Annotated in this window: 54 protein-coding genes, 1 tRNA gene and 1 pseudogene (1 of these 56 running past the window's edge); 21 read left to right on the top strand and 35 right to left on the bottom strand. The window is 63.9% G+C overall.

Features of this window, described 5'->3' with window-relative positions:
- Both V2I30_RS04990 and ahcY read right to left on the bottom strand, forming a co-directional pair.
- Window positions 1–1,474, bottom strand: the 5' portion of a protein-coding gene (locus V2I30_RS04990) for a PAS domain-containing sensor histidine kinase (RefSeq protein WP_330660978.1). 911 nt of this gene lie to the left of the window's left edge; the window shows 1,474 of its 2,385 coding nt (coding positions 1–1,474); it begins with the start codon at window positions 1,472–1,474; its stop codon lies beyond the left edge, outside the window.
- Between the two features lie 49 nt (window positions 1,475–1,523).
- Entirely contained in the window at window positions 1,524–2,942 is a 1,419-nt protein-coding gene (gene ahcY, locus V2I30_RS04985) for an adenosylhomocysteinase (protein WP_330660977.1), read from the bottom strand.
- Between the two features lie 153 nt (window positions 2,943–3,095).
- On the opposite strand from ahcY, the gene V2I30_RS04980 reads away from it, so the two are divergent.
- Window positions 3,096–3,575 (top strand): peroxiredoxin, encoded by a 480-nt coding sequence (locus V2I30_RS04980; RefSeq protein WP_330660976.1) that lies wholly within the window; start codon window positions 3,096–3,098, stop codon window positions 3,573–3,575.
- 60 nt (window positions 3,576–3,635) lie between these two features.
- On the opposite strand, the gene V2I30_RS04975 is transcribed toward V2I30_RS04980, so the two are convergent.
- The 3 genes from V2I30_RS04975 to V2I30_RS04965 form a co-directional block, all read right to left on the bottom strand.
- Window positions 3,636–4,100, bottom strand: a complete 465-nt coding sequence (locus V2I30_RS04975; protein WP_330660975.1) for a septal ring lytic transglycosylase RlpA family protein — start codon at window positions 4,098–4,100, stop codon at window positions 3,636–3,638.
- A gap of 195 nt (window positions 4,101–4,295) precedes the next feature.
- Window positions 4,296–4,916, bottom strand: coding sequence for a GTP cyclohydrolase I FolE (gene folE / locus V2I30_RS04970; RefSeq protein ID WP_330660974.1), 621 nt, complete (start codon window positions 4,914–4,916; stop codon window positions 4,296–4,298).
- Between the two features lie 164 nt (window positions 4,917–5,080).
- On the bottom strand, window positions 5,081–5,581 hold the full coding sequence (locus tag V2I30_RS04965; protein ID WP_330660973.1) for a hemerythrin domain-containing protein: 501 nt from the start codon (window positions 5,579–5,581) through the stop codon (window positions 5,081–5,083).
- A 96-nt stretch (window positions 5,582–5,677) separates the two neighbouring features.
- Here V2I30_RS04965 and V2I30_RS04960 point away from each other — a divergent pair, with 96 nt between their 5' ends.
- The gene (locus tag V2I30_RS04960; RefSeq protein WP_330660972.1) at window positions 5,678–6,112 is read left to right on the top strand and encodes a metallopeptidase family protein; all 435 of its coding nucleotides are present in this window, start codon (window positions 5,678–5,680) and stop codon (window positions 6,110–6,112) included.
- Between the two features lie 88 nt (window positions 6,113–6,200).
- Here the strand turns inward: V2I30_RS04960 and V2I30_RS04955 are convergent.
- Together V2I30_RS04955 and V2I30_RS04950 are read right to left on the bottom strand one after the other, a co-directional pair.
- Window positions 6,201–6,277 (bottom strand) — tRNA-Arg (locus tag V2I30_RS04955).
- A 74-nt stretch (window positions 6,278–6,351) separates the two neighbouring features.
- Entirely contained in the window at window positions 6,352–6,783 is a 432-nt protein-coding gene (locus tag V2I30_RS04950; protein ID WP_330660971.1) for a (deoxy)nucleoside triphosphate pyrophosphohydrolase, read from the bottom strand.
- Between the two features lie 96 nt (window positions 6,784–6,879).
- On the opposite strand from V2I30_RS04950, the gene V2I30_RS04945 reads away from it, so the two are divergent.
- Both V2I30_RS04945 and V2I30_RS04940 read left to right on the top strand, forming a co-directional pair.
- Window positions 6,880–7,062 (top strand): Flp family type IVb pilin, encoded by a 183-nt coding sequence (locus tag V2I30_RS04945; protein ID WP_330660970.1) that lies wholly within the window; start codon window positions 6,880–6,882, stop codon window positions 7,060–7,062.
- 124 nt (window positions 7,063–7,186) lie between these two features.
- A complete protein-coding gene (locus V2I30_RS04940; protein WP_330660969.1) occupies window positions 7,187–7,357 on the top strand; it encodes a Flp family type IVb pilin in 171 nt (56 codons plus the stop codon).
- 130 nt (window positions 7,358–7,487) lie between these two features.
- On the opposite strand, the gene V2I30_RS04935 is transcribed toward V2I30_RS04940, so the two are convergent.
- From V2I30_RS04935 to V2I30_RS04915, 5 genes are all read right to left on the bottom strand, one after another.
- Window positions 7,488–8,966: a M48 family metalloprotease gene (locus V2I30_RS04935; protein ID WP_330660968.1), complete on the bottom strand. Its 1,479-nt coding sequence runs from the start codon at window positions 8,964–8,966 to the stop codon at window positions 7,488–7,490.
- A 133-nt stretch (window positions 8,967–9,099) separates the two neighbouring features.
- Window positions 9,100–10,062: an acetyl-CoA carboxylase carboxyltransferase subunit alpha gene (locus V2I30_RS04930; protein WP_330660967.1), complete on the bottom strand. Its 963-nt coding sequence runs from the start codon at window positions 10,060–10,062 to the stop codon at window positions 9,100–9,102.
- Window positions 10,063–10,072: 10 nt separating this feature from the next.
- Window positions 10,073–10,960, bottom strand: coding sequence for a tyrosine recombinase (locus tag V2I30_RS04925; protein ID WP_330660966.1), 888 nt, complete (start codon window positions 10,958–10,960; stop codon window positions 10,073–10,075).
- Window positions 10,961–10,993: 33 nt separating this feature from the next.
- Entirely contained in the window at window positions 10,994–12,904 is a 1,911-nt protein-coding gene (locus V2I30_RS04920) for a hypothetical protein (protein WP_330660965.1), read from the bottom strand.
- A 2-nt stretch (window positions 12,905–12,906) separates the two neighbouring features.
- The gene (locus V2I30_RS04915) at window positions 12,907–13,143 is read right to left on the bottom strand and encodes a hypothetical protein (protein ID WP_330660964.1); all 237 of its coding nucleotides are present in this window, start codon (window positions 13,141–13,143) and stop codon (window positions 12,907–12,909) included.
- 56 nt (window positions 13,144–13,199) lie between these two features.
- Between V2I30_RS04915 and V2I30_RS04910 the strand changes: the two genes are divergently transcribed.
- From V2I30_RS04910 to V2I30_RS04900, 3 genes are read left to right on the top strand one after another with little or no spacing between them, the layout of a single operon-like run.
- On the top strand, window positions 13,200–13,772 hold the full coding sequence (locus V2I30_RS04910; RefSeq protein ID WP_330660963.1) for a shikimate kinase: 573 nt from the start codon (window positions 13,200–13,202) through the stop codon (window positions 13,770–13,772).
- Complete coding sequence (gene aroB, locus V2I30_RS04905) at window positions 13,757–14,896, top strand: 3-dehydroquinate synthase (protein ID WP_330660962.1); 1,140 nt, start codon at window positions 13,757–13,759, stop codon at window positions 14,894–14,896. The genes V2I30_RS04910 and aroB overlap by 16 nt, the downstream gene beginning before the upstream one ends.
- Before the next feature lie 2 nt (window positions 14,897–14,898).
- Window positions 14,899–15,459 carry a phosphotransferase-like protein gene (locus V2I30_RS04900; protein WP_330660961.1) on the top strand — a complete coding sequence of 187 codons (561 nt, stop codon included), beginning with the start codon at window positions 14,899–14,901 and terminating at the stop codon, window positions 15,457–15,459.
- On the opposite strand, the gene V2I30_RS04895 is transcribed toward V2I30_RS04900, so the two are convergent.
- The 8 genes from V2I30_RS04895 to V2I30_RS04860 form a co-directional block, all read right to left on the bottom strand.
- Window positions 15,460–15,741 (bottom strand): hypothetical protein, encoded by a 282-nt coding sequence (locus V2I30_RS04895; RefSeq protein WP_330660960.1) that lies wholly within the window; start codon window positions 15,739–15,741, stop codon window positions 15,460–15,462. It abuts the gene before it with no gap.
- Window positions 15,742–15,948: 207 nt separating this feature from the next.
- A complete protein-coding gene (locus V2I30_RS04890; protein WP_330660959.1) occupies window positions 15,949–18,045 on the bottom strand; it encodes an acetyl/propionyl/methylcrotonyl-CoA carboxylase subunit alpha in 2,097 nt (698 codons plus the stop codon).
- A gap of 90 nt (window positions 18,046–18,135) precedes the next feature.
- On the bottom strand, window positions 18,136–18,543 hold the full coding sequence (locus V2I30_RS04885; protein WP_330660958.1) for a lysozyme inhibitor LprI family protein: 408 nt from the start codon (window positions 18,541–18,543) through the stop codon (window positions 18,136–18,138).
- Between the two features lie 14 nt (window positions 18,544–18,557).
- Window positions 18,558–19,352 carry a heme-dependent oxidative N-demethylase family protein gene (locus tag V2I30_RS04880; protein WP_330660957.1) on the bottom strand — a complete coding sequence of 265 codons (795 nt, stop codon included), beginning with the start codon at window positions 19,350–19,352 and terminating at the stop codon, window positions 18,558–18,560.
- A complete protein-coding gene (gene bioB, locus V2I30_RS04875) occupies window positions 19,353–20,375 on the bottom strand; it encodes a biotin synthase BioB (protein WP_330660956.1) in 1,023 nt (340 codons plus the stop codon).
- 121 nt (window positions 20,376–20,496) lie between these two features.
- Window positions 20,497–22,650 (bottom strand): methylmalonyl-CoA mutase, encoded by a 2,154-nt coding sequence (gene scpA, locus V2I30_RS04870; RefSeq protein WP_330660955.1) that lies wholly within the window; start codon window positions 22,648–22,650, stop codon window positions 20,497–20,499.
- 69 nt (window positions 22,651–22,719) lie between these two features.
- Complete coding sequence (mce, locus tag V2I30_RS04865; protein ID WP_330660954.1) at window positions 22,720–23,169, bottom strand: methylmalonyl-CoA epimerase; 450 nt, start codon at window positions 23,167–23,169, stop codon at window positions 22,720–22,722.
- Between the two features lie 223 nt (window positions 23,170–23,392).
- Window positions 23,393–24,925, bottom strand: a complete 1,533-nt coding sequence (locus tag V2I30_RS04860; protein WP_330660953.1) for an acyl-CoA carboxylase subunit beta — start codon at window positions 24,923–24,925, stop codon at window positions 23,393–23,395.
- A 101-nt stretch (window positions 24,926–25,026) separates the two neighbouring features.
- Between V2I30_RS04860 and V2I30_RS04855 the strand changes: the two genes are divergently transcribed.
- Window positions 25,027–26,160, top strand: coding sequence for an NAD(P)/FAD-dependent oxidoreductase (locus V2I30_RS04855; RefSeq protein WP_330660952.1), 1,134 nt, complete (start codon window positions 25,027–25,029; stop codon window positions 26,158–26,160).
- An 18-nt stretch (window positions 26,161–26,178) separates the two neighbouring features.
- On the opposite strand, the gene gorA is transcribed toward V2I30_RS04855, so the two are convergent.
- From gorA to V2I30_RS04840, 3 genes are all read right to left on the bottom strand, one after another.
- Window positions 26,179–27,531, bottom strand: a complete 1,353-nt coding sequence (gorA, locus tag V2I30_RS04850) for a glutathione-disulfide reductase (RefSeq protein WP_330660951.1) — start codon at window positions 27,529–27,531, stop codon at window positions 26,179–26,181.
- 77 nt (window positions 27,532–27,608) lie between these two features.
- Window positions 27,609–28,637: a hypothetical protein gene (locus V2I30_RS04845; RefSeq protein ID WP_330660950.1), complete on the bottom strand. Its 1,029-nt coding sequence runs from the start codon at window positions 28,635–28,637 to the stop codon at window positions 27,609–27,611.
- Between the two features lie 250 nt (window positions 28,638–28,887).
- The gene (locus V2I30_RS04840; RefSeq protein ID WP_330660949.1) at window positions 28,888–30,291 is read right to left on the bottom strand and encodes a DEAD/DEAH box helicase; all 1,404 of its coding nucleotides are present in this window, start codon (window positions 30,289–30,291) and stop codon (window positions 28,888–28,890) included.
- 372 nt (window positions 30,292–30,663) lie between these two features.
- Here V2I30_RS04840 and V2I30_RS04835 point away from each other — a divergent pair, with 372 nt between their 5' ends.
- The gene (locus tag V2I30_RS04835; RefSeq protein WP_442896904.1) at window positions 30,664–30,873 is read left to right on the top strand and encodes a GIY-YIG nuclease family protein; all 210 of its coding nucleotides are present in this window, start codon (window positions 30,664–30,666) and stop codon (window positions 30,871–30,873) included.
- Between the two features lie 110 nt (window positions 30,874–30,983).
- Here V2I30_RS04835 and pgi read toward each other — a convergent pair whose 3' ends face one another.
- Window positions 30,984–32,546: a glucose-6-phosphate isomerase gene (pgi, locus tag V2I30_RS04830; RefSeq protein WP_330660948.1), complete on the bottom strand. Its 1,563-nt coding sequence runs from the start codon at window positions 32,544–32,546 to the stop codon at window positions 30,984–30,986.
- 50 nt (window positions 32,547–32,596) lie between these two features.
- Between pgi and lepB the strand changes: the two genes are divergently transcribed.
- The 3 genes from lepB (at window position 32,597) to era (ending at window position 35,212) form a co-directional block, all read left to right on the top strand.
- Entirely contained in the window at window positions 32,597–33,463 is an 867-nt protein-coding gene (gene lepB, locus V2I30_RS04825) for a signal peptidase I (protein WP_330660947.1), read from the top strand.
- On the top strand, window positions 33,460–34,182 hold the full coding sequence (gene rnc / locus V2I30_RS04820) for a ribonuclease III (RefSeq protein WP_330660946.1): 723 nt from the start codon (window positions 33,460–33,462) through the stop codon (window positions 34,180–34,182). Before lepB ends, rnc begins: the two co-directional genes overlap by 4 nt.
- A 127-nt stretch (window positions 34,183–34,309) precedes the next feature.
- On the top strand, window positions 34,310–35,212 hold the full coding sequence (era, locus tag V2I30_RS04815) for a GTPase Era (RefSeq protein ID WP_330660945.1): 903 nt from the start codon (window positions 34,310–34,312) through the stop codon (window positions 35,210–35,212).
- 134 nt (window positions 35,213–35,346) lie between these two features.
- Here era and V2I30_RS04810 read toward each other — a convergent pair whose 3' ends face one another.
- The 7 genes from V2I30_RS04810 to plsY all read right to left on the bottom strand — a co-directional run bounded on the left by V2I30_RS04810 (window position 35,347) and on the right by plsY (window position 42,169).
- Window positions 35,347–35,643, bottom strand: coding sequence for a PilZ domain-containing protein (locus V2I30_RS04810; RefSeq protein ID WP_330660944.1), 297 nt, complete (start codon window positions 35,641–35,643; stop codon window positions 35,347–35,349).
- A 114-nt stretch (window positions 35,644–35,757) separates the two neighbouring features.
- Window positions 35,758–36,117, bottom strand: coding sequence for a response regulator (locus tag V2I30_RS04805; RefSeq protein ID WP_330661091.1), 360 nt, complete (start codon window positions 36,115–36,117; stop codon window positions 35,758–35,760).
- A 356-nt stretch (window positions 36,118–36,473) separates the two neighbouring features.
- The gene (locus V2I30_RS04800; protein ID WP_330660943.1) at window positions 36,474–36,914 is read right to left on the bottom strand and encodes a hypothetical protein; all 441 of its coding nucleotides are present in this window, start codon (window positions 36,912–36,914) and stop codon (window positions 36,474–36,476) included.
- Window positions 36,915–37,023: 109 nt separating this feature from the next.
- Window positions 37,024–39,606, bottom strand: a complete 2,583-nt coding sequence (gene topA, locus V2I30_RS04795) for a type I DNA topoisomerase (RefSeq protein ID WP_330660942.1) — start codon at window positions 39,604–39,606, stop codon at window positions 37,024–37,026.
- A 76-nt stretch (window positions 39,607–39,682) separates the two neighbouring features.
- Complete coding sequence (locus V2I30_RS04790; RefSeq protein ID WP_330660941.1) at window positions 39,683–39,949, bottom strand: hypothetical protein; 267 nt, start codon at window positions 39,947–39,949, stop codon at window positions 39,683–39,685.
- A gap of 399 nt (window positions 39,950–40,348) precedes the next feature.
- On the bottom strand, window positions 40,349–41,509 hold the full coding sequence (dprA, locus tag V2I30_RS04785; protein WP_330660940.1) for a DNA-processing protein DprA: 1,161 nt from the start codon (window positions 41,507–41,509) through the stop codon (window positions 40,349–40,351).
- 45 nt (window positions 41,510–41,554) lie between these two features.
- The gene (gene plsY / locus V2I30_RS04780; RefSeq protein WP_330660939.1) at window positions 41,555–42,169 is read right to left on the bottom strand and encodes a glycerol-3-phosphate 1-O-acyltransferase PlsY; all 615 of its coding nucleotides are present in this window, start codon (window positions 42,167–42,169) and stop codon (window positions 41,555–41,557) included.
- A 150-nt stretch (window positions 42,170–42,319) separates the two neighbouring features.
- On the opposite strand from plsY, the gene V2I30_RS04775 reads away from it, so the two are divergent.
- The 6 genes from V2I30_RS04775 to V2I30_RS04750 all read left to right on the top strand — a co-directional run bounded on the left by V2I30_RS04775 (window position 42,320) and on the right by V2I30_RS04750 (window position 48,140).
- On the top strand, window positions 42,320–43,006 hold the full coding sequence (locus V2I30_RS04775; protein ID WP_330660938.1) for a sigma factor-like helix-turn-helix DNA-binding protein: 687 nt from the start codon (window positions 42,320–42,322) through the stop codon (window positions 43,004–43,006).
- A 49-nt stretch (window positions 43,007–43,055) separates the two neighbouring features.
- The gene (gene murI / locus V2I30_RS04770) at window positions 43,056–43,853 is read left to right on the top strand and encodes a glutamate racemase (protein WP_330660937.1); all 798 of its coding nucleotides are present in this window, start codon (window positions 43,056–43,058) and stop codon (window positions 43,851–43,853) included.
- A 170-nt stretch (window positions 43,854–44,023) separates the two neighbouring features.
- The gene (gene hemA / locus V2I30_RS04765) at window positions 44,024–45,244 is read left to right on the top strand and encodes a 5-aminolevulinate synthase (protein ID WP_330660936.1); all 1,221 of its coding nucleotides are present in this window, start codon (window positions 44,024–44,026) and stop codon (window positions 45,242–45,244) included.
- A 70-nt stretch (window positions 45,245–45,314) separates the two neighbouring features.
- On the top strand, window positions 45,315–46,373 hold the full coding sequence (locus tag V2I30_RS04760) for a PAS domain-containing protein (RefSeq protein ID WP_330660935.1): 1,059 nt from the start codon (window positions 45,315–45,317) through the stop codon (window positions 46,371–46,373).
- A 126-nt stretch (window positions 46,374–46,499) separates the two neighbouring features.
- Window positions 46,500–47,375 (top strand): TauD/TfdA dioxygenase family protein, encoded by an 876-nt coding sequence (locus V2I30_RS04755; protein WP_330660934.1) that lies wholly within the window; start codon window positions 46,500–46,502, stop codon window positions 47,373–47,375.
- 72 nt (window positions 47,376–47,447) lie between these two features.
- Window positions 47,448–48,140 (top strand): nitroreductase, encoded by a 693-nt coding sequence (locus V2I30_RS04750; protein ID WP_330660933.1) that lies wholly within the window; start codon window positions 47,448–47,450, stop codon window positions 48,138–48,140.
- Window positions 48,141–48,149: 9 nt separating this feature from the next.
- On the opposite strand, the gene V2I30_RS04745 is transcribed toward V2I30_RS04750, so the two are convergent.
- Together V2I30_RS04745 and V2I30_RS04740 are read right to left on the bottom strand one after the other, a co-directional pair.
- Window positions 48,150–49,226 carry a fatty acid desaturase gene (locus V2I30_RS04745; RefSeq protein WP_330660932.1) on the bottom strand — a complete coding sequence of 359 codons (1,077 nt, stop codon included), beginning with the start codon at window positions 49,224–49,226 and terminating at the stop codon, window positions 48,150–48,152.
- Window positions 49,227–49,419: 193 nt separating this feature from the next.
- On the bottom strand, window positions 49,420–50,073 hold the full coding sequence (locus V2I30_RS04740; RefSeq protein ID WP_330660931.1) for a TetR/AcrR family transcriptional regulator: 654 nt from the start codon (window positions 50,071–50,073) through the stop codon (window positions 49,420–49,422).
- Window positions 50,074–50,191: 118 nt separating this feature from the next.
- Here V2I30_RS04740 and V2I30_RS04735 point away from each other — a divergent pair, with 118 nt between their 5' ends.
- Together V2I30_RS04735 and V2I30_RS04730 are read left to right on the top strand one after the other, a co-directional pair.
- Window positions 50,192–52,561, top strand: coding sequence for a TonB-dependent receptor (locus V2I30_RS04735; RefSeq protein WP_330660930.1), 2,370 nt, complete (start codon window positions 50,192–50,194; stop codon window positions 52,559–52,561).
- A 172-nt stretch (window positions 52,562–52,733) separates the two neighbouring features.
- Entirely contained in the window at window positions 52,734–53,816 is a 1,083-nt protein-coding gene (locus V2I30_RS04730) for a serine hydrolase domain-containing protein (RefSeq protein WP_330660929.1), read from the top strand.
- A gap of 16 nt (window positions 53,817–53,832) precedes the next feature.
- On the opposite strand, the gene V2I30_RS04725 is transcribed toward V2I30_RS04730, so the two are convergent.
- Window positions 53,833–54,660, bottom strand: coding sequence for a patatin-like phospholipase family protein (locus V2I30_RS04725; protein ID WP_330660928.1), 828 nt, complete (start codon window positions 54,658–54,660; stop codon window positions 53,833–53,835).
- Between the two features lie 175 nt (window positions 54,661–54,835).
- On the opposite strand from V2I30_RS04725, the gene V2I30_RS04720 reads away from it, so the two are divergent.
- The gene (locus V2I30_RS04720; RefSeq protein ID WP_330660927.1) at window positions 54,836–56,077 is read left to right on the top strand and encodes a GGDEF domain-containing protein; all 1,242 of its coding nucleotides are present in this window, start codon (window positions 54,836–54,838) and stop codon (window positions 56,075–56,077) included.
- 3 nt (window positions 56,078–56,080) lie between these two features.
- On the opposite strand, the pseudogene V2I30_RS04715 reads toward V2I30_RS04720, so the two are convergent.
- Window positions 56,081–56,600, bottom strand: a pseudogene (locus tag V2I30_RS04715) (type III PLP-dependent enzyme); the annotation flags it as partial.

The raw sequence follows: 56,600 nt of genomic DNA, 5'->3' as shown, positions 1-56,600 counted from the left end.
CGTTCGCATCGCGCAGATTCGCCCCGATCGCTTCGAGCAGCTTCTCGGCGCTGGGGTGGGTGTCGAGAAAGTCGGCGCTCAGGCCCCAGGTGCCGGCGAAACTGCGGTTCCACAATTGCAGCGAACCGTCGGGGGCGAAGATCGCCAGCGCCTCGAACAGGCTGTCGAGTGTGGCGGTGCGGGTGCGCAGCAGGGTGTCGCGTGTGGCCGAGAGCGCGAGTTGTTCGGTCCGATCTTCGGCGATCATCACGAGGCCGCCATCGGGCATCGGCTGCGCGACGATGCGCAGATGCGTGCCGCCGGGCAGCGGCCAGTTTTCCTCGACCGTTTGCGCCGCATCAAACCATTCGCGGTGATCGCGGCGCCATTCGGGAAAGTCGCGCACCTCTGGTGTGCTCCCATGTTCGCGCGCGTCGGCAAGGAAGCGGTCGAACGCGATACCCTCCCCGATCGCTTCCTCGCCAAGCCCGAACCGCCGGCGGAAGGGACGATTGGCGAAGACCAGCGTCTCGTCCGCGCCGAATTGCGCAACGCCGACCGAAAGCTGGTCGAGCATGGCGCGCTGCGCTTCGCGAAACGCACGAAATTCGCGCGCGACCTGCTGTTGTTCTTCGATGTCGATCGCATAGCCCGCGACGCCGTTGCGGCCGAGCGGCAGGTCGGTCACCCGCAGCGCACGGCGCTCGCCCTCGATCGTGACAGCGTCGGTCCGGCTGAGTTCCTCGCCGGTTTCATAAGCCTCACGAGCGATCTCGCCCGGCGAACGGCCTTCATGCGCTTCGAGCAGCTCGATCTGCTGCTCGATCACCGTTTCGAGGTCGGGCGCACCGACCGCTTCGACATAGGCGAGGTTGACCAGCTGCAGCGCCATGTCGGGGCCGCGGAACCACATCGGGGTGGGCGCGGCTTCGATAAGGCCGATCAGTGCGGCGAAGTCGGACCGGGCGCGCGCGGTGTCGGCGCGCAATCGCGCCAATTCGTCGGCGCTGGCGGTGAAATCGAACACCCAGACGATCGCCGCGCCGCCGGCGGAGACCTTTGGATCGGCCAGCGCGCCCTGCAATTGCAGGCTGCGCCGCGCACCCGGCGGGGTCAGCGTCATCGCAAACGGCGCGGCGCTCTTTTGCGTGGCCCTGACCTTGGCCCACAGCGCATCGACCTGGTCCTGCGAAAGCCCCCGCCCCCCTTCGCCGTCCACAGCGCCGCCGGTCAGTTCGCTGACATATTGCGGCATTGCGGTCAGCCCGAGCCAGCGCGCGAGCCGTTCGGGTGCCTCGATCCGGCCATCGACGCGGATCAGCATCGGGATCGCCGGCGCGACGTCTAGCAGATGCTGCATCCGAGCAAGCGAGGTTTCGAGCGCCTTCGCCCGCCGCGTGCTCGCACCGGCGCGCAGCACGACGATTGCTGCAGCGACCGTCCAGGCGGCGAGCACCAGCGCGAGGATCACGAGAGCCAGCGGCGTCAGTTCCATCACTGCCAGCTATGCCTGTGGTGCCCGCCATGCAACGGGCGAAGAGCAATCAATAGCGGTAATGATCGGGTTTGAACGGCCCTTCCTGCGGCACGCCGATGTAGTCGGCCTGCTTCTTCGACAATTGCGTCAATTCGACGCCGAGCTTGTCGAGATGCAGCGCGGCAACCTTCTCGTCGAGATGCTTGGGCAGGACGTAGACGTCGTTCTCGTATTCGTCCGACTTCGTGTAGAGCTCGATCTGCGCCAGCACCTGGTTGGTGAAGCTCGCGCTCATGACGAAGCTCGGATGGCCAGTCGCGCAGCCCAGGTTCACAAGGCGTCCCTTTGCGAGGATCAGCAGGCTCTTGCCATCGGGCAGCGTCACCATATCGGTGCCTTCCTTGATCTCCTTCCACTCGTAATTGTCGAGCGCGGAAATCTGGATCTCGCTGTCGAAATGGCCAATATTGCACACGATCGCCATGTTCTTCATCGACTTCATGTGCTCGCCGGTGATGACATCTTCATTGCCGGTGGCAGTGACGAAAATGTCGGCGCGCTTGGTCGCTTCTTCCATCGAGACGACTTCGTATCCGTCCATCGCCGCCTGCAGCGCGCAGATCGGGTCGATCTCGGTGACCATCACGCGAGCACCGCCATCGCGAAGGCTGGCGGCCGAACCCTTGCCGACGTCGCCGTAGCCGGCAACGCAGGCGACTTTGCCGGCCAGCATGACGTCGGTCGCGCGGCGGATGGCGTCGACCAGCGATTCCTTGCAACCATAAAGGTTGTCGAATTTCGACTTGGTCACGCTGTCATTCACGTTGATCGCCGGGAACGGGAGCTTGCCCTGCTTGGCGATTTGGTAGAGGCGCATGACGCCGGTGGTGGTCTCTTCTGAGACGCCCTTGATGTTCTTCACGCTCTTGGTGAGATAGCCCGGCTTCTTTGCGACGAAGGCCTTCAGCGCGCGCTGGAACTCAATTTCCTCGGCATTGGAGGGTGCGGGCATTTCCTCGCCCGCCTCGATGCGCGCGCCCCAGAGCGCGAACATCGTCGCATCACCGCCATCATCGAGGATCAGATTGGCGGTGAGGTCTCGATCGCTGTCGCTCGACCAATCGAAGATGCGCCCGACATAGTCCCAGTAATCCGACAGGCTCTCGCCCTTGATCGCGAACGCGGGAATGCCCTGATCGGCGATCGCGGCGGCGGCGTGATCCTGCGTCGAGAAGATGTTGCAGGTGGCCCAGCGCACTTCCGCCCCGAGAGCAACCAGCGTCTCGATCAGCACCGCGGTCTGGATCGTCATATGCAGCGAGCCGGTGATCCGCGCACCCTTCAGCGGCTGCGAGGAACCGTATTCCTCGCGTAGCGCCATCAGCCCGGGCATCTCGGTTTCGGCGATCGCGATTTCGTCGCGGCCATATTGAGCAAGCCCAATATCCTTGACGATATATTCCTTGTCAGCTGCGATCGTGGCCATCATTTCCTCCGTTAAATCGATTGCGCGCGGACCTAGCGAGAGGCGCTTGTCCGCGCAAATATAAAGTTATCTTTATATCTGTAATTGTTGCTCCGGACAGGTCCGCCTGTATATCGAGCGCCATATACCCCCGCGAGCGAAAGGATATTGCGAATGAGCATTTCTGTAGGCGACACGATCCCCGACGTAACCCTGGTCAAAGCGAGCCCCGAGGGGCCGCAGCAGGTCCAAGCTCGCGACTATTTCGCCGGCAAGAAGGTTGCGCTGTTCTCCGTCCCGGGGGCCTTCACCCCGACCTGCTCGGCCAAGCATCTGCCCGGCTTCGTCGACAAGGCGGAAGAATTGAAAGCGAAGGGCATCGACGAGATCGTCGGCACCGCGGTTAACGACGCCTTCGTCATGCAGGCCTGGAACGAGAATGCCGGTTCGAGCGACATTACGATGCTCGCCGACGGCAACGCCGAATTCGCCAAAGCGGTCGGCCTGACCATGGACGGCAGCGGCTACGGCATGGGCACACGCGGTCAGCGGTTCTCGATGCTGGTCGAAGACGGCAAGGTCACCCAGCTGAACGTCGAGGATCCAGGCGACTACAAAGTCTCGAGCGCGGAGCACATGCTGGGACAGCTCTGAAACGTCGCCGGTGCCAACGCCGCCGTGCAGTGCGCGATACCGCGCATGGTCGCCATTAGATTAGCTCGCCAGCAGTCCAAGTCTCACCCGCCCAGTTCCCGACTGGATCAAACCGATCGTACGGGCAGCGGCGGTCGAGAGATCGATCACGCGGCCGCCGTGATACGGGCCACGATCATTAATACGCACGACGACGCTTTCGCCGTTACGGGTGTTTGTGACCCGAACCCGGCTGCCAAGCGGGAGGGTGCGATGCGCGGCGGTATATTGTCGCGGATCGAAGACTTCGCCGCTCGCAGTGCGATTGCCGGCGAGCTCGTCTCCGTAAAAACTCGCTTCGCCCGAACCGAGGGAAGTCTCGTCGGACGAGGCGTCATATTGATTTTTCGGGCTAGAGGCAGACCGATCGAAGGCGCTTACCGGCTTGGATTCGACGCTGGCAACGCCGGTGCCTAGCCTGATCGTATCGGGCGTAGTGCGATCGTGAATAAGCGTATAGGCAAGAGCAAGGGAGATTGCGGCCAATACAGCCAGTCCGATCAATAGCAATTGACGCTGCGATTTGAGCCTCAGAAAAGTCTGCAATCGCTCTCTTCGGCTGGGGAGATGGGAACTTCGTACGTCGGCTTGGGAAGTGCTGTCCATGTATTAACAATGCATACCCCCCCACCGATTGTTCCGAAGTAGATCGAATCCGCGCCTTGTCTCGATCTTCTTCGCTTAATACCCCATCAAGCTCAGCACTTCCTTGCGGCTGCGCTCGTCTTCGAGGAAACAGCCCATCATGCGGCTGGTGGTCATGCCGACGCCGGGGGTCTTGACGCCGCGACCGGTCATGCAGCCGTGTTGCGCTTCGATGACGACGGCAACGCCCTGCGGTTCGAGATTGCTCCAGATGCAGTCCGCTACTTCTGCCGTCAGACGCTCCTGGACCTGGAGGCGCCGGGCGAAGCCGTGTAGAACGCGGGCGAGTTTTGATATCCCTACCACGCGCTTGTGTGGCAGGTAGGCGATGTGGGCGACGCCGGTGATCGGGGCCATGTGGTGTTCGCAGGCCGACTGGAAGGGGATGTCCTTTAGCAGCACAATCTCTTCATAGCCGCCGACCTCTTCGAACACGCGGGAGAGATGGATTGCGGGGTCCTCCTTGTAACCCTCGCAATATTCGAGCCATGCCCGCCCCACCCGTTTGGGCGTGTCGAGCAGCCCCTCGCGTGCGGGATCGTCGCCCGCCCATTCGATCAGCGTGCGGATCGCGTCCTGCACCTTTTCGGGCACGTCGGGCTTTTTCAAAGGGTTGTTCGGATCGAAGTCGTCGTCGGCCCCGTGAAGGTCTCTCATAAACGGCATTTCCCAGTTTCAGGCGTGGCGATCCCCACCCCGTTCCATTACGCAAAGGGGTGCGCGAAACAAGGCTCGCGGGGCCGATGGCACAAAGGAAAGGGCACCGCAGGCGCGTTGCCAGCGGTGCCCCTCTCGTTTCGGCAGCGAATGTACGGTGCGCACTATTCCTTGGCGTCTTCCTTTTCCTCGGGCGTCACCTCGGCCGCGGCCTTTTCCTTTTCCTTGCGCTCGTCGAAGGTGGCGGTCATCTCCTTGTCCATCGACTTGTCGATCTGATCGGCGAAGTCGGGGAAGTGATCTTCCTCCTCCTCGTTGATATGGTGGCGATAGCGCTCGTCCAGCTGCTTGAACTTCTGCATCCAGGCGCTCGAACCCATATCGGTGGCGGCGAGGTCGTTGAGCATTTCGTCGATTTCGTGATGCTCGGCGACCGAATGGCGGGTCTCGTCGCTGACATCGGGTTCGGCGAGCATTTCGGAATAAACCGCCTGCTCTTCGGCGGCGGCGTGGCTCTTCAATTCCTTCGTCAATTGGGTGAACAGCTCGCGGCGCTCCTCACTGGCGCCTTCGGTTTTGGCGATCCGATCGAGCAATTCGCGCTGGCGATCGTGGTCGGTCCTCAGACGTTCGAGAACCTTGGTGTCTGTGTCGGATGAACTCATGGCGGGCTCCCTTAGTGTAAGCATGTGCGGGGAATGTCTTCACTAAACCAAAGGCTCAAACCGGCGATTGTTCCGCGCCGCTTGCCGCGAAGGCCCGTGCCGCCCATATTCAATGGCATGGCCGGAACCCATGCCAGAACCTATGACGGTCCCGATGCCGCCGCCTTTGAGGACTGTGCGCTCAGGGCGCTCGAAAGTATGCCTGCGGAGTTTCGCGAACCCTTGCGCGATTGCGTGCTGAGGATCGAGGAGTTCGCCCGGCCCGGCCAGCTCACCTCGGTCGATCTGACGGACTCATGGGAGTTGACAGGGCTATATGAAGGCACGCCGCTGCCCGAACAGTCGCTGTTCGATCATGCGCCGATGCCGCCGATCATCAGCCTATTCCGCCAGCCGCTGCTGAAAGAGATGGACGAGACCGGCGTCGGCTTTGCCGAACTGGTGCGCCATGTCGTGGTGCACGAGGCGGGCCACCATTTCGGCTTCAGTGACGACGATATGCACGCGCTCGAGGATATGGCCGGCGATTAGGGCCGGCGATCGGTCTCGCGCCGATCGCGAAACCAAACCGACCGCCCCGACAAAAAAAGCCCACCCGCGTTTCGCGGATGGGCTTTCTTGGCGCGCCAGGAAGGATTCGAACCTCCGACCGCCTGATTCGTAGTCAGGTACTCTATCCAGCTGAGCTACTGGCGCGCGGGGAGTGGGGCACATAGGACCGGGGGCGTGGATTGGCAATCCCCTGTTTGGCCGTTCGCTTCTTTCGCCCGTTACCATTCCCTGCATCGTTCCCCGGTCCCGCCGAACAGCTGGGCAGCTAGGTCGCAGTCGAGCGGCGGCTTAGCGAGCGAGCGCACTTCGGCGGCGGTGAACCAGCGTACCTCCCCTCCTTCGAGCGCCGCCGGCGTCCCCTCCCAGCACGCGATAGTGTAAAGTAGGATGACAATCGGCGCCGCTTCTATCCGAACGCCGCTTTCGGCAAAAGCAGATGGCCAGCAATCGGTCTCGCGCACCGCGATCCCCAATTCCTCGCGCAATTCCCGGATCAGCGCTTTTACCGGGAATTCAGTATCTTCGACCTTGCCACCCGGGAATTCCCATAGGCCGCCGTGATCCTTTTCCAAAGGTCTGCGCTGCAAAAGCCAATTGTCTCCTGAGCCCCGCAAAGCCCCTGCCACAACCCAGATCGGTCCCGCTGTCATGTCGGAAATTCTTCCATCCGAGCCTTTTCTATCAATGATTTCTTAACCCGGCGACGCGAAATTGTATCTCGTCAGGAACGTATCCCAGGTGACTTCATGCATTCGACGCCATTCCTCAAGAGTATCTGGAAAGACGAATCGGGTGTCACCGCCGTGGAATATGGCCTGATCCTCAGCCTCGTCGTTGTCGCTATCCTCGTGGCTTTTCAGGGCCTTGCCTTGACCACCACGAGTATTTGGGACGACATGGCTGAACAGTCCGATGAGGCAATGGGGTGATAAGAATTTGGTAAGGGTCCAGATTAGGACTTTCTCAATCGCTTCGCGCTAATTCATCAAATGTCCAGTTGATTGACCATTGGCAGGGCACGGGTACCGAAGACCAAAACCAGGAGACTACATAATGACTTTCATCAACAAGCTCGCTCGCGACGAACAGGGCGCGACCGCCATTGAATACGGCCTGATCGCCGCTCTGATCGCCGTTGCCGCGATCGCCGCGATGACCACGCTCGGCAGCAACCTGACCAACACCTTCAACGAGGTGAACACGGCCATGGAAGGCGAAGACTAACCTTCTACGCTTCATAAAAAAGGAGGCGGCGGGGTCATCCCCGCCGCCTTTTTTGTTGTCTGGCTTCGACGGAAACAAGAAAGGTCCGCGCCGAAAGACGCGGGCCCTTGCCGTTTGCGGGAGTATCGTTCTACCGGCCGCGGACGACGATCTTGACTTGCTGTCCGGGCTGCAGACTGTCGTTCGAACCCAGTGCGTTGAGCACGCGGAACCTTTGCTCCTGCGCGTCGGTATAGGCCATGCGCCGCGCCAGGCTGGAGACCGTATCGCCGCGCTGCACCGTAACGACATCGAGCCGGCGCGGGATCACCTGGTCGGCTTCGGCCTGGCTGATCCGGCGCATCGACTGGAACATCGGGCCAAAGGTGTTGGCACGCCCCGCCGGCGTGATCGCGGCAAAGTGATAGGCGCGATCGTTCGAAAATTCGTAGGCGAACACCGTCACGTCGACCTGTTGCTGGCCGTTATTGACGCGTGCCTGGCCGACCATCGCGGGGATCCCATTGACGGTGGTGCGCTGCATCTCCGCCGGGGCGAGCTGGCTGTTCTCTCCACCAAGCGCCGCGAACTGCTGACGCACATAGGTTTCGAGATTGCCGTTATAGGGCGCGAGGGTAAGCTGGGCCTGCCCGCCCTGACCGTTGATGCTGACCGCGCGGGTCGAATTGATCATGAAAAAGCCCTGTGGCGCGGTGAAGGTCAGACGCAGGTCGGGATGAATGAAGCTGCGACCCTCGATGATGCCCTGTTCGGGATCGTCGCCATAAAGAAGCCCGTCGATGCGCTGCAGGAACGTTGCCGTGTTGGTCACCGATCCGGGCAGGCCTTGCGCGTTCGAGATTGCGCGCTGGACCCGGCTCGCGGGATCGGGGTGAGTCGATGCCCATTCGGGCGCGGTGGCATCTTCGCGGCCCTGAAGCCGCGCATCGAGCGCATTTTGCGCGGCGAGGCTCGCAAGCACCGTTCCCATCGCGCGCGGCTCGTAGCCCGCCCGGGTCAAATACTGAATTCCGAGATCGTCCGCCTCGAGCTCCTGCGAGCGCGAATAGCTCAGCGTCAGCAGCTGCGAGCCTTGCAGGAAACCTCGGGTGAGCGTGTCGCCCAACCCGGTATCGCCGAGCAGGATGGAAGACCCGATTGCGCCTAATACGCCGAGAATCGAATTGCGCTGCGCGCGTTGCTGACGGCGCTGCGAATGGCGCGCGGCTACATGGCCGACCTCGTGGCCGAGCACGGCAGCCAGTTCGGCCTCATTGTTCATCAGCGTCACCAGCTGGCGCGTGGTATAGATATAGCCACCCGGCACGGCAAAGGCGTTGTTGATCGGCGAATTGAGGAGGCTTACCGTAAAGCTATCGCGGGCATTGCCGAGCCCGGAATTGACCGCGATGTTCTTGCCCACCTGCTCCACATATTGCGCCTGCGGCCCGGTCATGGCCCCGCCGAACTGCTGAAGCAATTGCGGATGGTATTCCGCGCCCTGCTGCATCTCGGCTGGAGTGATCGGGGTCGAGGCGGAGGGAATATCGGCCCCTCCCACGCAGCCCGCGAGCGCGGTGGCAAGCGCAGCGATACCCGCCGTGCGAGCCAGTATTTTCTTGTTTTTCATCGTCTTCGCCTTTCGGTGCGGTGCCGCGTGGGACGGCTCGTATATATCCTATCAATGGGCGTGACAGGTTCAGGTTCCACGCAAGAGCACCGCGCGGCGGGACAGGTGGGACGGCGGATGACGGAAGAGCGTATCAGCCCGTCATCTGCATGAAGCGCTCTTCGCGCGAGCTCTGCAATTCCTCGGTGCTGCGCCCGGCAAGCGCACTTAGCTCCTCGCCGAGCACCGTGCAGAGGCGCCGTGCCATGCCGGCAGGATCGCGATGCGCGCCGCCGACGGGTTCCTTGACGATCCGGTCGATCACCCCGAGCCGCTTCAAATCCTGCGCGGTGATCTTCATCGCCTGCGCCGCATCCGCGGCCTTTTCCGCCGTGCGCCACAGGATCGAAGCGCACCCTTCCGGCGAGATCACTGAATAGACCGCATGTTCGAGCATCAATACCCGTTCCGCGCTGGCCAGCGCCACCGCGCCGCCCGATCCGCCCTCGCCCACGATTACCGACACCATCGGCACGGGCAGCGCGAGGCACGCCTCGGTCGAGCGCGCGATAGCTTCGGCCTGACCGCGTTCCTCGGCCTCGATCCCCGGAAACGCGCCCGACGTATCGACGAGCGTGACAACCGGCAGACCGAAGCGCCCCGCAAGCTCCATCAGGCGGATCGCCTTGCGATAGCCCTCGGGCTTGCCCATGCCGAAATTGTGGCGGATGCGGCTGCTCGTATCGTGACCCTTTTCGTGCCCGATCAGCATGACACGGCGCGTTTCCCCGCTTTCGCCTCCATCGAGTGTCGCAAAGCCGCCGAGGATCGCCTCGTCTTCGCCGAAGAACCGATCGCCGCCGAGCGGCACGAAATCCGCAAAGCAATGTTCGACATAGTCGCGGAAATGAGGGCGGCCGGGATGCCGCGCGACCTGCGTCTTTTGCCAAGGCGTCAGCGAGGCGTAAGTCGAGGCGAGCAGCTCTCTGGACTTGGTTTCCAGCCGCTCGATCTCGGCCGCCACGTCGACCCCGTGATCGACATCGAGCTTACGCATTTCGGCGATACGCTCGTCTAGGCTGGCGACCTGTTTCTCGAATTCGAGGTAGGATAACATGGCCGCCGCGCTAGTCCTTCGCGCTGTGGCCCGCAAGTGGGTGCCGCGCATTGACGAGCGCGACGAGGCGCGCTGCATCGACATGGGTGTAGATCTGGGTGGTCGCGATATCGGCATGGCCGAGCAGCGTCTGGAGCATGCGCAGATCGGCCCCACCTTCGAGAAGGTGGGTGGCAAAGGCATGGCGCAGGACATGCGGGCTGACCCGCGCGGGATCGATCCCGGCGCGCGTCGCCAGCGCCTTGACGAGCTGAAATAGACGGACCCGCGAGAGGTGCTTGCCCCCGCGCGAGGGGAAGAGGAAGCGCGAAGGGGGCGTGTCAGGGCGCACCGCGATCCAGCGCGTAAGCGCCTCTTTCGCGCGTTCGCCCACCGGCACAGTGCGCGCCTGTCCGCCCTTCCCCACCAGGGTCAGCAGCGGCGCATCGCGCGGAACGGCAGCCAGTGGCAGGTCGACCAGCTCGGTCGCGCGCAGACCCGAGCCGTAGAGCAATTCGAGGAGAGCCAGCTGGCGGATGGCGGCGGGTTTGCCACTCTCGGCTTCGCGCTCGGCCGTGGTAAAGAGCGCGTCTATCTGGGCGTGGCTAAGCACCTTGGGCAGCGGGCGGCGTGCGCGCGGCGCGGGGAGCGCACCGGAAGGATCGTCCTCGCGCCAACCTTCCTCCAACGCGAAACCGAAGAATTGGCGCAGGGCCGAAGCCTTGCGTGCGGCGGTGGACGGGGCGAGCGCGCTCCATTCGCCGGCCAGTTTCGCGATCGCCGCGCGCGGAGCTGCCGAGAGATCGCCGACCGCCTCCTCCGCCTGGGCCAGATCGCTGCGATAGGCGGCGAGCGTATTTGCTGCCGCGCCGCGTTCGGCGGCGAGCATGTCGAGAAAGGCGCGGGTGGCGGCCGACATCTGCGCTGCGCCTGCTCGACGCGCCGCCCCGCCCTAGGCGCGGGCTACCGCTTCGGCGGCGATCATGCGCGCCTCGGCCTCGAGCCCGACACGGGTGAGCGCCGCGGTGATGTGGTAAAGATGCAGCGGGGTCATCTGCGCCCAGCTGTCGCCCTGCATGCCGAGCCCCGCAAGCAGCGCTACGAGCGCCGCATTCTCGACCTCGGCGGCGCGCGCGATGGTGCGGCTCCAGCGGGTTTGCCGCGTCAGGTCGCCGCCCGCCTCCTCGCTCCAGGAGGCGAGACTTCCACCCGGTAGCCGCCCGAGCCCGGCCAACCCTGCGACCAGGAACGCGCTGCGACGCTGGCCGGCGCTTTCATCGGCATCGCGGAAGCTATCGATCCCGCCGCGCGAGGCGGCACGCGCGCCCGGGTCGGCCAGCGCCAGCATCGCCCAGCCAAGCGACCCCGTCTCGACCACGCCGCGCCAGCCCGCCGCGTCGCGATCGAGCCCGGCGGTCAGCATCGAGGCAATGAGATCGTCCGCCGCCTTTGTCTGCGCTTCGGCTGGCGCGATCCGCGCCGCGGCATAGGCCGTCAGCACCCGGCCCGCAAAACCGCTCTCCCCCTCGCCCCACAGGCCGCGCATGGCGGCGATCCGCGTGGCAGGGTCGGGCGCGACATAGGCTTCGCGCAGCCGCGCCGCCGCCTGCGCTTCGACGCCGCTCGCGCCTTCGAGCGCGTATAGGCGACTGTAGAGATCGACCAACGCGCTCGCCGAAAATACGCCGCGCGCCGCGGCGGTCTGCGCGTATCGCGCCCGCATGCTCATCGGCAGCGCCGCATTGGCGGCGCCGGCCAGTGCGTAATAGGCTCCATCCGCGCCTGTCAGCGCCGTATCGAGCAGCTCTTCCGGTATATCCTCGCCCACTGCCTGGGCGAGCGACATGCGCCAAGGCGTAAGTTCTTCGGCACCGTCCCAATCGACCCGTGTGCCGCCCCGCCCACGCCCGGCGGCGCCGGCATATCGCTGCGCCAGGAGCAGGTCGATCTCGGGAGCGATCGCGCGGCTTTGCGCGATGTTGAGCTGCGAGGCGGCGAGCGCGCCCTCGCCGGCATAGGCGTTGCAGATCGCCTGCCACATGACGCGCTGCGGATCCTCGCGCCCGCCGCCCTGCAGGCGGATCGCCGGACAGGCGCCCGCGACATCGCTCGCCGCGATATAGGCATCGAGCGCCGCGTCGGTGAGCGCGCCGTTCCAGTTGCCGGTATCAATATCCTGCGCCAGCGCGCGCGCGACGGTGAACTCACCCAGCGTATTGAGCGCCGCGATGCGCAGGGCGGCAAACTCCACCGGGTCCATGCCTTCGGGCGCGGCAAACCGGCTCGCCAACGTGCGGCGCAGCAGGATATGACCCCAGCGCGAGACCATCGGCCCGCGAATACCCGCCACCACTGCCCGTACCAGACTCGGTGGTTGGGCCGCGAGCGACCGGGTCGCGAAGCCGCCCTCCTCCGGCGCGAGAATACCGACCTGTTCCAGCGAACGGCGGGCGGCGGGGGGGATGTCGTATTCGGGCTTCAACCCCAGAAGATCGTCCAGTTCGTCAGTCGATAGCGCCTCGAGTTCGCGCAGGGTCGGCAGGCCTTTCAGCTCAGATGGTGAGACGGGCGGCGCCGCGGGCGCGGGCGCGCCGCCGGGTGCCTGCGGCAGCGGCGGCGCGGTGGTCGGACCTGTCGGCGAGGGCCGGGGTGTGGCTCCAGGCGCGGCCGGTGACGGCTGATTGGGCCGTGCGGTAGGAGTGGGCGTCGGCGTCGGCTGCGGATCGTCGAATCCGGGGGGCAGCAGCGATACGGGCGCGTCTTGTGCCAGCGCCAGACCGCCTGCCACTGCGCCCATCAGTGCTGCGGCGAGAGCAAATCCAGCGCTGCCGGACCGCAATCCGGCTCGGGATTTTGCGCGCATTCTCATCCGTGCCTCTCGACCGGTACCGGCACCGATGTCGCATCGCTCAGCGTCACCTTTTCGGCGATCGGGCGGATGGGCTCCTCCCCGCCGTCGATCCAGGCGACGAGCGTGACCAGCGCGATGGCGCCCGCCGCATAGAGCGGCCAGCGGCGCAGCGCGTCCTTTCGCGCCTCGCCTTTTGTCTTTCGCGAAGGGTCCCGCGAGAGGATGACGCGTTTTTGCGTGTCGTCAGACATGTTGCGCGCGCTCTACCCCATGTCTAGGCCAGCGTGAACAGCTTTTCGGTGGTGGCATGGACCCCAAATCTACGAACGGTGACGACGAATTTGTAGCGCTGGCGGCGCGCATCGCCCAGCCGATCGTGCTGGTCGGACTGATGGGGGTCGGCAAGTCGACCGTCGGGCGGCGGGTCGCCGCCATGTTAGGACGCGGTTTCGTAGATGCCGACGACGAAATCGAACAGGCCGCGCAGCGCAGCATTCCCGAGATTTTCGAGGAGTTCGGCGAAGACTATTTCCGCGACGGCGAGCGGCGGGTGATCGCGCGGCTGATCGAAGACGATGCGGGCGTGATCGCGACCGGCGGCGGCGCTTTCGTCGATCCGCAGACGCGCGAGCTCGTGCTGGACAAGGCGATCGCGGTGTGGATCGATGCCGATATAGAGACGCTGGTCGAGCGCACCTCGCGCCGTAACACGCGCCCGCTGCTACGCGGCGGAGATCCTCACGCGATCCTCTCCGATCTCTACGATAAGCGCCGCGACCATTATGCACAGGCGCAGGTACGCGTATGCAGCGAGAACAGCCCTCATGCCGATACGGCGCGGGCAATCATCGAAGGCGTGGACGCATGGCTGAGGCGGTAGCCCCGACGATCGTTCCGGTGGCGCTCGGCGGGCGCTCCTACGAGGTGCGCATCGCTCCCGGCCTGCTCGGCGATATTACAGGCCAGGCCGCGCCCTTTCTCGCGCCCTATGGCGAGCGTCCCGTCCCCATCGTGGCCGACGCCAATGCCCGCGCGCATCATGGCGAAGCGCTTGAGCGAGCCCTCGCGGCGGCGGGCCATTCCGTGCGCTGGTACGATGTGGCGCCGGGCGAGGGTTCGAAAAGCTGGGCCGGGCTCGAAGCGCTGACCGACTGGTTGCTGGCCCAGGGGGTGACCCGCTCGGACCATGTCTTTGCGCTGGGCGGAGGAGTGGTCGGCGACCTCGTCGGCTTCGCCTGCGCGATCCTCAAGCGCGGTTGCGGCTTCGTCCAATTGCCCACCACCTTGCTGGCGCAGGTCGACAGTTCGGTCGGCGGGAAGACCGCGATCAATGTCGCGGCGGGCAAGAACCTGATCGGCGCCTTTCACCAGCCTTCGCTGGTGCTTATCGACACCGGGACGCTCGACACCCTACCGCCGCGCGAAATGCGCGCGGGCTATGCCGAGGTCCTGAAATACGGCCTTTTGGGCGATGCGCCGTTCTTCGCGTGGCTCGAGGAGTATGGAGATGCGGTCCTGGCGCGCGAAGATGCACCTCTCGGCCGCGCCATTTCCACCAGCGTCGCCGCCAAGGCGTGGATCGTCGCCGAGGACGAGCGCGAGACGTCGGGAGTGCGCGCGTTGCTCAATCTCGGTCACACATTCGGCCATGCGCTCGAAGCCGCGACGGGGTTCTCGGACCGGCTACTCCACGGCGAGGCAGTGGCGCTCGGCATGGTGCTGGCGGCGCGCTATTCGGCTCGTCGTGAGTGGCTCAATGACGCGGCCGCCGAGCGCGTGACGCGGGCCATCGACCGGGCGGGCCTGCCGAGCGAAATCGCGGCGCTCGGCCTCGATTGCAACGGCGCGGCGCTGGTCGATCACATGCGCCACGACAAGAAGATGGAAGCCGCCGGCACGCTGCCCTTCCTGCTGCTGAAGGATATCGGCGCAGCTTTCATGGCGCGCGATGTCGACCTCGCCGATCTGGCCGCCTTCCTCGACGCACAGCTTCAGGCACACTGACCTTGCCCGCGCGCATCATCGTCCTCAACGGCGTCAGTAGCGCCGGGAAGACCACTCTGGCGCGCGCGATCCAGGCCGAAGCCGCGGGAGCCGGACGCGCGTTGCTGCATGTCGAAATGGACAAGTTCATCTCTTTCCTGCCCGACGGACATGAAGCTCACTCCGACTGGTTTCCGGTCCGGCAAGTGCAGAGCGAGGCCGGCACTCTGCCGCGCATCGTCAACGGCCCACTCGGCGAAAAACTGATGGCCCAGATGCGGCATTTCGTGATAGGAGCGGGGCGCGGCGGGCTGGATTGCGTCGTCGATGAGGTCTGCCCTGCAAGCGAGATCGCCGATTACCGCAAAGGGCTGGCGGGCTGCGAGTTGCGCATCGTCAAGGTCGCTGCGCCAATCGAAGTGATCGAGAAACGCGAAAAGGACCGCGGCGATCGCCTCATCGGACTGGCCCGCGAGCAAGCGGGCCATCTTCATCGCGGCATCGAATACAACGCTGAAATCGACACCAGCACCGCAAATTCAGGCGAACTGGCCGGGCGCTTGATTGCCGACCTGTACTCGTGATCAGGAAACCGAGCGCGGGAGCTGCGACACCTTGGGCTCGATATCGGTCAGCCGGGCCGAGCCTTGCGCTTCTTCCTCCTCGGCGACCATGGCATCGTGCTCTTCGAACAGGCGCTCTATCTCTTCGCGCTTTTCGAGCAGCAAATGCGCGATGCCCGGAGCGAGGCTTTCGCCGTCGCCGATCTTGCCGAACAATGCCGCCAGATCGCTTTCGGTCGCCTCGCGACTGGTTTTGAAAAACTTACCTTTGCGGTCGAAGTATCCGGTTCCTCTTCTAGCCATGTCTTGATCCCACCAGCCTGAACTACAAATCCTCTCCGGCTCGAACCTTCTATATTTAAGGAAAGTCGTCGGCTTCTCCAACATCGCCGTTTGGTGGGGATTATAATTGCAGCAACTGGAAACGGTAAATCTCAGCAAATTTCACGCCGGACTTACTTTATATTCCGCTCTCGCACCAATGTGCCACGCTGACAAGCGCGCCGCCGATCATTCGAGTTCGAGAATCACCGCATCGACCGCGAGGCTTTCGCCCTCCTCGGCCCTGATCGAGGTGATCGTGCCCTCCTTTTCGGCGCGCAGGATGTTCTCCATCTTCATCGCCTCGACCGTCGCCAGCGGCTGCCCGGGTTGGACCTCTTCGCCCTCTTCGACATGCAGCTTCACGAGCATGCCGGGCATCGGGCAGATGAGCATTTTGGAGAGGTCGGGCGGCTCCTTTTCGAGCATCAGGCTTTCATGCTGCGCAAGCCGCAGCGGCAGCACCAGCGCGCGCGTGGTGCGACCGCGCGTCGTCACCTTCCAATGCGCACCGTCGCGGTGGACGATGAGGCCGAACGGTCTTTCGTCCTCGTCCCAGCCGCGCGCCTCGACCATGCCGGGCATCCAGTCGGTGCCGCCGCCAACCATGACACCGTCGACCTCGGCGCCCTCGTCGCTCAGCTTGACCTCGTGCCGGCTGGCCTCGGCGCCGGCGCTCGCAGGCTCGATCTTGACCAGCCAGTCGCAGGTCGTGCGGTTAACGCCTATGTCCCCATCGTCGCCGCCGAGCTGACCCGAAATGCGGTGCGCGCGGTTTTGCCAGGTAAATTCGTTGCCGGCGAATAGCGCGGCGAGGCGGCGCTGGAATTCTTCGGAAACCGGCGCGCCTTCGAAACCTTCGGGATATTCTTCGGCGATGAAGCCGGTGGTGAGCTCGCCGGAGCGAAAGCGCGGATGCTGCATGATCGCGCTCAGAAAATCGATATTGTGGCCGAGCCCTTCGATCCGGAAGGCGTCGAGCGCCTCGATCTGCAGGTCGGCAGCCGCGTCGCGTGTCGGCGCCCAGGTCACGAGTTTGGCGATCATCGGGTCGTAATAGATCGAGACCTCGCCGCCTTCGTAGACCCCGTCATCGACGCGCACACCGCCTTCGCCCCCGCCGGGAAGCTCGCGCGCCACGCCGCGCCGCTTCTGGCCTGCGACCTCCTCGTCCGCCGTCCAGCCCGGCACCGGCGGCGAATAATGCACCAGCCGCCCGGTCGAGGGGAGGAAACCGCGATAGGGATCCTCGGCATAGACGCGGTTTTCAATCGACCAGCCGTCGATCCCGATATCGTCCTGCGTCAACGCCAGCTTTTCGCCAACGGCCACCCGGATCATCTGTTCGACAAGGTTGATACCGGTAATCGCCTCGGTCACCGGGTGTTCGACCTGCAGCCGCGTGTTCATCTCAAGGAAGTAGAAGCTCTCGCCCGTGGGGTCCGCCCCACTAACGATCAGCTCGACCGTGCCGGCCGAATGATAGTCCACAGCGCGGGCCAGCGCGACGCATTGCTCGCCCATTGCCTTGCGCATTTCCGGGGTGACGAAGGGCGATGGCGCTTCTTCTACCACCTTCTGATGCCGCCGCTGGATCGAGCACTCGCGCTCATTCAGATAGAGGATCGTGCCGTGTATGTCGCCGAGGATCTGGATCTCGATGTGGCGCGGGTTCTCGATGAATTTCTCGATGAAGACCCGGTCGTCGCCGAAGCTCGCCTTGCCCTCGCGGCGCGTCGCTTCGAACCCTTCACGCACGTCTTCCTCGGACCAGGCGAGCCGCATGCCCTTGCCGCCACCCCCGGCGCTGGCCTTCATCATCACGGGATAGCCAATGTCGCCGGCGATTTCGACGGCGTGTTCGGTATCGCGAATTTCGCCGACGAAGCCGGGGACGACATTGACGCCCGCCTCCTTGGCGAGTTTCTTGGACTCGATCTTGTCGCCCATCGCCGCGATCGCGCCTGCGGGCGGGCCGATAAAGGTGATCCCCTCCTTCTCCAGCGCCTCGACGAAACTCGCGCGCTCGGACAGGAAGCCGTAGCCCGGATGCACCGCCTCCGCGCCGGTCTGCTTGCACGCATCGATGATCTTTTCCGGCAGGAGATAGCTCTCCGCCGCCGGCGAGGGCCCGATATGCACCGCCTCGTCCGCCATCTTCACGAAGGGCGCCTGCGCATCCGCATCCGAATAGACCGCAACCGTCGCGATCCCCATCCGCCGCGCAGTCTGAATGACGCGGCAGGCGATCTCACCGCGATTGGCTATGAGGATTTTGGAAAACAAGCGGACCTCCGGAAGCGCAAATGGAATGGAGCGCCTATGCCGCCTGCATTATTCCCGCGCAACCGCGCCCGGCGGCAACGCTTTGTTTTGCTAGGGCGCGAGCAGGCTTCGCAATAGCTCGGTGCGCTGCTCGGTCAGCGTCGTCATGCAGGTCGCGTGGATCAGAGGCTCGATGCTGCCACCACGAAAGGCCGCGGCTTCGCTTTGGCAATGCGCGTCGCGAAGGGCGATCCAGGCGCGTTGGGCTGTGAGCAGGATGGCGAAGTGCGATGGCGTGGCGGGATCGGCGGCGTCGGTCTGCGCGTCGCGGCGCTTCATTTCGCTCGCGGTTCTCTCCCATTGCGCGTTGAGGGCGCGGTCGGCCGCGCGGTAGTCCTGCGCGGCGCAGTAATTCATCGCCTGCTGCGTCACCGGATCGGGGCAATCGGGCACGGGCGGACTTCGCGCAGGGGCATGCCCCGGATGCAGCAGCAGGAGGGCGGGAAGAACTGCGCTCATAACACTTGCCAAATTCAAATCCTCCGATCCGCAAAACCGATAAGAACTTGCCCATAGGCGGGCGCGCCGCGCCTGTCGCCCTCGCCTTCGGCCAGCGTCTCGACTGCTTGGGCGAGGCGCCGCACATTCGCGGCGTCGAGCGCGCCGAGCGGTTCGACGTAGACGCCAATGGTGAACAGGATCGCGCCGGTTTGCGGCAGGCGGCGCAGGGTCTGGCGTTCGCAGCGAACATACAGCGTGTCGCCAGCATTTTCCGCAGTCACATGGGCGAAGGGGTTCGCCGCAGCCGGATCGCGCAGCCAGCGGCGTTCGGGTGTCGCGGCGATGAACCAGTTGCTGCGGCCATAGATCGGTCCGGCGGGAAGCCTCTCCATGAAATGATCGACGCCTTGTGCAAGCTGCTCGGCATAGCCATCGATCGGGGCATGCACCGCGCCGAGCGACAGGCCGATCTTGTGCTCGGGGAGCCAATCGGACGGCCACGCGACCGCTGCGCCGACCAGGCGATATTGCTCATCTCCGTCGCTCTTCGTCAGCAGACACATATCTTCGTGACGAGCACGAGCCGCCTCGCGCAAGCCGCCCTCCAGCCCGAGCAGCGTCGCCAATTCGCGAGCGGGCGCGTCGACTGCGGGGGCGAGCTGAACGCCCTCGGGCCATTCATCGAACGCCGCTGCGCGCGCGGGCAGATCGGGATCGGGCTGAAGCCACTCTCCCTCGGAAAGCCGGACGAGCCCCATCCTCAGCTGCCCTCCCCCGCGCGCTTTGGGCAGCAGCGCGTCGACCGAGAAGCCGAGCGCCAACGGCAATCAGTCCAGCGCTTCCGTCATCCGCTCCGCCTGCTTTGCGCGTCTCTGGGGCTCCTCGCCCTCCAGCGCCGTCATGCCTAGCTTTGCGAATAGCGCGCTGTCGCTGTCGTCGCCTGCATTGGGCGCGGTGAGCAGCTTGTCTCCGGTAAAGATCGAATTCGCGCCGGCGAGGAAACTCAGAGCCTGCGTCGCCTCGGACATGCTTTCGCGCCCGGCGGAGAGGCGCACCATGCTCATCGGCATGGTGATCCGCGCGGCAGCGACCGTGCGGACGAATTCGATGTCGTCGATCTTGGCCATCGGCGTATCGGCCAGCATGTCGCCCAGCACCGTGCCCTTGACCGGGACCAGCGCATTTACGGGCACGCTTTCGGGGTGCTCGGGCAAGGTCGCAAGCGTGTGGATGAAGCCGACGCGGTCCTCGCGCGTTTCACCCATGCCGACGATGCCGCCGCTGCATACATTGATCCCGGCGCTGCGCACGTGGTCCAGCGTATCGAGCCGGCATTGGAAGTTGCGCGTCGAGATCACCCGCTCGTAATATTCGGGGCTGCTGTCGATATTGTGGTTGTAATAATCGAGGCCCGCTTCGGCGAGCTGCGCGGCCTGATGCGGCTCGAGCATTCCGAGCGTCATGCAGGTCTCCAGCCCCATGTCCGAGACGCCTTTCACGATCGCCGCGATCTTGGGCATGTCGCGATCCTTGGGATTGCGCCAAGCGGCGCCCATGCAGAAACGCTGACTGCCCGCATCCTTCGCCTGAGCCGCGCGCTGCAGCACTTCCTGCACGTCCATCAGCTTGCTCGCCTCGACGCCGCTGTCGGCGTGAACCGACTGCGAGCAATAGCCGCAATCCTCCGGACACCCGCCGGTCTTGATGGAGAGCAGCGTGCAGAGCTGCACCTGATCGGGCGGATGGTTTTCGCGGTGGACGCTCGCGGCCTGGAAGAGCAATTCGGTGAAAGGAAGGTTGAACAGCTGCGCGATTTCCTCGCGAGTCCAGTCATTACGTGTTTTGGTCAAAATTTAAATTCCTGCTCGCCCTGAGCCTGTCGAAGGGCCGTACTTTCCTTTAGACCGCCGTTCCTGAAAAAAGAACAGTGCTTCGACTAGCTCAGCACGAGCGGATTTGTTGCGTTGGGCCTTATTCGGCCGCCTCGTCCAACACGCTTTCTGGTGGCGGCATATTGTGGCCGAGCAGCTTAAGGATGTCCGCTGCGCATTCGACCACGTTCGAGCCGGGGCCATAGATGCCCTGTACGCCCGCTTCGCGCAGAAAATCGTAATCTTGCGGCGGGATGACGCCGCCGGCGGTAACCTTGATGTCGGCGCGGCCCACCTCCTTCAGCCGACGGATGAGTTCGGGGATCAGCGTCTTGTGACCCGCCGCCAATGAGCTTGCGCCGATCACGTCAACATCGTGTTCCACCGCCATATCGCGGGTTTCCTCCGGCGTCTGGAATAGCGGGCCGGAGACGACCTCGAAGCCCATGTCGGAAAAGGCGCTGGCAATCACGTTGGCGCCGCGGTCGTGGCCGTCCTGGCCCATCTTGGCGACCATGATGCGCGGTTTGCGGCCCAGACGCCGCTCGACCGCGTCGACGCCGTCGGTCACCTGCGCCCAGCGGCGATCGAATTCGTAGGCGCTCTTGTAGACCCCGCTGACCGGCTCGGGCGTTGCATCGTGGCGACCGAACACTTCCTCCATAGCCGCCGAAACTTCACCCAGGGTCGCGTCGTGGCGCGCGGCTTCGACGGCAAGGGCAAGGGTATTGCCGTCGCTGCGACAGCCCTCGGTCAGCGCATCGAGGGCGGCCCGGCACGCGGTCTCGTCCCGCTCCGCCCGCACCCGTTCGATCCGGGCGATCTGGCCCTTGCGGACCTTGGCATTGTCGATGTCGAGCGTGTCGATCTCGTCTTCCTTGTCGCGCCGGTACTTGTTGACCCCGACTATCACGGTTTCTCCGCGATCGACGCTCGTCTGCTTCTCCGCCGCCGCACGCTCGATCGCGGCCTTGGGCGCGCCGGTTGCGACATAGGCAGTCATGCCGCCCGCCTCGTCGACCTCGGCAATCAGCTTCTCCGCTTCCTCGACCAGCGTCGCGGTCAGCGCCTCGATGTAATGCGAACCGCCCAGCGGATCGACGACATTGGTGATGCCGCTTTCCTCCTGCAAAACCAGCTGCGTGTTGCGCGCGATGCGGGCCGAGAAGTCCGTCGGTAACGCTATAGCCTCATCCAGGGCGTTTGTGTGCAGGCTCTGTGTCCCACCCAGCGTCGCGGCCATAGCCTCGATCGTGGTGCGGATGACGTTGTTGTAGGGGTCCTGCTCCTGCAAGCTCACGCCCGACGTCTGGCAGTGCGTGCGAAGCATCTTGGAGCGATCGGACTGCGCGCCGAGGCCGTCCATAACGCGGTACCAAAGCGTGCGCGCGGCACGCAGCTTGGCGATCTCCATGAAGAAGTTCATGCCGATGCCGAAGAAGAACGACAGCCGCCCTGCGAACGCATCGATATCCAGGCCCGTCTCCATCGCGCGGACGACATATTCCTTCCCGTCAGCGATGGTGAAGGCGAGCTCTTGCACCGCCGTCGCCCCGGCTTCGTGCATGTGATAGCCGCTGATCGAAATGCTGTTGAATTTCGGCATGTTGGCCGAGGTATAGGCGATGATGTCGGAGACGATCCGCATGCTGGGTTCGGGCGGATAGATGTACGTGTTGCGGACCATGAACTCTTTCAGGATGTCGTTCTGGATGGTCCCGGATAGCTTCTCCTGCGAAACGCCCTGCCGCTCGGCCGCGACGATGTAGAACGCCATGACCGGGATAACCGCGCCGTTCATGGTCATGGAGACGCTCATCGTGTCGAGCGGGATCTGGTCGAAAAGCACTTCCATGTCCGCAACCGTGTCGATCGCAACGCCCGCTTTGCCAACATCGCCGGTGACGCGCGGGTGGTCGCTGTCATAGCCGCGGTGGGTGGCGAGGTCGAAGGCGACGCTTAGCCCCTTTTGACCCGCAGCGAGGTTGCGGCGGTAGAAGGCGTTCGATTCCTCGGCGGTCGAGAAGCCCGCATATTGCCGGATCGTCCAAGGGCGCCCGGCATACATCGACGCCTTTACCCCTCGCGTGAAGGGCGGAAAGCCGGGGAGGCCCGGATCGAAATCCTCGTGATCTTCCTTGGTGTAAAGCGGCTTAATGTCGAAACCTTCGGGCGTCTCCCAGGTGAGATCGCGGCTCTTCGATTCCTTGTCGGCGAGCGCTTTCCAGTCTTCGGGGGTGGGTTTGTCGGTCATGATTTAGCCTTATCCGCTCGGCTCGGACTTGTCGAAGGGCTCGTCACGAACGGGTTGATGGAGAACGCTCTAATTAGACCAATGCTGGCCTTCCGTGGGCGTTTCCATGATCTCGGTCAGGATGCCCTGCATGTCCTTGGGGTGCAGGAAGAAGATCGGCGTGCCATGCGCCCCGATGCGCGTAGGGCCGAGGATGCGCTTGCCCAAGCCCTCGAATTCGGCGCGCGCTTCCTCGATATCGGGCACTTCGAAGCAGACATGATGCTGCCCGCCCAGCGGGTTCTTGGCGAGAAAGCTGTTGATCGCGCTGTCCGGCCCGAGCGGTTCGATGAGCTCAAGCTGCGTGCCGTTCATGCCGCTTTCGGTGGGTGTGTCGACGAAGCAGACTGTCACCCCCTGTTCCGGCAGGTCGAAGGCATCGTGGATATGGGTGGCGCCAAGCGTATCGCGGTAATGCGCGATGGAGTCCGCGATGGAGGGCGTTGCGATGCCGATGTGGTTTAGGCGGCCTAGTTTCATCGCCAAAGAATCTCCGTAATGAACCATGTCATGCCAAACGCACCGACGACAATCAGCAGCTTAATGATCTGCCAAACCCAAAACCAGAAATTCGGCTCTCGAGCTCCTGTACTTCTCGCCGTTCCAACAACTTCCCGAACGCGAAGCCATATGGAAAGCATGCCTAGCGCAGCGATCGAAAGCGCAATCACTAGCAAAGCCGGAATGGCAGTTTCAGTGCCCATCAGAGCGGGATATTATCATGCTTCTTCCACGGGTTATCCAACTGCTTCGTCCGCAGCTTCCTTAACCCCAGCGCCACCCTCCGCCGGGTCGCGTGCGGGTGGATCACCTCGTCGATATAGCCGCGCGAGGCCGCGACGAAGGGGTTGGCGAACCTGTCCTCGTATTCCTTCGTCTTCTCGGCGATCTTTTCCGGATCGTCGCGGTCCTTGCGGAAAATGATCTCCACCGCGCCCTTCGCGCCCATCACCGCGATCTCCGCCGTCGGCCAGGCGTAGTTCAAATCGCCGCGCAGGTGCTTACTCGCCATCACGTCGTATGCGCCACCATAGGCTTTCCTCGTGATGATCGTGATCTTGGGCACGGTCGCCTCGGCATAGGCGAAGAGCAGTTTCGCGCCGTGCTTGATAATGCCGCCGAGTTCCTGCGCCGTGCCGGGGAGGAAGCCGGGAACGTCGACGAAGGTGACGATCGGGATCTCGAATGCATCGCAGAACCGGACGAAGCGCGCCGCCTTCTTCGACGAAGCGATGTCGAGCACGCCCGCCAGCACCATCGGCTGGTTCGCCACGACGCCCACCGTGCGGCCCTCGACCCGGCCGAAGCCGCAGATGATGTTGGAGGCGTGGGCGGGCTGGATCTCGAAAAAATCGCCCTCGTCCAGCGTCTTCGCAATCACCTCGTGCATGTCGTAGGGCTGGTTGGCGTTATCGGGGATCAGCGTGTCGAGGCTGTGCTCCTCGCGGTCCCAAGGGTCGCTGGTCGGAAGTTCGGGGACTTCCTCGCGGTTTGAAAGCGGGAGGTAGTTGAAGAAACGCCGCGTCGCGAGCAGCGCCTCGATGTCGTTTTCATAGGCGACATCGGCGACGCTGGTCTTGGTCGTATGCGTGATCGCGCCGCCCAGCTCCTCTTGCGTCACGACCTCGTTGGTGACGGTCTTCACCACGTCCGGGCCAGTGACGAACATGTAGGAGCTGTCCTTCACCATGAAGATGAAGTCGGTCATGGCGGGCGAATACACCGCCCCGCCCGCGCACGGTCCCATGATGAGGCTGATCTGCGGGATGACGCCGGACGCGAGCACGTTGCGCTGGAACACCTCGGCATAACCGCCGAGCGAGGCGACGCCCTCCTGAATGCGCGCGCCACCTGAGTCGTTGAGACCGATCAGCGGCGCGCCGACCTTCATTGCGGTGTCCATCACCTTGCAGATCTTCTCCGCATGGCGTTTCGAGAGCGAGCCGCCGAAGACGGTGAAGTCCTGCGAAAAGACATAGACCAGACGGCCGTTGATTGTGCCCGAGCCGGTGACGACGCCGTCGCCCGGAATCTTTTGGTCCTCCATGCCGAAATCGACGCAATCGTGTTCGACATAGGTGTCGAGCTCTTCGAAACTGTCTTCATCGAGCAATACGTCCAGCCGCTCGCGCGCGGTCAGCTTGCCTTTGGCGTGCTGCGCGTCGATCCGCTTCTGCCCCCCGCCCATGCGAGCGGCTTCGCGGCGGCGTTCCATTTCGGCGATATTGGCTGACATCGGCACCCCTTGTATGATTTGCTGCGCGGTCGTTGCATCAGCGGCGGCGAAGCGTCAACGTGAGCCTTTGATAGGAAGTAAATGGTGCGGAGCGGGGGCGAATGAAACAGGCGGATGTCTGCATTATCGGCGGCGGGATCGCCGGACTCTCGCTCGGCGCGCAGCTCTCGGCGCATGGCGCGGTGACGGTGATCGAAGGCGAGAGCGCGCCGGGCTATCACGCCTCGGGCCGCAGCGTTGCCTATGCCCATTTCGGCCTTGGCGAGCGCGTGGTACGCACGCTGACGGCGATGAGCATGGCGGACTTCACTAAGGCGCCCGAAGCAGGCGAGGCCGAGGTCGCACGTATCCATCCTGCCCTTCACATCGCGCGGGCGGACCAGAAGGGCGTGCTCGACGAACTCGAACAGGTGCATCGCGACTTCGAACGCGATTTCGCCCGCATCGACGGCGAGGCGGCACGCGCCATGGTTCCGGTGCTGAAGTCGGGACCGGACCATGTCTACGAGGCGCTGGTCGACCGGGCTGCGCTCAAGCTCGATACCGACGCTATGCTGCAGAACGCGCTGCGAGTGCTGCGTCGCGGCGGCGGGCAATTAATCGGCGACACGCGTATCGACCGGATCGAGCGGGCCGACGGGCAGTGGCACGTGCATGCGGGCGACAGGCGCTTCGCCGCGAAGGTGCTGATCAACGCCGCAGGCGCTTGGGCGGACGATGTCGCGCGCATGGCGGGCACGGCCCCGGTGGGGATCGAGCCGCGGCGCCGCACCGTTATCGCCTTTGCCGCGCCAGAAGAACACGCCACCCGAAGCTGGCCCTTCGTCAAGACAGTCGGTGAAGGGTTCTACATGCTTCCCGAAGGCGCAGGCCAATTGCTCGCCTCGCCGATGGACCAGACACCGTGCGACCCCTGCGACGCCGCGCCCGAAGAGCTCGACATCGCGACCGTCGCGCACCGGATCGAAGAAGCGACCACGCTACGGATCGCGCGGATCGCCCACTCCTGGGCAGGACTGCGCAGCTTCGCACGCGACGAATTGCCGGTTGTCGGCATCGCCAAGGATGCGCCGGGCTTCTTCTGGTTTGCCGGACAAGGCGGCTACGGGTTTCAGACGGCGCCCGCCCTGGCGCGTCTCGGGGCGACGCTTGTGCTCGGCCAAGAATGGCCGCGCGAGGCGGCGGAAAGGGGACTGACCCCCGCACTGCTCGCTCCGGAGCGCTTCGCCGACTGAACGGCAGTACAGCACCGTCTAGCGCAGCAGCACCAGCTCTTCGGCGACGGTCGGGTGGATCGCCGTCGTCGCATCGAAATCGGCCTTGTTCATGCCCGCCTTCACCGCGACCGCAGCCGCCTGCATGATTTCCGGGGCATCGGGGCCGATCATGGCGATGCCGAGAATCTTCCCGCTCGCCCCGTCGCAGATCATCTTGATGAGGCTACGCTCGTTGCGGTCCGCGACGACGTTCTTCATCGGACGAAAATCCGAGGTGTAGACCGCGACCTGTCCGTATTTGTCCTTCGCCTCGCGCTCGTTCAGGCCGACTGCGGCGATCGGCGGATGGCTGAAAACCGCACTCGGAATGCAGGTGTGGTCGACCGCATAAGGCTCCTTGTCGCCGAACACGCTGTCGGCGAAAGCCTGTCCTTCGCGGATGGCGACGGGGGTCAGCTGCACCCGATCAGTGACGTCCCCCACCGCATAGATGTAATCCACATTGGTTTTCGAGAATTCGTCGACCTTGATCTGGCCGCGCTCGCCGGTTTTGACGCCAACCGTATCGAGGCCAAGCCCCTCGATATTGGGCACGCGCCCCGTCGCCGCCATCACGCAGTCGAAATGGCGAGGCTCCTTGTCCTTAAAGCGGACCTCGAACATGCCGTCTTCCTGTTTCACCACCTCTTCGATCTGGGTGTTGAAGAGGAACTCGATCCCCTTGCTAAGCGACAGCTGCATCAACCGGTCGCGCATCGCGAAATCGTAGTGGCGCAGGATCGTGTCGGAGCGCTGCGCGATGACGACCTGCGCTCCGAATTCGTTGAAGATGCCGGCGAATTCGTTGGCGATATAGCCCCCGCCGAGGATCAGGATGCATTCTGGCACCTTGTCGAGATGAAACGCCTCGTTGGAGGTGATGACGTGCTCGTGACCCTTGAAGTCCGGCACGTGCGGCCGCGCGCCGGTGGCGAGCAGGATGTATTTCGCCGTTACCACCTTGCCGCTTGCCAGCGTGATCTGATGGTCGCCAGTGATCTCGGCGCGCTCGTGGAACAGGGTGACGTCGTGCTTTTCGAGCGTCTCGGTGTAGATCCCTTCGATGCGGCCTACATCGCGCATCACATGATCGCGCAGCTTGACCCAGTCGAAACTCTTGCCCTCGACGGTCCAGCCGAAATGGGTCGCGTCTTCCAGATCTTCCGCGAATTGCGCGCCATAGACGAGCATCTTTTTGGGCACGCAACCGCGGATCACGCAGGTTCCGCCAACCCGATATTCCTCCGCCGCCGCGACGCGCGCGCCATGCGCCGCCGCGACCCGGCTCGCGCGGGTGCCGCCCGACCCCAAGCCAATGGTGAAAAGGTCGTAATCGTAGTGCTCGCCCATGTGTCCTCCGCATCGCGCCGGTTGGCCACAGCGCCTATGCAGGGCTTCGCGAGACGCGGCAACCGCGTTCGCGCAGCTCAGCTTTCGAGGAAGCGCCCGTAATCGCGCAAGAGCTCGAAGGCTTTCATCTCTTCAAGCGTGATGAGGCCATCGTCGGTAATCCCGGTCAGCCGGTGGATCAGCCGCAGGATCGCCTTCTGCTGGGTCTCGCCGATGCCGACTAGGCTGACAAGCATGTCGGGATCGTCGTGCTCGAGCTCGTCGAACAGCATCGCGACATTCATCGGGTCGAAGCCGAAGCCGATAAAGGCAAGGCGCCTGCCGCGGCTCATCTCGGCGCGCAAATAGGACTGGAACTGGCGCGATTTTGCCCGCTGGCTTGCGGTGAAGATGCGCTTGGACAGCTGGACGATGTTTTCGGCGTCCTCCGCGCCCCATTCGGCGCCGTTTTCCTCATCGCCCTGCCAAGGCAGCCTGCCTGCAACGCCGTAGGGATGAACGATCCTTAGCCGCCCGGCGACCAGCTCGCGCGCTTCCTCGATGCTCATGCCGAAAGCGCGCTGCACCACCCAGGGGAGGTAATGTTCGATCGCGCGGTCATAGTTGAAGCAGACGATCGAGAGCTTTTCGAAACATTCCTCCGCCTGCGCGCGCGGCACGCCTTTGACGATCAGCTGGCCCAGTTGGAACAGCCAGTTTTCCGTCCCGCGCAAAGGCAACTCGTTCGCTGCGCGCGGTTCGACCGCGAGGGTCGATTTCGCCTCGGCCTGGAGCGTGTAATAGACGATCGCCAGCTTGCCCGCGGCCTGCACCGCGGGGTCGTGCCCGTATTGTTCGAGGATCGCATCGATGTTGGTCGAGACCAGCGTCGCCTCGCGGATGGCGGTGGCGCCGGCGACGAGTTCGTCGTAGCTCATCGAGAGTTCGGGCCCGACCCGCTCGAACAAAGCGGCCAGCGCGATCAGGTCGCGCGACTTGATCTCGGATGTGAGCCGTTCGAACTCGAAGCCGGACGCGATCTTGGCGAGCAATTCTGGCCCGTCGGGCATTTCGATTTCGCGGTTCGCCCCCGCGCCGACGATGAGCGTTGTATCGGTGCGGATCATTACGCGCGAAAACCCCTGATTGGCCGCCGGTATCGACGGGCAAGGCCAGTTAGAGACGGTGTGCTTAATTTTCGCTTAGGGCCGGGTGCTCGCAATGAAAATTTTTGCTCATCCTGAGGAGCTAGGACGTAATCCGAGTGTCTCGAAGGACCTCCATCAAGCGGTGTAAGTCGAGGCGGGTTCAGACTGCGTCCCCTCGACAAGCTCAGGACAGGCTTCACCCTCCTCAGCATGAGCGGGAGGGTTATGATCACGCGTTCGCAGCGCGCGGGCGACCGCCGCCACCGCCCCCACCAGCACCACCTTTGTCGCGCCGCGTGCGATTGCCGCCGGGGCGACCCCCGGGCTTACCCTTACGCGCATGATGCTTGCCGCCGGGCTTCTTCGGCTTCCCAGAGCCGTCGCCGGTCGGTCGCCCTGCAGGCTTCGGCCGCACTTTCTTCTTGGAAACCCGCGTCGCCCCGCGCACCTCGGGCTTGGTCGGGCCGACGCCCTCCACCACCGCACGGAAATTTTCCGGCAGATCGAGGCGATCGAGCTCCGCGCCCGTCACCTTTCGGATGTCCTTGAGGTAGGCGCGCTCGTCCTCACCGCAAAACGCGATCGCGACGCCGTCCTTGCCGGCACGCGCGGTGCGTCCGATGCGGTGCACATATTGCTCTGGCACGTTGGGCAGTTCGTAATTGATGACGTGGCTGACCCCCGGGATGTCGATCCCGCGCGCGGCCACGTCGGTCGCGATTAGGATTTGCGTCTTGCCCCGGCGAAACTCGTCCAGTGCGCGCTGGCGCTGCGGCTGCGACTTGTTGCCGTGAATGGCGTTGGAATCGATGCCCCTCTGGCGCAGCTTCTTCACCACGCGGTCCGCGCCGTGCTTGGTGCGGGTGAAGATCAGCACACGCTCAAGATCGCCGGGAATATCGTGGCGACCCGCAAGGATCAGGTCGAGCAACGCCTGCTTCTCGTCCTTCTGGACCATGAAGAGATACTGGTCGATCCGCTCGGCGGTCGTGCTTTCAGGCGTCACAGAAACCTGCACCGGATTGCGGCAATAATTGGAGACGAGCTCCTTGATAGCCTTGGGCATGGTCGCGCTGAAGAACAGCGTCTGGCGCTCCTTGGGCACCAGCTGGTTGATCCGCCTGAGCGCATGAATGAAGCCGAGATCGAGCATCTGGTCGGCCTCGTCGAGCACCAGCACTTCGACCGCAGAAAGGTTGAACGCCTTCTGGTCGATGAGGTCGAGCAGGCGCCCGGGCGTCGCGATCAGGATATCAGTGCCGCGGTGCAGCTTGTTGCGATCCTTGTTGACCGATGTGCCGCCGACGATCGCCTGCACCTTGAGGCCGGCAAGCGCGCCGTAATCCTTGGCGCTGGCCGCAATCTGCATCGCGAGTTCGCGGGTCGGCGCGAGGACAAGCATGCGGCAGCTCTTGAAGGGAATGTTGTTGTCCGAGGCGCGCAGCCGGTCGATCGCGGGCAGCATGAACGCCGCGGTCTTGCCGGTCCCGGTCTGCGCAATGCCAAGCAGGTCGCGCCCTTCCAGAACCGGCGGGATCGCCTGTTCCTGGATCGGCGTGGGAGTCGAATAGCCCTTGAGGTCGAGGGCCTGGAGAACGGGCTGCGAGAGCCCGAGTTGGTCGAATTGTGTCAAATGAAACTCGTATAGTCAGCGGCGCGCGGACGGATTCCGGACGGAATCAGCGCGCGGCGCGGGGGTGAAAACCGCCCGCGTGAAATGGGAAGCTGTAGGGATTGGGTGAAACGCTGCCGGGGCGGGTTATCTAGCAGAGCCGCCGCTTCACGCTGGCTGGATGCGTTTCGTGTTGCAGCGCCATGTGGATGCTGCAATGCAAAATGTCAAAGCAATTCGCTTATTGTTCCAATCACCCAACTCCGTTCGTCCTGAGCTTGTCGAAGGACAGGCACCACGCTTACACCTAAACGAATGGCCTTCTACACCTACATCCTTAGCTGCAACGATGGCAGTTAATACACCGGCCACACGGGCGATCTCGGAACCCGCATTGCCGCCCACAAAGAGGGAGCCATCCCCGGCTACACTGCCGAAAGACTCCCTGTGACGCTGGTATGCAACGCAGACTTCCCCACCCGCGAAGAAGCGCTGGCAAGCGAGCGCCGCATCAAAGGCTGGAGCCGGGCCAAGAAAGAAGCTCTCATCCAAGGCGACTGGAACGAGGTGAGCCGCTTAGCTCGAAACAGGCAGGGCAGATAAATCCGCGCGCGTCCTTCGACAGGCTCAGGACGAACGGGTTTGGTTCTTGGTACCTTGTAAACAAACCGTTCGCCCTAAGCTTGTCGAAGGGCAGGCACGATCATCCTTCATCACCCCAACCCCGCCGCCTCCATCAACGCCCGCGTGCTCGCATCGAAATCCCCCTCGCCGGCGTCCATGTCCTTCGCCATTTTCTTGCCCAGCTCGACCCCGAACTGATCAAACGGATTAATTGCCATCAGCACCGCGCCAGCAAACACGCGGTGTTCGTGGAAGGCGATCAGGGCGCCCAAGGTCGCCGCGTCAAGGTCGTCGACCAGGATCGTTGCCGAGGGGCGGTTGCCGACAAAGCCGCGCGCGGGGTCTTTTCCGTCGGCGCTCATATTGCCGCCGGCCATCAGCGCGGCGCCTTGGGCGAGGCAGTTCAGGAGCAGCGCCTTGTGATGCGCGGGGTCCAGCTCGTCGCCGGGCGCGATGCTGGCAATGAAGTCGACCGGGACCGTGTGCGTGCCCTGGTGGAGCAGCTGGAAGACGGCGTGCTGCGCGTCGGTGCCCACCCCGCCCCACGTAATCGCCGCCGTGGGCGCATCGACCGGGTCGCCGTCGGCCGTCACCGACTTGCCGTTCGATTCCATTTCCAGCTGTTGCAGGTAGTCGGGCAGCAGCGCGAGGCGTTCGTCATAGGCGAAGACCGCGCGGGTCTGGCAGCCGCGCACCCGCGTGTAATAGAGGTCGGCGAAGGCGGCGAGGAGCGGGCCGTTCGCCCTGCCCTCGCTCTCACGGAAATGCGTGTCCATCGCCCGCGCGCCCGCGAGCATTGCGGTGAAGTCCTCCATGCCGACCGCGAGCGCGACCGGAAAGCCGATGCTCGACCACAGCGAATAGCGTCCGCCGACGCTCTCGGGAAACGGCAGGATGCGGGTCTCGTCCACGCCCCATTCGACTGCGCGCTCTGGGTTCGCGGTGAGGGCGATCACCCGCCCGCTCGGGTCGCTCACCTTGTTGTCGGTGAGCCACTTCAAAGCGCTCGCGGCGTTGGTCATGGTCTCGGTCGTAGTGAAGGTCTTGGAGGCCACCGCGATCAGCGTCGTCGCCGGATCGCAAGCCGCAAACGCCTGTTCGAGCGCGAGACCGTCGATGTTCGACACGACATGCACATCCACCAACTTCAGGTCGCGCGTCAGCGCATCCACCGCGAGATCAGGCCCCAGCGCCGAGCCGCCAATACCGATATGGATGAGGTGATTGACCTCGCCTAGCGCGCCCTCATGAATGGCACCGACCAGCATTCCCATGCGCGCCAGCAGCGCTTCGGCTTCCTCTACCGAGGCGGGGGCGCCGCTTCCGCGCAAGGCCGTGTGTGTGGCGGCGCGGTCCTCTGTCGGATTGACGATACCGCCTGTGAACAGCGCCTCGCGCATATCGGCAAAGCCCGCCGCCTGCGCCATCTCCTCGAACGCCTCGAGCACATCGTCGTCCAGATGCGTCTTCGACCAGTCCAGCCGGATGCCCACCGGGTCGGCGCCCTCGATCCCGAATTCGAGCCGGCGCGCGAATTTGTACACCCGTGCTGCGCCGTTCTCGAATAGGTCTGCAAGGGTCGGGCGCGGCAATTCGCGCAGCCGATCCCAGAGCTGATCGATCGCGGCGTCGTTACGTGTCGGTCGGGTCATCGGGCAAAACCTCTATCGGGAGCGGCCCTTCGCGCCTAAGGACACCGGCGATGGATGTTAAGGCCCAATCCGGCGCTGCCTCGCGCGTATCCCCCGACCAGGGAAGCAAATCGCGCGAACGGACGAACAAGGAAACGCCCGATGCGAAGCGCGGCAGCTTCACCTGGTTCCTGGTCAAGCTGCTGGTGGTGGTGCTGGTCTTCCGGATTGCGGTGTTCTCGCCCTTTTCGATCCCGTCGGAAAGCATGCTGCCGCGGCTCGTCAACGGGGATTATCTACTCGCGGCGAAATGGCCCTACGGCCTCTCCGTCCATTCGCTGCCCCTGCCCCTCAACTTGCCAGAGGGACGGGTGCTCGCGCGCGAACCGCAGCGCGGCGACATCGTCCTGTTCAAACATCCGGTGGACGGCAGGGACTATATCAAACGCCTGATCGCGCTGCCTGGCGACGAGATCGCGCTGCGCAATGGCCGCGTGGTGCTGAACGGCGAACTACTGGCGCGCGAGCAGATAAGCGATTTCGTCCTGCCGCTCTCGTCCAATACCGACTGCGCCTGGGGCGGAACCCAAATTGCGGGGCCGGACGGCGCACCCGCCTGCCGCTACGATCGCTTTCGCGAGACGCTGCCGGACGGGCGCTCCTACGACGTACTCGATTTCGGCCCGACCCCTGCGGACGGCTTCGCAACCGTCTTCGTTCCCGAGGGACACATGTTCGTGCTCGGCGACAACCGCGACAATTCGCGCGATAGCCGGTTCGAGGCGCGTGCAGGCGATGCGGTGGGGATCGTGTCGCAGGATCTGCTGGTCGGCCGCGCGGCGATCATCATGTGGTCGAGCGACGGCAGCGCCGAATGGCTCAAGCCCTGGACCTGGTTGACCGCCGCGCGCTGGGACCGGATCGGACGCCTCCTGTGACCCGCGCCGATCCCGCCCCGGCCCCGAGCGAACTGGCACCCGAGAGCCGCGCTTTCCTGGAGGAAGCAGGCTTCACGGTGAAGGACGAGAGCATCTGGCTCGAGGCGCTGACCCATGGCAGCTTCCATTCGGGAGCCCATAGCGAAAGTGGCGCGTCGCGCGACTATCAGCGGCTGGAATTCCTCGGCGATCGCGTGCTCGGCCTGGCCGTCGCCGAATGGCTCTACCGTGCCAGCGCGAAGGGCGAAGGGCAATTGTCGCAGCGGCTGAACGCGCTCGTCAGCGGTCGTATCTGCGCGCACATAGCCCGCCAGATCGGCATGCCGCCGCATATCCGCCTGGGCAAACAGGCGCGCGAGGATGGCGGAGCCGACAGCGACAATATCCTGGGCGATGTGATGGAAGCGGTGATCGGTGCGAACTTCCTCGACAACGGCTTCGAGGCGACGCGCCGCGTGGTCTACCGGCTGTGGGACGGTGAGCTGCTGGGCGAAGCGGGCCGGGCCAAGCATCCCAAAAGCGCGCTTCAGGAATGGGCGGCGGGCAATCGCAGGGCGATGCCCCAATACGAGGTCACACGCCGCGAAGGCCCCGACCATGCCTCGCGCTTTACCGTCGCGGTCAAAATCCACAATGTCGGCGCGGCCGAAGCGCAGGCGAGCAGCAAGAGCGAAGCCGAAAAGCTCGCAGCGAAGGCCTTTCTGGAGAAATTCGGGTGATCCCGCGCGAAACCGCATCCCCCTCCCTCAAGGGAGGGGCTAGGGGTGGGTGTTTGGCAGCGATGGCAAGCGCCCTACACCCCCACCCAGCCTCCCCCTCCAAGGGGAGGAGGAGAGGACTGTTTCTATGATCGAAGCCCCCACCAAGTGCGGCGTCGTCGCCGTGATCGGCGCGCCCAATGCCGGCAAGTCCACGCTTGTGAACCAGCTGGTCGGACAGAAGGTCGCGATCACCTCGTCCAAGGCGCAGACGACGCGGGCGCGGATGCTCGGTATCGCGCTGTTCGCCAATGTCCAGATGATCCTCGTCGACACGCCCGGCATATTCGAGCCGCGCCGCCGGCTCGATCGCGCGATGGTCAATGCGGCATGGGAAGGCGCGAACAGCGCGGACGCCATCCTGCTGATCGTCGATCCGATCAAGCAGCGCCGCTCCGAGCTGGAACCCCTGCTCGAGGCCCTGGAGAAGCGGCCCGAGCGCAAGATCCTGGTGCTGAACAAGGTCGACAAGACGAAGAAGGAGCCGTTGCTCGAACTCGCGCAGGAGATGAGCCAGCGCATGGACTTCGAGGAGGTGTTCTTCGTTTCTGCGCTGACCGGCGACGGGGTTGCGGAGATGAAGGAGGCGCTGGCCGAGACGATGCCCGAAGGCGTCTGGATGTATCCCGAGGACCAAGTGTCCGACGTTTCCGAACGCCTGCTCGCCGCCGAGATTACCCGCGAACAGCTATACCGGCAGCTTCACGACGAGCTACCCTACGACAGCGCGGTGCGGCCCGAACTCTACCAGCATCGGCCCGATGGCAGCCTGGAAATTCACCAGCAGATCCTCGTCGCGCGGGAAAGCCAGCGCGCCATCGTGCTGGGCAAGGGCGGCGCGCGGATCAAGGCGATCGGCGAGGCGGCGCGCATGGAACTGGCCGAACTGCTCGGGGTCAAGGTGCACCTGTTCCTCCACGTCAAGCACGCCGACAAATGGAGCGAGGACAAGGAGATGTTCGAGGAGACTGGGCTGGACTGGGTGCGGTGATGCGGTTTCTTCAAAATTGGCACGCATAGACCAGCCATAATTGTCATCCCGGACTTGATCCGGGACCCAGAGCATTTTTCGAGGGGCTAGCCAGCTGGGTTCCCGCTTTTGCGGGAATGGCCTGGTTGGGGTGTTTAGCGCGACAGCTCGTAGATGTGATCGAGCACCGGCCCGTAAATCGGATCGTCGAATTCGACGCCCACCACGTGGTCTGCCTGCCAGCGCACGGTCGAGGCGAAAGGACCGATATCCGCAATCCTGATCTGCAGTTGGACGCCCGGTTCGAGCCTCCCGTAGCGATCGTAGAACCTGCAGCCTTTCTCCGACAGGTCGCGCAAGGGTATGTCGTAGCCGCGGCCCATATAGCGGAACCTGCCATAGACCGTCACCTGCTGGCGGTCCTCTCTTCGCCGGTTGAACGGGTTGCTCATCGCGGGCGCGACCCTTGCAGAAAATTCAGCTAACTGCATTAACAATTGAGGTTTGCGGGAAATGAACGAGGGTGCGCCGCGAGGACTGGTTGCGTTCGTTGGCCTTCGCCCAAGTCAGCCTTTCGCGCGTGCCAACGCGGCGAGCTTCGACCTCAGCGTCGCCTCGTCGAAAGGCTTGACGATATAATCGTCCGCGCCCGCCGCGATCGCTTCGTGGATGTCGCGCGCCGCGCCCTTGCTGGTGCAGAAAACGATGGTCGGCCGCTTGCTGGTGGGAACCGCGCGCAGCCGCGCGACGAATTCCAGGCCGTCCATTTCGGGCATGTCCCAGTCGGTCAGGACCAGATCGGGCATCGATCGCTTGCAGCGGGCAAGCGCCTCGTTTCCGTCCTGCGCTTCGATCGGGACATAGCCGAGCGCGGTCGTGATCTTGCTCGAGACCTTGCGGATGACGCGGCTGTCATCGACGATCAGGCAGGTCGGCGCACTCTCGGCCTGGGCGGGCGTGCGGGTAGCCGCGCGACTGGCCTTCGCTGCCTCGACGATCGCATCCACATCACCCGGATCCTCGTCGCTGCGGCGTCCCGCGGCTTTATCGGCGGGTTCGCGCTTCGCAGCTTCGTCCGCATCGGGGGCATCAGGGGCCGCAACCTTGCCGGTGACCGGATCGATCAGTTCGGCAACGTCCTCGGGTGTTTCGACAGCTTCGCCCTCGGGCGGTTCGGGCGCAGGGCGCGCGTCGCGGGCCCGGCCCGCTTCGTCGAGCCTGTCGGCCAGCGTCTTGCCATCCGGTTTGGACGGCGTCTTGCCCGAACCGGCGGCGCGTTTGATCAGATTTTGAATGGTCTTGCCTCCCCGCCGAGGACGGCGAACGCATCCTCGCCGCTCAGATCATGGGCTTCGTCTTCGTCGAATGGCTCGTCTTCGTCCTCGAGCCCGTTCGCTTGACCCTGCGTAGCGCCATGCGCGGCGTCATCGAACGAAGCGGTCGCCGCGGCGGCAGCGGGCGGATCGAATGCGGCCTCGCCCGACACACCGGTTGCGGCGCCAGCGGTCTCCGCGCCGTCTTCGGGGGTCAGGCAGACATGGACATAGGGCATCCAGATGTCGCCATATTCGGCTTTCTGATACCACACGTCGAGCACGTCGTAGCTGGCCCACATGCCGTCGGGTTCGCGCAGGCGCAGGCCCTCGCCGATACGCGGCACCGCGGCGAAGCGGATGCGCTCCTGCGTCTGGTGCGTCTCGTTCTGGACTTCGATCTCGATCAAGGCGTTTCGTCCCGCATCTCAACGAGCGGGATAAGGGATAATGCTAAACGATTTATGAGCGTCGCGCCGCACTATTTCGGCGACCGCGCGAGCAGACGTGCGCCTGTGCCTAGTCTGCCTTGCTCGCCGCCTTTTTCGTGGTCGCTTTCTTTTTTGCCGGCGCCTTCTTCTTGGCCGCGGGCTTCTTCTTCGCGGGCGCTTTCTTGCGCGCCTTTTTCTTCGCCGGACCCTTGGCCGCGCGCAAATCGATCAGCTCGATCGCCTTCGCCGCTTCGATATCCTCGGGTTTCACGTCCTTGGGGATCGTCGCATTGGTGGTGCCGTCGGTGACATAGGGACCGTAGCGGCCCGGCATGACCTTGATCTCGCCGCCGCTGGTGGGATGTTCGCCCAGGGTTTTGATCGGCTCGGCCTTGGCCCGGCCCCGCCCCTTTTTCGCCGCGGCTTCCGCGAGCAGCGTCACCGCCGCGTTCATGCCCGTGTCGAACACGTCCTGCGTCGTCTTGAGGTTCGCATATCTGCCGTCATGGCGCAGATAGGGGCCATAGCGCCCGATCGCCGCCTCGATCTCCTTGCCGGTTTCCGGATGCGCGCCGACGATGCGCGGCAGATCGAGCAGCCGCGCCGCCCATTCGAGGTCGAAATCGTCGAGGTCTTTCGGGATCGAAGCGCGCTTCTTGGTGCCGTCCACTTCCATCTCGACATAGGGGCCGAAGCGGCCCGATTTGCGGTGGATCTCGGCGCCGGTCACCGGATGCGTGCCCATCACGCCTTCCGCCGCCGCGGCCTCGTCACCTTCGCGCGGGGGGCCGAAAGCGCGGGTGAACGTGCAGTCGGGATAATTGGCGCAGGCGATGAAGGCCCCGTTGCGCCCCCCGCGAAGGGCGAGCCGGCCGCCCGAACGCCCCTCGGCCTCGCACAGCGGGCAAAAGCGCGGATCCTTGCCATCCTCGCGCGGGGGGAAGAGATAGTCCTCGAGATACTGGTCCAGCACCTCGGTGACTTCGCTCGGCATCTTCTCCATGACCTCGTCGGCCTTGGGCTTGAAGTCGGCCCAGAACCGCGCGAGCAGCGCTTTGTAATCCTCGCGCCCGTCCGAAACCGTGTCGAGCTCGTCCTCCATTCCGGCGGTGAAATCGTAGGCGACATAAGTCGGGAAGAAGCGTTCGAGAAAGGCTGTCAGCAACCGGCCCGATTCCTCGGCGAAAAAGCGTTTGCTTTCCACCCGGACATAGGCGCGATCGCGCAGGGTCTGAATGGTGGAGGCATAGGTCGAGGGGCGCCCGATGCCGAGCTCTTCCAGCCGCTTGACGAGGCTCGCCTCGGAAAAGCGCGGCGGCGGCTGAGTAAAATGCTGCGTCGCCTCGACACCCTTCTTCGCCGGCGCATCGCCCGCTTTCAGGGCCGGCAAGAGGCCGTCCTCATCCTCTTCCTTGTCGTCGAACCCTTCCTGATAGACCGCGAAATAGCCGGGAAAGACCACGACCTGGCCCGTCGCGCGCAGCTCGTGATTGCCAGTTGCATCGCGCAGGGTGACAGTGGTGCGTTCCAGGCGCGCGGTCGCCATCTGGCTCGCCATCGCGCGCTTCCAGATGAGCGCGTAGAGCTTTGCCTCGTCGCCACTGGCGAAGCGATCCTTCGAAAAATCGGTCGGCCGGATCGCTTCGTGCGCTTCCTGCGCGTTCTTGGCCTTGGTCGCGTAATAGCGCGGTTTCTCCGGGCAATAGCTCGCCTCGTAGCGCTCGCCGATCGCCTCGCGGCAGGCGTCGATGGCGGAGGCGTCCATCTGCACCCCGTCGGTGCGCATATAGGTGATCGCGCCCGCTTCGTAGAGGCGCTGCGCGGTGCTCATCGTCTGGCTCGCGGAAAAGCCCAGCTTGCGCGCGGCCTCCTGCTGCATGGTCGATGTGGTGAAGGGCGGCGCGGGATTGCGCTTAAGCGGTTTTTTCTCGACGTCCTCGACCGTGAAGCGCCCGGCCTCGACCGCCGCTTTCGCTGCCATCGCGGTGCCTTCATCGCTGAGCGAGAGCTTCTCCAGCTTCTTGCCTTCGTAGCGGACCAGCCGCGCGTCGAACTGGGTGGCATCGTGTTCGAGGCTGGCGACGACCGACCAATATTCGTCCGCCCGAAACGCCTCGATCTCGCGTTCGCGATCGACGATCAGGCGCAGCGCCACCGACTGAACGCGCCCAGCCGATTTTGCCCCCGGCAGCTTGCGCCAGAGGACCGGCGAGAGGGTGAAACCGAACAGGTAGTCGAGCGCGCGCCGCCCGAGATAGGCGTCGATCAGATCCTGATCGAGCTCGCGCGGCGCCGCCATCGCGTCGGTCACCGCTTTTTTGGTGATCGAGTTGAAGGTCACCCGGTCGACCTTGGTCGGCAAGGCGCGCCGCTTTTTCAGGACGTCCATCACGTGCCAGCTGATCGCCTCGCCCTCACGGTCGGGGTCGGTTGCGAGCACCAGGCGCGAGGCGTCCTTCGCCGCATCGCTGATCGCCTTGACCTGATCGCGGTTGCGCTTGTCGCCATAGACCTCCCAGTCCATCGCGAATTCTTCGTCGGGCCGAACGCTGCCATCCTTGGGCGGCAGATCGCGCACATGGCCGTAGGAGGCGAGGACGCGGAAGTCCTTGCCCAGATATTTCTCGATGGTCTTCGCCTTGGCGGGCGATTCGACGATGACAAGCTGCATGGGAGGGAGTGGATATCCTTACACGTGTATGCGTGCGCGAGGGTGGGGACGGTTTGGTGGAGGCGTCAAGTGGTCTTCAGGCATGGGTATCGATTGGCTCTGCCTCGCCGCGTTCGATGAGCCTGTAGACGGCGACCCCCAGCAATTGAAGCCACGCGACGACGACGCCGATGAAGAAGTTGAGCAGCACCAGAATGACTTCCCAGTATGCGGCTAGGAATTCGTCCGAAACGAATGTCTGCAATGCCGGAACGGCCATCAGGACGATCTGCCCCGCCATCGGCCAGATCGCTGCGAGAGCGAGCGATTTCTGGAACGCTGCGGTCTTTTGTCCCAACTCCAACGAAGGGTGTCGCTTGCGCTGCCATCCACAGCCTGCTTTCGTGCAAGGGCAGGTAGCCATCGCAGCAGCATGAAAGGCCGGGCAGAACGAAGAGCAACAGGCCGAAGAGTATTGCGATACCGCTGAGGATGCTGACCCCCAGATAGCCGCCAATCCAGCCGGGTCCGGTATTTCCTTGGGGATGGCTCGCCCACATGAGGAGGAGCAGCAGAGCATAACCCAGCCCCCAAACGAGGATCAGAACAGCCAGATCGAGTAGGTCTGCATACGCGAAAAACAGGTCGACGATCGAGTAGATTGCGGTCGAAAGCACGAGATAGCCAAAGAGCGGCCCTGCGGCGCGTTTGGCGAGGCGCCATTGCTCCGCATTGATCTGCGCAGCGCTGATCCGGGCTGCGGTCAACCGGTCGGTCCGGCCAGTCCGACCGCCCCGCCTGCATGTCGCTCGAGCTCGCCGGCCAGTTCCAGTTCGAGCAGCGCCATGTGCACTTCTGCGGCGCTCTGACCCGACTGGCGGACCAGTTCGTCGATGCCGATCGGGGCCTTGGTCAGCAGCGCGGCGATGTCGCGGCTGCGATCGGCTTTCGCCTCGCCCCATTCGAGCTTTCTGAGTTCGGTATAGTCGAAATCGGCGGGTTCTTCGGCGAGCCGATAGGCCGATCGCGGGGCGCCGGTGAAGGTTTCCAGCAGCTCGATCACATCTGCCGGCGTCGATATCAGCACCGCACCGTCGCGGATCAACTGGTTGCAGCCGAGCGAGCGAGTGTCGAGCGGTGAGCCGGGGATGGCCATCACCTCGCGCCCCGCCTCGGCCGCGAGCCGCGCGGTGATGAGCGAACCCGATTTGGGCGCGGCTTCGACCACGAGCGTTCCGCTTGCGAGGCCGGCGATGATGCGATTGCGGTTGGGGAAGTGGCGCCCGCGTGGCTCGGTCCCCGGCGGCTGTTCGGCGATCAGCAGCCCGTCGGTTGCGATCCGCTCTTGCAGCTCTTCGTGTTGCGGCGGATAGGCGATGTCGATGCCGCTCGCGATCACGCCGATGGTCGCCGGAAACGCGCCCTCATGCGCCGCTCCGTCGATCCCGCGCGCGAGGCCCGAGACCACGGTAAAGCCCGATGCCGCCAGTTCGGAGGCGAAATCGCGCGCCAGCTTCACCGAGGCGGCCGAGGCATTGCGCGCGCCGACCATCGCGACGCATGGCTTGCTGGCAAGCGCAAGATTGCCGCGGCAGGTGATGATCGGCGGTGCGCTGCTGATCTCGGCAAGCAGTTCGGGGTAATCGGGCTGGTCGTGGAACAGATACCGCGCCCCGGCCGCGCGCACCCCCTCGATCTCGCGTTCGATCCGCGCGGCGGGCGCGGGGCGATAACGTGCCTTGCCGCGGCTGGCGAGGTCGGGCAGCGCATCCAGCGCCTCTGTGGCGGCGCCGAAGCGGGCGAGCAGCTGGCGATAGGTGACCGGCCCGACATTAGGCGATCGCAACAGCCGGATGCGTGCGAAGGCTTCCTTTTGCGAAAGCTGCGCGCCAAGGCGAGGCATCGCGAAGGCGCGGACCTCCATCGGCCTCGCTCGAAGTGTGCGGGGGATCCCCGCCTTCACGCAGATTCACGTCTTTCTGGTCCCGCCCACGCGCGGCTCCTCGCCCTTCAGCAATCGCGCGATATTTGCGCGGTGAAGATAAAGGATGAGAAGCGCAATCGCCGCCAGAACGGGGAAGAATTGTGGATAGCCGAAGAGCGGCGCGGCGGCGGCGGCGGCGACCACCGCGGCCATTCCGGCGAGCGAGGAAATGCGGAAGATCGCGAGAATCGAAAGCCAGATCGCGGCATAGGCAATCCCGATCGCGAGCGCGAGACCGAAGGAAACCCCCGCATTGGTTGCCACGCCCTTGCCGCCCTTGAAGCCCAGCCAGACCGGGTAGCAATGGCCGATCACCGCCCCGCCCGCGGCAAAGGTCTTGGCGATATGGCCCGCCTCGCTTCCCCCGGAACCGGCCCAGATCAAACCGGCGGCAAAGACCGGGGCGAAGCCTTTGAGAAGGTCGAGCAGCAGGGTGCCCGCGGCCAGCCCCTTGTTCCCGGTGCGCAGGACATTGGTCGCCCCGATATTCCCGCTGCCGATGGCGCGCACATCCCCCATTCCCGCCGCGCGGGTGAGCAGCAGGCCGAAGGGGATCGATCCGGAAAGATAGCCGAGCAAGGCTGCGAGAATGGGTTCCACGCTGCTCCTTTAACCGTTCGACCTAGGCTTGTCGAAGGGCGAACGTGCCGGAGCTTTTTGATCGAATCTCGTTAGCTCCCTCGAGCCCCAGCACCTTTTACGGTCCGACCATACTTGGGCAAAAGTCCAGGCCCGCTTAAGATCGAACGCATGGACGCAAACCCCGCTATCGCAAAACTGACCGAGCGCGAAAGGCAAGTCCTGCGCCTGTGGCTCGACCACAAGACCGCAAAGGAAATCGCGCTCGATCTCGGCATCACGCATCACGCAGTCGAAAAGCGGCTCATGATGGCGCGGGTGAAACTCGATGTCGGATCGTCGCTCGAAGCGGCACGGCTGCTGGCCGAGGCAGAGAGGTACGAGCGCGCCGTAGCCGGTCCGCCGGAGCTTCAATCGGCGCAGGCACCTGGCAAATCATGGCGATCCCGACCACTTGTTTTTGGAGCTCTCGCCATGATTTTCGCATCCCTTCTAGCCGTTCTGCTGACTACCGCCAGTCAACCCGACGAGCCGCGGGAGATCGCCATTGAGAACAACCCCGAACGCCTGTTCGACCATCTCGACGCAGACGGTAGCGGATTTCTCGAAGAACCCGAATCACCCTTCGTCACAATGGCCTTCATCGACGATGATGCTTCGCCTGAGTTGGAGGGGACAGCCATTCTCGGAGACGGCACCGATCCCGAACAAATCGCTCGGTTTTATGCCGAGGCCGACGGCGACGGCGATCGCCGCATCTCCTTCCGCGAATATTTTGCCTGGAGCGAAGCCCGGCTGGCCGAACTGGGGATCGAGGTGCAACACGTGACCAAGTTCCTAGTAACGCCCGAAAGTTGATCGCCGCTGAGTTGACCACCGCGGCTTGCTCGGCCATCGGCGCTGCGCGATGGCCGACGCATCTTCTCCCATCCTGATCTTCGACAGCGGCGTCGGCGGCCTTACGGTCTACGACGCCCTACGCGACATTCTGCCCCAAGCGCCGGTGATCTATACCGCCGACCTTGCCGGCCTGCCTTATGGCGAAAAGTCAGAGGCCGAGGTCGCCGCTCGGGTGGCGGGGTTATTAGGGCGGATGAGCGAGCGGTTCGCCCCGCGCCTCGTCTGCATCGCCTGCAACACCGCCTCGACCATCGCGCTCGGCATGGTGCGCGACGTGCTCGAAGTGCCGATCGTGGGCACGGTGCCCGCGATCAAGCCCGCCGCGGCGATGACCCGCACCGGCGCGATCGGGCTGATCGGCACGGCGGCCACCATCCGGCAGCGTTACGTCGATGCGCTCGAACGCGACTTCGCCGCCGACAAGCGTCTGCTGCGGATCGCCGCGCCCGATCTGGTGGCCTGCGCCGAGGCGAAATTGCGCGGACAGGCGATCGATACGAAAGCGATTGCGCAGGCTGCGGCGGACTTGAGGGCGCAGGCGGACGGCGCGGCGATCGTCACGCTGGTGCTCGCCTGCACGCACTTTCCGTTGCTGGCCGCAGAACTCACCTCCGAATTCGGCCCGGACGTGGCGCTCGTCGACGGGTCGCAGGGTATCGCGCGGCGGATCGCTCACCTCGTCGACGGGCAGCCCATGACGGCGCCGGACGCGAACCGCTTCGTCGTCACCGGCCCCCTCGAGGCGGCAGCCGGCCTCGAAGATGCGCTGGTCCAGCGCGGGTTCGCCGCTCCCGAAAGCTTCTGACAAGCTGCAAACCACTCGCAAAGATCGCGGTTTTCATCCGCGCCGCGCTTGCTACATAGGCTCACGTTAAACGAACGGACCGTCGGGGGGTTTACGGTCCGTGATCTAACGGCGACAGGTTGCGGCAGCTTTTTGCTTCCCATCCGGTTCGCGAAGACGAGAAGCACGCAGTGAACTACGACCAGATTTTCGAAACCGCGATCGACCGGCTCCACGAAGAAGGCCGCTACCGCGTTTTTATCGACATTCTGCGCAACAAGGGCGCCTATCCCAATGCGCGCTGCTTCCACGGGCATAACGGACCGAAGCCCATCACCGTATGGTGCTCGAACGACTATTTGTGCATGGGGCAGCACGATGTCGTCATCGGTGCGATGGAAGAGGCGCTGCACGATGTCGGCGCGGGTTCCGGCGGCACGCGTAATATTGGCGGCAACACGCATCTGCATGTCGAGCTCGAACGCGAACTCGCCGAACTGCACGGCAAGGAAGGCGCGCTGCTGTTCACCAGCGGCTACGTCTCTAACGACGCGACCCTGTCGACACTCGCCAAGCTGCTGCCGGGCTGCGTCATCTTTTCCGATGCGCTGAACCATGCGAGCATGATCGCCGGCATCCGCAATTCGGGCTGCGAGAAGCGCGTGTTCCGCCACAACGATATTCGGCATCTTGAAGAACTGCTCGCCGCCGAGGATCCCGAGACGCCCAAGCTGATCGCCTTCGAAAGCGTCTATTCGATGGATGGCGACGTCGCCCCGATCCACGCGATCTGCGACTTGGCCGAGAAATACAACGCGCTCACCTATATCGACGAGGTCCACGCGGTTGGCATGTACGGCGAGCATGGCGGCGGCATATCGGAACGCGACGATGCCGCGCACCGTATCGACATCATCGAAGGGACGCTGGGCAAGGCATTCGGCGTGATGGGCGGCTATATCGCGGCCGACAAACGCGTGATCGACTGCATCCGCAGCTACGCGCCCGGCTTCATCTTCACAACCTCGCTCAGCCCCGTTCTGGTCGCAGGCGTGCTCGCTTCGGTTAAGCACCTCAAGCAATCGAATGTCGAGCGCAACGCACAGCAACAGGCCGCCGCGACGCTCAAGCTCAAATTCGCCGAGGCCGGCCTGCCCGTCATGGACAGCGTCACGCATATCGTTCCGCTGATGGTCGGCGATCCGGTGCGCGCCAAGCGGATCAGCGACATCCTGCTCGCCGAATACGGCGTCTATGTGCAGCCGATCAATTTCCCCACCGTGGCCCGCGGCACAGAGCGTCTGCGCTTCACCCCCGGCCCGCACCACACCGAAGCGATGATGACCGAGCTGACCGAGGCGCTGGTCGAAATCTGGGACCGGCTTGATATTGAATTCGCCAAAGCAGCATAGCTGCCGGCCCGCCCGGGGGTTGCGCATGACTTCCCGATAACGCAGGGTACGCGCCGTGACCTAGATGGCGATGAACCTTCCCGAAGACTCGATCATGCGCAACGCCCCGTTCGCGCTGACGATTTCCGATCCGCATATCGACGACAATCCGCTGGTTTTCGTATCCGACGCGTTCGAGCAGATGACCGGGTATCAGCGCTCTGCCGTGATCGGCCGCAATTGTCGCTTTCTCCAAGGCGAGCAAACCGACCCCGAAACGGTCAAGAAGATCGCCGACGCTGTGAGCGCCGGGGACGAGATCGAGGTCGAGATCTACAATTACCGGGCCGACGGCGAAGGCTTCTGGAATCGGCTCATGGTCGGGCCGATGCGCGGGGAGGACGGCGATGTCCGTTTCTTCGTCGGTCTGCAGCACGATCTGGGATCGCGGAGCGAGGTAAGCGCGGCGGAGAGCGTCGACGAGATTCTCGCCGAAATTCAGCATCGAGTGAAGAACCACCTCTCGATGGTGGTCGGCATGATCCGTATCCAGGCGCGCGACAAGAATGCACGCGATTCCTTCGACAGTCTTGCGCGCCGGGTCGAGGCGCTGCAAATGCTCTACACTGAGATGAGCGTGGCGGGCGCAATTCCGGCCACCGCGAATGACGTGCCGCTCGGCGCCTATCTGACGCGCATTTCCAGCGCGATCAGCCATATCGACGGGCGCGGCGGCATTCGGGTGCTGATCGATGCCGACAAGGTCGACGTGCCGACCGAAACCGCTGCCCGTGCGGGCCTGGTCTTTTCCGAGATCCTAACCAACGCGCTGCAACACGCCTTCGTCGATCGCGACGAGGGGGTTGTCGAGGCGCGGATGAAGATGCTGACTTCGGGGGTGGTCCGGCTTTCGGTGATGGATGACGGCATCGGCTTGCCCGAGGATTGCGACTGGCCGAACGAAGGCAATCTGGGCGGGCGGATCGTGCGCTCGCTCCTCAATGGCATGGGCGCCAACCTCGCCGTCGAACGCCTGTTGCGCGGCACCAAGGTGAATGTCGACATTCCCCTCGATCGGCAGGAAGAGCTGATCGAAACGGCGCCGGAGGGGACGGACGAGCCAGAACAGATACCCGAGGGCATGAAGTAGCTGCCGGTCGGTCGGCGGCCATGGAGCCCAGTCGAACCCGTACGACACCGAAGCCGCATAAAATTCTCACGATTGCCTTACCAGCCAATGCGCGTCACACTCCTTCCAATAATTCGAGGGAGAGACATGATGGCAACCGCGTTCGCCCCCGACACATTCGACAGGGCCACACTCGATATCGGCGCGCTCGACATCCGGCCCCTCACACCTGCCATCGGCGCGAAGATCCACGGAATCGACCTCGGCGCCTCCGACATCGCGAGCCGCATCCCCGAGATCCGCGCCGCCTTGCTCAGGCATGGGGTGATCTTCTTCCGCGATCAGAAGCTGACGCAGGAGCAGCACATCGCCTTTGCGCGCGGCTTCGGCGAGCTCGAAGTGCACCCGGCGACGCCAACTGACCAGGAAAATCCAGAGGTGCTGCGCATCGCCCACGGTCCCGACAGCCGCGGCCAGGAAAACCAGTGGCATTCCGATGTCACCTGGCGCGAGGAACCCTCGCTCGGCTCTATCCTGCTGGCGCGCGAAGTGCCCGAATGCGGCGGCGACACTTTGTTCGCCAATATGCATCTCGCCTATGAGCGTCTGTCCGAAGAGATGAAGCGTTTTTGCGAAGGACTGACCGCCGTCCACGACATCGCCCGCGTCTTCGCCAAGCGGCTCGGCAAGACACCAGAAGACCTGCACGAGAAGTTCCCGCCGGTGTGTCACCCGGTGATCCGCACCCATCCCGAAACGGGCGAGCGCGCGATCTATGTCAACGTCGCCTTCACCAGTCACATCGAAGGCCTCTCGCCCCGGGAAAGCGACTGGCTGCTGGACCATCTTTATGCGACCGCCAAGGACGTCGAGATCCAGTGCCGCTTTCGCTGGCGTGCCGGCTCGATCGCCTTCTGGGACAACCGCGTGTGTCAGCATTTCGCCGTGTCCGACTATTTCCCCGCCCGCCGCGTGATGGAACGGGTGACGATTGCAGGCGACCGGCCCTATTTCGCAGGCTGAGCCGGGCCACCTGCGTTTGCATCGCGCGTGCATTGCGCTAGCCCTTGGCCTGAACAGATCAAGGAGAACGAAGTGGCCGGGGACGCGAACCAGAAATACGACGAAGTGGTGCTCGGACGCCGTTCGATCCGCGGCTATCTGGACAAACCCGTCCCGCGAGAGCTGATCGAAGAAGTGCTCGCGCTCGCCATGTGCTCGCCCTCCTCAATGAACACGCAGCCCTATCACTTTCACGTCATCACTGGCGAGCCGCTCGATCGCATCCGCAAGGGCAACACCGAGCGCATCCTCGCCGGCGAACCCGACTCCAGAGAATTCCGCCGCGGCGAGCCCTTCGCCGGCGTCCACCGCCAGCGCCAGATCGGCTGCGCGGTCCAGCTGTTCGAGGCGATGGGGATCGAGCGCGACGACAAGGAAAAACGCCAGGACTGGGTGCTGCGCGGCTTTCGCCAGTTCGATGCGCCGGTCTGCGTCATCATCACTTATGACAAGGAATTGTCGAACAGCGACGACACTCCCTTCGATTGCGGCGCGGTGGCGACCGCGCTGGTCAATGCGGCATGGTCGCGGGGGCTGGGCTGCGTCATCAATTCGCAGGGGATCATGCAATCGCCCGTGGTGCGCGAACACGCCAAGATTCCGGAGGATCAGGTCATCATGAAGGCGATCGCGATGGGCTGGCCCGATCCCGATTTTCCCGCGAACCCGGTGAAGATCACGCGGCGCCAAGTGGACGAGGCGGCGCGGTTCGTGGGGTTCGAATAAGCGGCTAGCTTATGCTGCGTGCCTCGCCTCGCGAAAAGAGACGAGCCGGCCCGATCGATCGTCCCATAAGGCGAGCCTGAGCGATGCCATCGCGTCGGTCACGGTCATCCGGTTGAAGTGCTTCAATTCGGGATGCGCATTCAGAGCCTCGCTTAGGCGATAGAACGGAATGCGGCTCGCCAAATGGTGAATGTGGTGGATGCCGATATTGCCGGTGAACCACCGCATGAAGGGCGGCAGATCGAGACAGGTGCTCCCTGCCATCGCCGCCTCGTGAAACTCCCAGTCAGGCTTGGTCTTCCAATGAGCGCCCTCGAATTGGTGCTGGACGTAGAACAACCAGACACCGATCGATGCCGCCAGGATAAGCGTCGGGAAGTAGACCAGCGCGAGCGCCATCGGCGACGTCGCCCAGGCCAGGCCGCCCAGCATCGCGATCGCCACGACGGTCGTCGTCAGCGTGCTCGCCCAATAGCGCCATCCCTCGCGCGCAAGCCCCATAGGGTAGCGATGTTGCAGCAGGAACAGATAGGCAGGAGCAACGCCGAGCAACACCGCAGGGTGCCGATAGATGCGATATCCGAGGCGCCGCCAGCGCGGCAGCGAGGTGAACTCGTCGATGGTCAGCGTGTCGACATCGCCGAACCCACGCGCATCCAGATTACCGGTGCTCGCATGATGCAGCGCGTGGGTCCGCCTCCAATAGGTGAACGGGGTCAGGGTCAGGACGCCGAGCATCCTTCCGACTCTCGCATTGCCCGACCGGCCCGGCAGGAAGGAACCATGGCTGCAATCGTGCTGAATGATGAACAGCCGGAGCAGGAAAAGGCTGGCGAGCGGCACGCCTGCCAGGGCCAGATAATAGCCCGCGTAAACGGCCCACAGTATGCCTGCGAAGATCGCGGCAAACGGAATGAAGGTGATTGCCAGCTCGATCAGGCTGCGCGCCACGCTCGGCTGGGTATAGGCGTTGAGCGAACGCGCGAGCTTGCGCGGATCCGGTCTTCCGAGTGCAGGGTCGGATCGGGAAAGCGCAATGTCGTCGGCGTCAGGCTTAATTGGTAAAACTTTGCTGATGGTCGACACGCATGTCCTTTGCCGTGGGCTCTCGATCGGGGGGGGGAATTCGGTGAAGTGGCCGACGGGTAGCTTCCAAAAGTTTCAATTTGGCGCACGACCGACTGCGCAGCTAGGTCATAAGGCATTCTGGCGCAATGGGAATTGTCGCGTCGGATCGACACTGCGACAGCATACTACGCGCGCCGTTGTTGCGCGGCGCTTAACGCTTCGAGAGAACCCCTTTTGCAAGGAGCGCGTTGACCCGCGCGGCGATGGCATCCGAATCGCCGTTGGCCCCGCCCTCCCCCCATACCGCGTAGCGCAGCCCGACGAAGACGTTCATCCCCATGATCGCCCACGCTTCGGCCTCGCCGAGCCCCTTGCGCAATTCGCCCGCCTCGGCGCCGGCTTTCAGGCGCGATTCGATGCGGGCTGCGATCGTTTCGTAATGCGCGCGGTAGGAGGCGGGATCGACGAATTCGGCCTCGTCGATGATGCGATAGATTTCCTTGTGCTCGCCGGCAAAGCGCAGGAAGGCGGCAAGCGCTGCCTCCTCGATCTCGAGCGCGCTCATGTCGTCGGACAGGGCCGAGCGGGCGCTTTTCATCACATTGCCGCTCATGTCCCGGACGAGCGCGCGGAACAGCGCGTCCTTGCTGTCGAAATAGGTGTAGAAGGTGCCGAGCGCCACGCCCGCGCGGCGGGTGATCGAGCTGACCGAGGCTTCGTGAAAGCCTTTCTCGCCAAATTCCTGTGCCGATGCGTCGAGCAGCTTGCGCAAAGTTCGCCGCCCGCGCTCGGTGCGCGGCGTCTTGTCGACCGCGCCAGATCGCGGGTCCGCTGCTTTGCGCGCCGTGCCAGCAGGCCTGTCCATCGTCGTTCCCCTCCGGGCACCTGACTAAAGCTGCACCGTGATATAGACAAGACAAAACTTGAAAGGTGGTTCAACTTTCAATATCAGGGCGATCGAGAGGTTTGGGAGAGGAACCAAAATGACCATGAATTTATTTCGCAGCCGCGCTCTGCTCCTGTCGGGCTGCGCGGGATTAGCCGTTTTTGCCGCACCGGCGGCGGCTCAGGAGGTAGCCGGACCCGGCGCCGAGGCGTCCGAGGAAGCGCAGGGCAATACCATTATCGTCACCGCTCGGCGACGCGAGGAGCGGCTGCTCGACGTGCCGCTTTCGGTTTCTGCGCTGAGCGGCGAACAGCTCGAACAGCAGGGCGTTCTCGAACTGACGCAGGTCGCGCAGCAGATCCCCAACATCACGCTCGAGGTGAGCCGCGGGACCAACACCACCCTCACCGCCTTCATCCGCGGTGTGGGTCAGCAGGACCCGGTCGCCGGCTTCGAGGCCGGGGTCGGCGTCTATGTCGACGATGTCTATCTCAACCGCCCGCAAGCCGCCGTGCTCGATGTCTACGATGTCGACCGGATCGAGGTTCTGCGCGGCCCGCAAGGCACGCTTTACGGACGCAACACGATCGGCGGCGCGATCAAATATGTGACCGCGCGTCTGCCCGACGATCCGAGCGTGTCGGTGCGCGGAACTTTGGGCAATTACGATCAGGCGGACCTGATCGTCACCGCCTCGACGCCGGTTGCCGACGGGCTGACCATCGGCGCGAGCGGCGCGCGGCTTTCGCGCGGGGGCTTCGGCGAAAATCTGACGCTCGGCACGGAGAATTACAACAAGGACGTCTGGGCGGCGCGCGGCACGATCGAGTTCGATAGCGGCCCTGTCTTCGCGCGGCTTTCGGGCGACTACGTCAAGGACAACAGCGAGGCGCGGCAGGGTTCGCGGCTCATCCCCGGCCTGCTAAGCGGCGCGCCTGTGCTCGACGACGTGTTCGACACGCGCGCGGGGCTAAATGTGGTTGACCAAGAGGTCGAGGCCTATGGCGGCGCGCTCAATATCGCGGTCGAGCTTTCGAACGAGCTGACCTTCAAGTCGATCACCGGCTACCGCGAGGACCAATCGACCACGCCCATCGATTTCGACAGCCTCCCTGCGGTGGATCTTGATGTCCCTGCAATCTACGAAAACGACCAGTTCAGCCAGGAATTCCAGCTGCTTTACGAAGGCGACCGGCTGTCGGGCGTGGCAGGGTTCTACTACCTCAACGCCAACGCCTTTACCGCCTTCGATGTCGCATTGTTCACGACCGGCGAATTTCTCACGGCATTGAACCCGGACGTGGATTTGCGCGGACTCAACGCCCAGACGCTCGGCGATGTCGACACGGAAACCTACAGCTTCTTTGCCGATTTCACTTACGACCTATTCGATACGCTCAGTGTCTCGCTGGGCGGGCGCTACACGAACGATAAGCGTTCCAGCCGCGTGCTACGCACCTCTTTCGTCAATGGCTTTTCCGACCTGTTCGTCCCCGACAGCCAGGCGATACCCTTTGCTGTCACCAGCGATTTCGAGGGCAGCGAAACCTTCGAGGATTTCAACCCGCGCGCCTCGATCAGCTGGCAGCCGACGCCCGATCACAACGTCTATTTCACCTACAGCCAAGGCTTCAAGGGCGGCGGCTTCGACCCGCGCGGTCAGACCACCGCTGCGCCCGATCTCGACGGCGATGGCGATATCGACTTCGACGACCAGTTCGAATTTCTGCGCTTCGCCCCCGAAGTGGTCGACAGCTTCGAGCTCGGCTGGAAAGCCTCGCTTTTCGACAACCGATTGAACCTCGCAATCGCGGGCTTCCTCGGCCAATATACCGACGTCCAGATCCCCGGATCGGTCGGCGTCGATGCGGATGGCGACGGGGTATTCGAAAGCTTCGTCGGCATCACCTCGAATGCTGCGGATGCCGACATCAACGGCATCGAAGTCGAAGGCAATGCTTTGCTGTTCGACGACTTCGCAGGCGTTGGAAGCCGGTTCAGCGTGAACTTTTCGCTCGGCGTGCTCGATGCCGAATTCAACGAATTCATCGATGCGCAGGGCAACGATGTCGCCGATGAACGCGTGTTCCAGAACACCCCCGACCTGACGGGCCATTTCGGCACCAATTTGAGCATTCCCGCGGCGGATGGTGTGTTCGACTTCATCGGCCTCGTCTCGTTCCGTTCGGATGCGAGCCAGTTCGAACAGCCCAATCCCTTCCTCGACCAGGAAGGCTTCGCGCTGGTCGATGCGAGCATTGTCTATACCGACGATGAGGGGCGCTTCTCGATCGGTGCCCATGCGAAGAACATCTTCGACAAGGAATATATCGTTGCCGGCTACAATTTCGTGAGCGGCGGCGTGGACGGCCAGCCCTTCGTCCCGACGCTCGGCTTGGAGGGGACGCTGACCGGGTTCTACGGCGATCCCGCGCGCTATTATCTGACCGCCGAAATCAATTTCTGATCCGGCACGTCATCGGGGGGGACGGGGCAGCGCCGCATCGCCGGCGCTGCCCCTTTCCTTTGCAGTTGATCCCTTCGTGGTGAGCGATTGCACTTTCGTCGAATGCAGCAACATCCGCGGACATGGCGCACATAGAGGCAGTGACCTCGAACGAAATATCTGAGGGATCGCCATGTACCGATTTACCGCCCTTGCCGGCCTGCTGCTGGCAACGCCGCCGCTCGCAGCGCAGAGCGCCGCGGACAAGCTCGAACAGGTCGAGCAGGAAGCCCCGCTGCTGCTCGCTCGCCACGACGTGCCCAGTGTCGGCATCGCCTATATCGAGAACGGCGAGATCGCCTGGGTGAGGCATTTCGGTTATCAGACTTGGGGTTTCCCCGCGAATGAGGAGACGCTCTACAACGTCGCCTCGTTGACCAAGCCGGTGACCGCCGAGGTGATCCTGAGGCTGGCCCAGGCAGGCCGCTTCTCGCTCGATACGCCGCTCGCCGATCATCATATGGAAGAGGACGTCGCAGACGATCCGCGCAGCCGCGAGCTGACCGCCCGGCTCGTCATGCGCCATCGGACCGGCTTTCCCAACTGGCGCTACGAAACCGAGGGCACGCTCACATTCCTGCGCGATCCCGACACAGAGGTCGGCTATTCGGGCGAAGGCTACGAGTGGATGATGAAGGCTGCGGCGGCGGCAGTGGGCGAGGACTTCGAGAAACTGGCCCGCGATCTCGTGTTCGAACCTGCGGACATGCCTCTCACCGGCTACACGCTCGCAAACAATTGGGTCGGCCACCTCGCCATGCCCTACAAGGCGGACGAAGGGGTCTACAATGTCGTCCGCCGCGAACCATCCGCCTCCGACGACATGCGCACGACTCCACGCGAATATGCGCGCTTCATGCTCTCGGTCTTCGAGCGCGATGCGGTGTCACCGGAGCTTCGCGAAGAGCAATTCACGATCCGCCACGAGGCGCGCTATCGCCCGGCCTGCAAGGGCGAGGACCGCGCGGACTTCTGCCCCACGCGGCAAGGCTGGGGCCTGGGCTGGACCGTCTACGAATGGCCGCATCGGAAGATCTACGAACATTCTGGCGGCGATCATGGCGAGCGAGCGTTGGCACTCTACGATCCCGAGACGAGGCGCGGCATGGTGCTGATGACCAACGGCGCCGAAGGGTTCGAGGTGATCAAGGCGCTGGTCGAAACCCTCGACGGCGATCCCATCTTCCTCGAATTCGTCAATGCGCCTTTCGGCTGAACGCCGGGCGAGGCGCTCATTCCGATTGCCGGTCCAAAAAATCGCGCGCATCCCTGCGGCCCTGCTCCCACGTCTCCTCGATCTTGTCGCGATCGGTGAAATCGATCTTGTCCGCCTCGACTGGCTTTGACGGGATGACGAAGACCTTGTCCGGCTCCTCCGGCTTGTTGCCGTAGGGCTTGGTCATCAGGACGAGGGTGCGACCCTGGTCGGGATCGGGATAGGGCGCCTTGGTCACCATCGCTCCGTCGATCACGTCGCGCCCGTTCCAGCTGGGTATGTCGAAGACCGGCGGGATGGTCGCCGCGGCGCATATAAGATCTACCAGCTGGCCCTCGCGCGCCGCCTGCCGTGCATCGATCAGCACGCCTTCGAGGCCGAGCAACCGGCTGATGCGAAGGCGCGGATTGCCGGTGATGATTTGTTCGACTTTATAGGATGCGGCGCAGAGCGCGGCAAAGATCCGTGTGGGGATGAACGGCGGCGGACACCCCAGCATGATCTGGAAGGCCGGCCCCTTGCATATCGCCTCGATTGCTTGCGCTGGTAGGGTTCCCGACACCGCCTCGCGGTACAGCTCCTGATGCGGGGTAAGGTTCGAGCTATCGAGGTCGATATTGCGCTCGTTGCGCTCGAAAATCTCGCCCATTACGCGTTTGCAACGCTCGTCATTGCCGCTGATCCAGGCTGCCGCTGAAAGCGCCCCGCCCGACACCCCGCAAATGCGCTTCGGGCCAAAGTCATCACAGGACCCCGTCTCGTGCAGAAAGCCGCCATGCCAAAAGCACCGCGTCCCCCCGCCGGAGAACACGACCTGCTCGAAGGAAGAGGGTTCGAACGCCATCCTCGCAAAAACGAGCGCTCCCGCCGCACCGTTCCCGAGGGCCGGGCGAGAGAGGGGTTTGGACACAGCGTTAAGAGAGAGGAGACGTTTACCAAGCCGAAAGGATGGCGGGTCATTCCGCCTTAAACCCGACCATCTAACCCAGCCCGGTTGCGACTGGGGGGCCGCGCCGGAAATGTTTGGAATATCGCAGATTTCGGGCTGGACCACGTTCCGCGACAAGATGTTCTCCGCCGAGTTCCTGTCGGTTAACTGGTCGGGCCTGACCGCCGGGCTGTTTCTCGGCGTGGTCCTTCTCACCTGCGTTTTCAGCGCCGCTTCCTTCAGCGTGCTGCGCCAGCGTTACCTGCTGTGGTATTGCGCTCGCTGCGTCGCCATCGGCGTACTTGCGGTAATGCTGTCGCCGATCGATCTGGGGCCGTTTTTCGGGCATGACAGCATGGCGCGTCATACGCTCGGCTATTTCGCCTTCGACCTGATGGTCGCGCTCGTCGGACCGTTCCTCGCCTCCTATCTCGAGCCGGATGCCATTCCGCGCCGGATGCGTCGCCTGCTGATCCTGAGCTTTCCCTTCGCGCTTGCTTTCGCGCCGGTTTTCTGGATGAGCGAGCCGCCCGCTGCCTATTATTTCGGGCGGCTGGTCGCCTATCTCGGCATTCTCGTCCTGCTGATCGCCAGTATCGCCGTCGCGCTCCGCAACAAGAGCCGCACCGCGCGCTTCATGGTGGCCGGCTGGGCACCGGTGCTGGCGCTCAACCTCGTTAACCTGCCGGTCCACATCGCCACCGGCGATCCGATGCCGCAATTCCTGCCGCTGCTTTTCGCTTGTCTCGGGATTGAGTTCCTCGTCACCGCGCTCGGCATCACCGATCGGTTCGTGACCCTGCGCCGCGAGCGCGACCGGGCGGCAATGCGCGAGGAAATGCTGATCGCGCTGGCGCAGACCGACCCTCTGACCGGGCTCGCCAACCGCCGCGGGCTGGAGAACGCCTTCGGGTCGCAGGTCAAGGCGCTTGCCCTGTTCGATCTCGATCATTTCAAGAGCATCAATGACAGGTTCGGCCACGAGGTCGGTGATCGCGTGCTGGTGCACACCGCCCATGCGCTCGAAACCGGCGCGGGGCTGGCGGCGCGGCTGGGCGGAGAGGAGTTCGCGGTTTTGTTCTTCGGCGGCGATCCGCGCATCGAAACCGAGGTCTTGCGCCAGGCGATCAACGAGGAAACGAGCGGGCTGGAAAAGGGGCTGGAAGTCACGGCCAGCGCCGGCCTCGTCCTGCTTTGCGAAAAGCGCGATCTGCGCGAAGTTTTACGCGATGCCGACACGCTTCTCTACGAAGCCAAAGCGCAGGGGCGCGACCGCATGGTCGCACGCGCCGACATGCATCGCCAACCGGAACTGAGCGTCGTCGCGGCCTGACGCCTATCGCAGGCTCACCACATTATCGCTAGCCTCGCGCAGGCGGCTGCCGTCGAACAGGCTCATCATCGGCTCGTCTTCGACCACCACGCATTCCGCATCGCCAAAGCCGTTAAAGCCGGTCTTCATCGCTGCGCCATAGGCGCCGAGCATGCCGATCTCGATAAAGTCGCCCGCTTGGATATCGCCCGGCAGCGGGAACGGCCCGGCCATGTAGTCGGCATCGTCGCAGGTCGGCCCATAAAAGGCGAAATCCGCGTGCGGATCGCGCAGATCGTCCTCAAGCGCAGCGACCGGAAAGCGCCAGCCGACATGCGCCGCGTCGTAGAGCGCGCCATAGGCGCCATCGTTGATATACAGCTCATTGCCGCGGCGCTTTTCGACGCGCACGATCATGCTCGAATACTCCGCGCACAGCGCGCGGCCCGGCTCGCACCACAGCTCGGCATTGTAGGCGATGGGCAGCGCGTAGAAATGCTGGTGGATGATCGCGAAGTAATCTTCGAGCGGGGGCGGCTCCATG

The organism is Erythrobacter sp. (assembly GCF_036351135.1).
Taxonomy (GTDB): Bacteria; Pseudomonadota; Alphaproteobacteria; order Sphingomonadales; family Sphingomonadaceae; genus Erythrobacter.
Note: the sequence above shows the minus strand (reverse complement) of the source record. Positions and strands in the feature narration are given on the sequence as shown.

Excerpts from the sequence above, each read along its gene's own strand:
- ahcY (WP_330660977.1), bottom strand. The coding sequence starts at position 2,942 with ATGGCCACGATCGCAGCTGACAAGGAATATATCGTCAAGGATATTGGG.
- V2I30_RS04980 (WP_330660976.1), top strand. The coding sequence starts at position 3,096 with ATGAGCATTTCTGTAGGCGACACGATCCCCGACGTAACCCTGGTCAAA.
- folE (WP_330660974.1), bottom strand. The coding sequence starts at position 4,916 with ATGAGAGACCTTCACGGGGCCGACGACGACTTCGATCCGAACAACCCT.
- V2I30_RS04965 (WP_330660973.1), bottom strand. The coding sequence starts at position 5,581 with ATGAGTTCATCCGACACAGACACCAAGGTTCTCGAACGTCTGAGGACC.
- V2I30_RS04950 (WP_330660971.1), bottom strand. The coding sequence starts at position 6,783 with ATGACAGCGGGACCGATCTGGGTTGTGGCAGGGGCTTTGCGGGGCTCA.
- V2I30_RS04945 (WP_330660970.1), top strand. The coding sequence starts at position 6,880 with ATGCATTCGACGCCATTCCTCAAGAGTATCTGGAAAGACGAATCGGGT.
- V2I30_RS04940 (WP_330660969.1), top strand. The coding sequence starts at position 7,187 with ATGACTTTCATCAACAAGCTCGCTCGCGACGAACAGGGCGCGACCGCC.
- V2I30_RS04935 (WP_330660968.1), bottom strand. The coding sequence starts at position 8,966 with ATGAAAAACAAGAAAATACTGGCTCGCACGGCGGGTATCGCTGCGCTT.
- V2I30_RS04930 (WP_330660967.1), bottom strand. The coding sequence starts at position 10,062 with ATGTTATCCTACCTCGAATTCGAGAAACAGGTCGCCAGCCTAGACGAG.
- V2I30_RS04925 (WP_330660966.1), bottom strand. The coding sequence starts at position 10,960 with ATGTCGGCCGCCACCCGCGCCTTTCTCGACATGCTCGCCGCCGAACGC.
- V2I30_RS04920 (WP_330660965.1), bottom strand. The coding sequence starts at position 12,904 with ATGCGCGCAAAATCCCGAGCCGGATTGCGGTCCGGCAGCGCTGGATTT.
- V2I30_RS04915 (WP_330660964.1), bottom strand. The coding sequence starts at position 13,143 with ATGTCTGACGACACGCAAAAACGCGTCATCCTCTCGCGGGACCCTTCG.
- V2I30_RS04910 (WP_330660963.1), top strand. The coding sequence starts at position 13,200 with ATGGACCCCAAATCTACGAACGGTGACGACGAATTTGTAGCGCTGGCG.
- aroB (WP_330660962.1), top strand. The coding sequence starts at position 13,757 with ATGGCTGAGGCGGTAGCCCCGACGATCGTTCCGGTGGCGCTCGGCGGG.
- V2I30_RS04895 (WP_330660960.1), bottom strand. The coding sequence starts at position 15,741 with ATGGCTAGAAGAGGAACCGGATACTTCGACCGCAAAGGTAAGTTTTTC.
- V2I30_RS04885 (WP_330660958.1), bottom strand. The coding sequence starts at position 18,543 with ATGAGCGCAGTTCTTCCCGCCCTCCTGCTGCTGCATCCGGGGCATGCC.
- scpA (WP_330660955.1), bottom strand. The coding sequence starts at position 22,650 with ATGACCGACAAACCCACCCCCGAAGACTGGAAAGCGCTCGCCGACAAG.
- mce (WP_330660954.1), bottom strand. The coding sequence starts at position 23,169 with ATGAAACTAGGCCGCCTAAACCACATCGGCATCGCAACGCCCTCCATC.
- V2I30_RS04860 (WP_330660953.1), bottom strand. The coding sequence starts at position 24,925 with ATGTCAGCCAATATCGCCGAAATGGAACGCCGCCGCGAAGCCGCTCGC.
- V2I30_RS04855 (WP_330660952.1), top strand. The coding sequence starts at position 25,027 with ATGAAACAGGCGGATGTCTGCATTATCGGCGGCGGGATCGCCGGACTC.
- gorA (WP_330660951.1), bottom strand. The coding sequence starts at position 27,531 with ATGGGCGAGCACTACGATTACGACCTTTTCACCATTGGCTTGGGGTCG.
- V2I30_RS04845 (WP_330660950.1), bottom strand. The coding sequence starts at position 28,637 with ATGATCCGCACCGATACAACGCTCATCGTCGGCGCGGGGGCGAACCGC.
- pgi (WP_330660948.1), bottom strand. The coding sequence starts at position 32,546 with ATGACCCGACCGACACGTAACGACGCCGCGATCGATCAGCTCTGGGAT.
- lepB (WP_330660947.1), top strand. The coding sequence starts at position 32,597 with ATGGATGTTAAGGCCCAATCCGGCGCTGCCTCGCGCGTATCCCCCGAC.
- era (WP_330660945.1), top strand. The coding sequence starts at position 34,310 with ATGATCGAAGCCCCCACCAAGTGCGGCGTCGTCGCCGTGATCGGCGCG.
- V2I30_RS04810 (WP_330660944.1), bottom strand. The coding sequence starts at position 35,643 with ATGAGCAACCCGTTCAACCGGCGAAGAGAGGACCGCCAGCAGGTGACG.
- topA (WP_330660942.1), bottom strand. The coding sequence starts at position 39,606 with ATGCAGCTTGTCATCGTCGAATCGCCCGCCAAGGCGAAGACCATCGAG.
- dprA (WP_330660940.1), bottom strand. The coding sequence starts at position 41,509 with ATGGAGGTCCGCGCCTTCGCGATGCCTCGCCTTGGCGCGCAGCTTTCG.
- V2I30_RS04775 (WP_330660938.1), top strand. The coding sequence starts at position 42,320 with ATGGACGCAAACCCCGCTATCGCAAAACTGACCGAGCGCGAAAGGCAA.
- murI (WP_330660937.1), top strand. The coding sequence starts at position 43,056 with ATGGCCGACGCATCTTCTCCCATCCTGATCTTCGACAGCGGCGTCGGC.
- V2I30_RS04760 (WP_330660935.1), top strand. The coding sequence starts at position 45,315 with ATGAACCTTCCCGAAGACTCGATCATGCGCAACGCCCCGTTCGCGCTG.
- V2I30_RS04755 (WP_330660934.1), top strand. The coding sequence starts at position 46,500 with ATGATGGCAACCGCGTTCGCCCCCGACACATTCGACAGGGCCACACTC.
- V2I30_RS04740 (WP_330660931.1), bottom strand. The coding sequence starts at position 50,073 with ATGGACAGGCCTGCTGGCACGGCGCGCAAAGCAGCGGACCCGCGATCT.
- V2I30_RS04735 (WP_330660930.1), top strand. The coding sequence starts at position 50,192 with ATGACCATGAATTTATTTCGCAGCCGCGCTCTGCTCCTGTCGGGCTGC.
- V2I30_RS04730 (WP_330660929.1), top strand. The coding sequence starts at position 52,734 with ATGTACCGATTTACCGCCCTTGCCGGCCTGCTGCTGGCAACGCCGCCG.
- V2I30_RS04725 (WP_330660928.1), bottom strand. The coding sequence starts at position 54,660 with ATGGCGTTCGAACCCTCTTCCTTCGAGCAGGTCGTGTTCTCCGGCGGG.
- V2I30_RS04720 (WP_330660927.1), top strand. The coding sequence starts at position 54,836 with ATGTTTGGAATATCGCAGATTTCGGGCTGGACCACGTTCCGCGACAAG.